We start from the raw sequence: 57,671 nt of genomic DNA on the forward strand, positions 1-57,671 counted from the left end.
GGAGCGACATATCAGGTTCGAACTGATGACCTATACCTTGGCAAGGTATCGCTCTACCAACTGAGCTAATGTCGCATTTTGGTGTTTCAACTTTCAAACTTCAACCTCTTGCAGTAATGACTCTTACTGTAAAAAGTTGAGGCCGCATTATATGTAATATTCACTACACTGCAACCCTTATTTCAAAAAAAAAGTCTGATCGGTTAAATTTTAAATACTTCGCGGCGATAAAACTGCAATTCTTCGATAGATTCTTTGATATCTTCTAAAGCTTGGTGGGTATTCTTCTTAGTCAGCCCATCCATCACTTCCGGTTTCCAGCGCTTGGTAAGCTCTTTAATCGTACTGACATCAATATTGCGATAATGGAAGAACTCTTCCAGCTCCAACATGTACTTGTTCAAAAAGCGGCGATCTTGGCCAATGGTATTGCCACACATAGGTGACGCACCTTTTGGCACATACTGCTCTAAAAAGGCAATCGTCTGTCTAATGGCATCTTCTTCAGTGTATGAACTCGCCTTTACGCGATCAATTAAACCTGATTGTCCATGGTGAGTTTGATTCCATTCATCCATACCGGCTAACACTTCATCTGATTGATGAATCGCAACCACAGGGCCTTGGGCTAATACGTTTAACTCTTGATCTGTCACAATAGTGGCAATTTCAATTACACGATCGACGCTAGGTTCTAGACCCGTCATTTCTAAATCAACCCAAATTAGATTGCTTGAGTTTACAGCCATAATATCTGCCTTATTCTGTCAAAAGCCCATAATTCAGGCTTTTTTATTAAAGAGGGTGTATCATACTGTTTTTTTAAGCGACACAAAAACACCAAATTAATGAAGATTAGCCTGTGAGTAAAAAGAAACCACTTAGCCAAGGTCAAAAGCGCAGAATGCGCGACAATCAGAGTAAGCGCCTAAAACGCAAAGACACACAAGATTCTGCTAACGAGTTACAGGATAGTCTACTAGGGCCTGAACAGCAGGGTATTGTTATTTCACGTTTCGGTCAGCATGCTGATATTGAAACCGAAGATGGCACTGTCGCCCGTTGTAATATTCGCCGTAATATCACTAGCCTTGTAACCGGTGATAAAGTGCTAGTGCGCCTTGCCAATGAAACCGATCGTGGTATTGGGGGCATTGTTGAAGCGGTTCATCCACGGATTTCGTCGCTAACTCGTCCAGATTTATATGATGGCGTAAAAATCATTGCTGCCAATATTGATCAAATTTTGATTGTATCGTCGATTTTACCCAGCTTTACCACCCAAATTATTGACCGCTACTTGGTTGCCGCTGAAGACACCGATATTCCACCAGTCATCATTCTTAATAAAATGGATTTATTAACCGATGACAATCGTGAAGAAGTCGAAGTGGCATTAGAGCGTTACCGCCAGATTGGTTACCCCGTCTATATGGTCAGTAGCCATACTGGTGAAGGTGTTGATCAAATAAAAGCCTTACTTGCTGATAAAATTAGCGTATTTGCAGGGCAATCAGGTGTAGGTAAATCATCGCTGATTAATGCACTGATGCCTGATGCAGAGCTAGCAATTGGCGATGTATCCAATAACTCAGGCCTAGGTCAGCACACTACAACGACGGCAAAGTTACTTCACTTTCAAAGTGGCGGCGACTTAATTGACTCTCCAGGTGTACGAGAGTTTGCGCTATGGCACTTACCTGCCCCGCGCGTAGGCTGGTGCTTTATTGAATTTAGAGATTACATCGGTACCTGTAAGTTTAGAGACTGCAAACATGGTGATGATCCAGGTTGCGCCTTGCAAGCGGCGCTAGCTGATGGGAAAATAACCCAAGATAGATTTAGTAATTACCAGCGCATTATTGCCAGCCTAGATGAACAGCGACATGCTCGCCACTTCCGCGCCGCTGACGAGTAACTTCGCTGACGTACAAATATTAACTGTTATATTATAACAACCTCAACAACTCAAAAGGGTATTCAATTGGACTCTGTTAAAATTGCTTTGCAATACATCTTACCTAAACACTTACTTTCACGTCTTGTGGGTAAACTTGCTGCCGCTGAAGCTGGCGCAATCACCACTGCAGGTATTCGATGGTTCATCAAGCAGTATAAAATTGATATGTCTGAAGCGGCTCAAAGTGAGCCTGAAGCCTATAAAACATTTAATGCCTTTTTTACCCGCGCATTAAAACCGGGTCTTCGCCCAATTGTTGAAGATGCGAAAACAGTCGCTCACCCTGTTGATGGCGCAGTAAGTCAATGTGGTCCAGTACAAGCTGGCAAAATTGTCCAAGCAAAAGGCCATGACTACACCACCTTAGCCCTGTTAGGCGGTCAGATTAAGGATGCTGAACGTTTTAATGATGGCGAGTTTGCAACGATTTATTTAGCACCCAAAGATTATCACCGAATTCACATGCCAATCACTGGCACCTTGTCGAAAATGACTTATATTCCTGGTGATTTGTTTTCGGTTAACCCGTTAACTGCGCAAAATGTACCAGGGCTATTTGCCCGTAACGAACGTGTTGTCGCTATTTTTGAAACTGAAGTAGGCCCACTTGCCATGGTATTAGTTGGCGCAACGATTGTGGCAAGTATTGAAACTGTTTGGGCAGGCACAGTGACCCCGCCTTGTGGCAAGCAAGTCTTCACATGGGATTACCCAACTGAAGGTCCTGAAGCACTGACGTTAGAAAAAGGCGCCGAAATGGGCCGCTTTAAGTTAGGCTCTACCGTAGTAATGTTATTTGCTCAAGACGCTATTGAAAGCTTTGCCGAAGGCGTTGAGCCAACGCAAACCACACGCATGGGTCAAGCCTTCGCTCATTTAAAGTAATCGTTATTGCCCACAACATGGTTAGTTGAACGAGTATGATGCCAACAGGCGCTTTCAAAGGATCGAATCCAAACTCAGGGTTAATTCAATTGCATATCGCAGTACTGCTATTTGGCGGTACTGCACTATTTTCTAAAATTATCCCCCTCAATGCGCTAGACATCACAGTACTGCGTTGTGTTATCGCCTTTTTTGCACTTGGCTGTATCGTCAAATTAAGCAAGAAAAAGCTACAATTACAGCAATTCAAACATTACTTAGTCGCCCTAGGCCTCGGTATTCTTGTTAGCCTGCATTGGGTGACCTATTTCGCCTCAATGCAACTGTCATCAGTTGCCATTGGCATGATTGCTTTTTTCACCTACCCCGTCATGACTGTGCTTATAGAGCCGCTAGTCAATAACACACGGCTTAAATTAGTGGATGTTATTTCAGGTTTAGTGGTATTAATCGGAGTGATGTTACTTATTCCCGAGGCCAACCTCGAAAATGATGTCACCTTAGGCATTGCTACAGGTATTTTATCTGCTGCGTTATTCACTGGCCGCAATTTGCTCCATAAACGCTACTTCAGTGGTTATAGCGGCCCTCAGGCTATGTTTTATCAAACATTCGTAGCTGTACTCGTGTTAAGCCCGTGGTTAGAAGTGGAATTAGATACTATCAAGGCTGAAATGTGGACAACAATTGTCATTTTAGGGGTATTTTTTACCGCTGCCCCCCACGCCTTATTTGCCTCAGCGCTGCGTCAATTAAGCGCTAAAACTGTCGGACTCGTCTCATGTCTGCAGCCCTTTTATGGCACGGTATTAGCCTTGCTATTGTTAAATGAGCAAGTCAATGTCACTACCACTGTGGGAGGGTTGATTATCTTAGCCACCGCAATTTTCGAAACTCAGCAAAATCATAAAAAAAATAAAGCGTAAACTCAGGTTTTTGTTACCATTGTATTAGTCCCTCTTAAGTAATCATCCAACTATGATACGTATTGCGGTTTTATTGTTCTGTATTATTTCTTTTACTGCCTCTGCAACCTCTCCGCTGCAGTTAGACAAGCGCTTGGGCTTTGCTAAAAATACCAATACAATCGCGGTTGTGGACATTCCAACTCAAATAGGCAATGTCCAGCAAAGTATCACAAGGCTGCGTAATGAAGCCCAAAGCTATGATGATCTTGAGTCGACAAGTGCTGGCACAATCAACAACATTACTGCAAAAATCAATCAGCCCGCAGCGCCAATCATCATCAATGACGATGTTGATATTAGCCAACAAGCCTCAATGGCTTACTACCATTTATCAGAGCAAAAACAATCCGAAAATGATTTAAGCTTGCAGTTAGTTGAGCTTAATAAAAGACAAACAGCCTTACCCACCTTAATACGCCAAGCCAAAGAAGCCTTAAATCAGCATAAGCGTGCCCGACAAGCGCCTTTGGATACCCCTTTAGGCAAGCTGCAAAGCTTACAAGCTGAGTTACTTGAGCAACATATCGCAACCTTATCTTCTGAGCTCTCCAGTGGTCCTAAACAAAAACAAATCGTGCAACTGCAATTACAGCTTTTGCGCTTAGAGCATGCCCAGCAAGAGCGATTAATTGAGCAGTTAAACCAAAAAAACAATCAATATCGCCAACAAAAAGCCGCCAATACCATTGCCAACAACCTGATTGATGAGCAACAACTTGCCGATGAAGCCTCGCAAGAGATAAGCGCACAAAATCAGCTGTATGCTGACGAATTAATCCGTATAAATAATGCCATTTCAGACACCATCGAGTTGCAAGAAAAAGCAGAGAAACAATACCAATCCCATGCGCTACAGCTGGCTAATGTTGAGGAGCAAATCACCTGGGTAGAAACTAACTCTGCATTTGGCGACCGTTTTTTACAGATGCTGCAGTCCTTACCTAAGCCGACAAACCAAGATAAATTACTGGCATCCGTTGCTGACTCACGCCTAAAGCGTTATCAGGCTGAGCAACAAAAAGCGTTAAATAAGCAACAATTGAGCAATCAGAAGTATCTTAATAATACCCAAGTAAAATTACTTACCTCTCAGCAAAGCCTAATCGAACAAGTAGTACAAAGCTATGATGTATACCTCAATGAGCAAGCTAAACTGCGCAATAGTTATGAGCAGCTAACACAGATTTATCTTGATCTTAAAAACACCCTCAATGAACATTTATTTTGGGTTCCCAATGCGGCGGCAATATCCGGTTTGTGGCTTATTGACTTAAAGAATGCCACCGTATGGATGATGCAAACCCAACAAGGGCAACTGCTTAAACAAGCGTGGGCAGAGCAAAATATATATTGGGCTTGGTGGGTGATCACCTTGATATTGTGCTTAATGGCCCAAGATTTATTGACGCCTAAATTTAATAGAACCATTGAACATTATGGTCAATATGTGGGTAACGTAACCCAAGATAAATTCAAATACACCGCTAAAACCTTAGCGCTAAGTTTATGTTATTCGCTAGTAAAACCATTACCGGTACTACTTGCTGGATGGATTTTATTTGCCTCAGAACTGAACTTGGTGCATGCAATTGGGGTTGGCGTGTTATCTGTGGGTGGCAGCTACTTGGTGTACCGAGTCTTTGCATTACTTGCCTGTGATAATGGCATTTTAGTCTGTCACTTTAGAAGACCTGAAGCCTTAATTAGGCGCCTCCAAGAAAAAACCCTGCGCTTTATTGTCTTAAGCTGGCCATTAATTGGCATTATCGGTTTTACTGAAGCCCTTGATAGCTCGCTTATTCGTAACAGTATTGGTCGTTTGGCATTTTTCTTATTCACCATCTCGCTATTGATGCTATATAAAGATTTATATGCCTTTATTAATGATTTTCGTGCCAACGCCAATGATGGCAAGAACATGAAATTACTCCATAAAGTCATTTGGGCATTTTTAATCACAGTGCCTTGCGCCAGCATTGTTTTCGCCCTAATAGGTTACTATTTTAGTGCCTTTCAAGTATTACTGCAGCTGCAATTAGCCTTATTGCTAGGCTTAGGCTTTTTATTGTTGTACCAACTACTAAAGCGTTGGATGCTAATCGAGCGCCGTTTAATTGCCTTTGATCGCGCTAAAACCAAACGAGCAGAAAGACTGGCGCAACGTGAGCGTGGCGAACTAAATAATACCCCCGATGTCTCTGAAAACTATGAAGAGCCCAAAGTCGACCTGGAAACTATCTCGAGTCAGTCGCTGGGGTTAGTACGTTCGCTACTGATTTTAGCCTTTTTTGCTAGTTTACTTGGGCTTATTTCTCAAACCCATACTGCACTGTTTTCTTTCCTTGATGGCATTACCTTATGGAGCACCCATTCGGTAGTTAACGGTATAGAGCAGCAAATTCCGATCACCTTAAAGTCAATTCTGTTTGCCTTTATCACCGTTGGCTTTTCCGCCATGATTGCTAAAAATCTGCCGGGTTTACTTGAGCTGACCATTTTACAACGATTAGAGCTATCGCCAGGTACAGGGTTTGCTATCACCACCGTAAGTAGTTACGTGGTGGTATTTCTTGGCATGTTAATCGGGTTTTCCACCGTCGGGGTTGAATGGTCGAAATTACAATGGCTTGTTGCAGCGCTATCGGTGGGCCTTGGTTTTGGCTTACAAGAAATTTTTGCTAACTTTATTTCTGGTTTGATTATCTTATTTGAAAAACCGATTCGAATAGGCGATACGGTGACCATTCGCGACTTAACCGGCACCGTCAGCAAAATTGAAATTCGAGCCACAACCATTGTCGATTGGGACAGAAAAGAGATTATTGTCCCCAATAAAGCCTTTATTACAGAACAACTGGTCAACTGGTCGTTATCTGATCCTATTACCCGAGTTATCGTTTATGTGTCAGTGCAGCGTGATGCAGATCCATCAAAAGTTGAAGCCTTACTCCATCAAGCAGTAAGAGAATGTGACTTATCATTGACCTTCCCTGAGCCTGAAGTCTGGTTTGCAGGTTTTGGCCAGCACACCCAAGATTATGAAGTCAGATCCTATGCTAAAGACATGAACGATCGTTGGCCCTTAAGGCATAACCTTCACAAACGTATTTGTAAAAAACTAAAAGAAAACCAAGTTGAATTGGCGTACCCACAAATGGAAATCCATATCAATAATGGTCAGAGTCGTGAATTTAATAAAATTATCAAAGGTTAAATAAATGCTGATTTTTGCTCACCGCGGTGCGAGTGGTTATGAAGTAGAAAACACCCTTGCGGCAATGGAAAAAGCACTGGCGTTAAAGGTTAGTGCCATTGAACTTGATGTTTATAATGTGGAAGGGCAACTGATTGTATTTCATGATCGCCGCCTAGAAACCAAAACCTCAGGACAAGGGTTAGTGCATCTAAGTAGCTTAGACACTATCAATAATGTGACTATCAAGCAGCATAAACTACCGACGCTATGGCAAGTCATGGGCCTGATTAAAGGTCGCTGTATTGTCAATATTGAGCTTAAAGGCTATCACACCGCCGCGCCTCTTATTGCTTGCTATAACGACATGATTGAGCAGCTTGGCTTTAGCCCAGATCAGCTACTGATCTCATCATTTAATCAGCCTTACTTACTCGAGGTTAAACAACATCTCCCCCATGCTAGAGTGGCACCCATTTTAGCGGGCGTGCCGCTAAACTATGCTGAATCAGTATCAGCCCTTGATGCCTATTCTATCCATGTTGATATACATTTTGTCACCCATAAAATGGTCAATGATGCCCATCAACGCGGCGCTAAAATTTATGTCTACACCGTCGATAATGCCGAAGACATTCAAGCTTTGAACGCCATTGGCGTAGATGGGATATTCAGTAACTATCCCGATAAAGCCGCCGAAGTAATCCAGCAATTAAATCAACAAGACACTGATCCTCAAGCAACTGACCACCATTTATACTTTGGCTAAATACCCCCTAAAGCAACAGGCAAGTGACACCGTTAAACTTGCCTGTTTCGTTGCGCCCAAGCGCCAACAGCAAAAAATGCCACCAGTAGCAGTAACAGCATCCATTGTGAAGGCATTGATTTAAGTTGCCTCGCTAACCACGGGCTAACGCTGACAATCCCTAAGCCGTAACCAAAAGCATTCACCAGTACAAATACCCAAGTTCGGACAAAAAAGCCCTGACCCGATAACGCCTTGCGTAATAGCCGATTAATATCGGTGGCAAACACCACAATACAACAGGCCACTAACGCAGTGGCAATTTCACTCATCCACGGATGAAGCATTGCGCCAAGCTGGGCAATAAATGCTATTATTTGATCCATTAACTTCCTCAATTTAATCGACTTACAGAGATTTTATGGCACACAAGTTATTATTGTTAACCCAAGATAACGACAGGTTTCGTCAATTATTAGCGGCTCACCACCTCAAGGATCTGACAATTCTAGGCGATGAGCCTAGTAGTATTACTGAGGCTGATATCTGGTTTGCAGAGCCACATCTTGCGGCGCCATTACTTAACTTAGGTCGCAACTTAACTTGGATGCAATCCACTTTTGCTGGTGTTGATCGCCTTACAGGTTCTAGACAACGACGGGATTACGTCCTAACCAATATCAAAGGGATTTTTGGCCCTTTGATGAGTGAATATTTATTTGGTTATTTACTTGCCCACCAGCGAGAGCATGCAAAATATAAACAACAGCAGCAACATAAGCAATGGATCCCTGGTAGCTACAGAACCTTACAAGGCCAAGGCTTACTGTTACTCGGTACCGGCTCGATTGCCCAGCATATTGCTAAAACGGCGAAGCATTTCGGCATGACGGTTACCGGCCTGAGTCGTAGCGGCGAGCCAAAGGCGCATTTTGACTATGTTGATACTATTGAGCACTTAGCTAACTATTTGCCTAGTGCACACACCATCGCCAGTACGCTACCTAGCACCTTAGAAACTGAGAATGTATTAAGCAAAACCATGCTGGCATTACTACCTGATGAATGTGTGCTGTTCAACCTTGGCCGCGGAAATGTGCTCGATTTAGATGCCTTAGCTGCGCAATTACTCAATAAGCCACAACAAAACGCAATCCTTGATGTCTTTAATCAAGAGCCATTGCCCGCAGACCACCCTATTTGGCATTGCCCTAATGCCATTATCACCCCCCATATTGCCGCCCCAAGCTTTCCTGAACAAGTGGTAGAAGTGTTCGTTGAAAACTTCCATTTATGGACAACACAGCAACCTTTAAAGCATCTGGTCGATTTTTTTAAGGGCTATTAATCTTTATTATTAACCGCCAGCATAATGCCTAACAATTAAGTCATACTGTAATTTAAATCTCATGGATGAGCTGATATTGAATAAAAGTAACCCCCTCTGGAGTCTATATCCTCCCGACTTGAAAACCCTAAGACCTCTTCCTTTTAATCCAATTGATAACGCCGACATTGGCATTAAACTCCCATTGCAGCTGTAATTGTGAGCAAGTTAGCAATTTTTAATAACTAATGTCCTTGGCACCAATTAAGAAATTGATAAAAAAGTTATTAGCAATGAGAACGGTTTTCATTTAGAATTGCATTACAGTCAACGAGCGATCATCTCTTAGCCTTATGAATTGTCTAAGTTAAGATATGAATCAGATTAATTGAAGAGGCTTTATGTACGTTTGTCTTTGTCACGGAATTACTGATACCCAAATTAAAGAAGCGGTAAGCAAACATGGCGATAGCTCTTTAGCTGACGTTAAAAAACGCTTAGGTGTTGCTGATCAATGTGGTAAATGTGCACGTATGGCGAGCAACATTATTCAGGCTCAAGTTGACGTAGAACCTAAATTTTACGAAGTGGCGTAAGCTGTTGCTAAAAAGCAAGGCTAACTCAAGCCTTAAGTTCATCCTCAGGTTAAAATCAAATTCTCATAAAAAATGCTGCCCATTGGCAGCATTTTTTATGTCTTTCTTTTATGGCTATTCTGCTGCGCGATTAATCGCTTGATGGCTCAATGTCAGCATCCGTTTGCGCACCGAGCTCGATATCAACACTATCGACCCGTTGTAAACCACGAGGTAGTTTCGCGCCTCTACGGCCTCTCTCACCACGATAATGCTCAAGATCAGATGGTTTTAAAGTTAGCTTACGTTTACCAGCCCACAGGGTAACTGACGCCTCTTGTGGAATAACATCAAGATGGATCAATAGCTCTTCTCTGCTCTTAGCGCGATCCGTTGGAATACCAATGATCTTGTTACCCTTACCTTTCGATAACTGCGGCAAGGCATCAACATCAAAGATAAGCATTCGGCCTTCATTGGTTATCGCCATAATTGACTGAGGCACGCCTTTTTTAACCAATTTAGGCACTAAGGACTGCGCATTCGCAGGCAGGCTTAATAATGCTTTACCAGCCTTATTACGACTCACCATATCTGCATAAGAGCCGATAAAACCGTAACCGGCATCACTGGCTAATAAATAGCATTGTGAATCAACGCCCATCAACACATGGCGCATTACCGCCCCTGGCGCTAAATTAAAGCGTGTCGTGATTGGCTCACCCTGACTTCTAGCAGAAGGTAGCGTATGTGTATCGGTTGCAAACGCCCGCCCTGTCGAGTCGATAAACACTGATGGCTGATTACTCTTACCGCTGGCACTACATAAGAAGCTATCACCGGCTTTATAATTTAACCCTTCGCCATCAATATCATGACCTTTCGCGCAGCGTACCCAACCTTTGTCAGATAACACTACGGTCACTGACTCTGCTGGGGTCAACTCTTGCTCAGTTAAGGCTTTTGATTCAATACGCTCAATGATAGGCGAGCGGCGATCATCGCCATAGGTTTCACCATCTTGTATGAGCTCTTTTTTAACTAAGGTTTTTAAGCGGCGCTCAGAACCCAAAATAAGTTGCAGCTTATCGCGCTCTGCAGCTAACTCTTCTTGCTCACCTTTAATTTTAAATTCTTCAAGCTTGGCCAAATGACGTAACTTAAGCTCTAAAATCGCTTCGGCTTGCTTATCTGATAAATCAAACCGTGACATTAACTCTTTTTTCGGCTCATCATTGAAGCGAATGATCTCGATGACTTCATCAATATTTAAGAAGGCAATCATCAAAGCATCAAGAATATGCAGCCTTGCAAGTACCTTATCAAGACGGTATTGCAAACGACGGGTCACGGTTGAGATGCGGTAACTGAGCCACTCAGTTAGCATCTCTTTCAGGCCTTTAACCCTTGGGCGACCATCAAGGCCGAGCACATTTAAGTTAACTCGAAAGCTCTTTTCTAAATCCGTAGTGGCAAACAAATGCGCCATTAACTGATCGCAATCAACACGATTTGAGCGAGGCACAATGATTAATCGTACTGGGTTTTCGTGATCAGATTCATCACGTAAATCTGCCACCATCGGCAACTTTTTAGCCTGCATTTGGTTAGCAATTTGCTCTAAAATCTTGCCGCTACCAGCTTGATGTGGCAAACAAGTAATGACAATTTCGCCGCTATCAATCTCGTAAACCGCGCGCATTTTAATCGAGCCACGACCTGTTTCATAAATCTTGGCAATGTCTTTACTTGGGGTAATAATTTCAGCTTGGGTCGGATAATCTGGCCCTGGTACCAGCTCCATTAGGCGCTCAAGTTCCGCTTTAGGATTATCCAATAACTCCACACACGCAGACACTAATTCACGCACATTGTGTGGTGGGATATCGGTTGCCATACCCACGGCAATACCGGTAATACCGTTTAATAAAATATGCGGTAAGCGTGCAGGCAATGATTTCGGCTCTTTTAAAGTTCCGTCAAAGTTAACGCCCCATTCAACCGTGCCTTGGCCTAATTCAGATAAAAGCACTTCTGAAAATTTTGATAAGGTCGCTTCGGTATAACGCATGGCTGCGAATGACTTAGGGTCGTCTGGCGCCCCCCAGTTACCTTGACCTTTGACTAAGGGGTAACGATAGGAAAATGGCTGCGCCATTAATACCATAGCTTCATAACACGCACTGTCACCATGGGGATGGTATTTACCTAATACGTCACCCACGGTTCTAGCAGACTTTTTAGGCTTAGATTGAGCTGATAATCCAAGCTCGCTCATAGCGTAAATAATACGACGTTGAACAGGCTTTAAACCATCGCCAATATGTGGCAAAGCACGATCCATGATTACGTACATTGAATAGTTTAAATAAGCCTCTTCTGTAAAACGGCGTAGGGGCATTTGCTCTACACCATCAAGGCTTAATTCAATCGCATCACTCATTAGTTAATATTCCTGTGATTATTCTGGCGCTTTATAAAACAAGCGATATACATTGCCTTTTAGGTCATCAGAGATGAACACTGCACCATCGGGTGCATTTATCAGGTCATAAGGTCTAGCAACGGGAAACTCACCGTCTAAAAAGCTGACGACTCTTTCGCGCTTGATAATTTGGTCATCTTCAAGGGCTAACATCACCACCTGATAACCAATTTTACTTGAGCGATTCCACGAGCCATTTTCAGCAACAAATAATTGATGATGGTAACGCTCAGGAAAATTATCACCTTGATAAAAAAGTAGGCTGGTTGGTTTCACATGCGCTGGTAATTCAAATTCTGGTGTTGAAACATTGAGGTTGTCTGGTTTCTTAAAAGAAGGCTCAACAACATTGGTTCCATGAATATAGGGAAAACCAAAATGGCTACCCTTTACGTCTATGCGATTTATTTCATCGGCTGGCATGGTATCACCCATCCAATTTCGGCCTTGATCAGCAAACCATAATTTAGCGCTGCTCGGCGACCAGTCAAAACCAATAACCCGCCTTAATCCTGATGCCACTTGTTCGGTGTCACCCGTCTTAATATCAATGGCTAACATGCTGCTAAATGGCGCTTCTGCTTCACACACATTACACGGAGAACCAATAGAGATATACAGTCGGCCATCGGGCCCAAACTTCATCCCACGAGCATGTTTGCGCTCAACACTTGGCAGCCCTGAGTACACCTCTTTGGGTCTACCAGGACGCCTAAGGCGGTCTTCAATATCTTGATAACGTAAAATACGGTCTTGATCAGCGACATACAAATCACCGTCATGAAACGCGATAGCTTCTGGGTACTCTAAGCCTTTACCAATTAGGTAGCGTTTGTTTACCTGACCATCGTTATCAGAGTCGACTAAAGCATAAATGGTGCCGCTCTTTTTTGAGCCGACAAACAAGGTGCCGTTAGTGCCCATTGCCATTTGTTTGGCATCACCTAAATCTGAGGCATACAGTGTCAGCCCAAATCCTTTAGTCACAGTAATCATCATGGTGTCGGCTGCAAAAGCTTTAACCACAGTCATTTGTGTTAAAGCAAGCACGGACAACGCCTTTAACGCTGTCTTCGCTTGCTTAAAGTCCATTTTAAATTTTATGTTCGACATCTTAGTAATTTTTGCCTTCATTGTTGTTATAAGCAATTGCTATCAGCAATCGTTATGGGCAATTGTTATGGGCATAAAACTGAGTAAATTACAGCTGAGCTAGATCACCTTTAGACTCTAACCAGATTTTACGATCTGGCGAGCGCTTTTTCGCAAGTAACATATCCATGAGTGCGACTGTGTCTTCATTATCATCAATGGTTAATTGCACCAAACGGCGGGTATTAGGATCCATTGTGGTTTCTCGCAGTTGCAATGGGTTCATCTCACCTAGACCTTTGAAACGAGTGACTTGCACTTTGCCTTTTTTCTTTTCTGCCACAATTCGGTCTAATATACCGTTTTTTTCATCTTCATCTAAAGCATAAAAAACTTCTTTGCCTAAATCGATACGAAACAGCGGTGGCATTGCAATATACACATGGCCTTTCTCGACCAACACACGATAATGCTTCATAAATAAAGCACATAATAGGGTCGCAATATGCAGACCGTCGGAGTCGGCATCAGCAAGAATACAAATTTTGCCGTAGCGTAACTCTGAAATATCAGCACTGTCTGGATCGCAGCCTATAGCGACTGAGATATCATGTACTTCTTGCGAGGCTAATACCTGTGACGCGTCCACTTCCCAGGTATTTAAAATCTTACCTCTAAGGGGCATAATCGCTTGAAACTCACGATCGCGCGCCTGTTTAGCACTACCACCCGCAGAGTCACCCTCCACTAGAAATAGCTCACCGCGCATTGGGTCTTGGCCACTACAATCAGTTAATTTACCCGGTAAAGCCGGCCCTGAAGTAACTTTTTTACGGGCTACTTTTTTAGCCGCTTTTAAGCGTTTTTGAGCATTGTTAATACAAAGTTCAGCTAATTGTTCAGCTTGCTCGGTATTAGAGTTAAGCCATAGCGAGAAAGCATCACGAACAATACCAGAAACAAAGGCAGAGCTTTGACGGCTTGAAAGCTTCTCTTTAGTTTGACCGGAAAATTGTGGGTCCTGCATTTTGATAGATAAAATAAATGAGGCTTTATCCCAAATATCTTCAGGTGAGAGCTTAATGCCTCGAGGCACCAGATTACGAAACTCGCAGAACTCGCGCATCGACTCCAATAAGCCTTGTCTGAAACCATTAACGTGAGTCCCGCCAAGTGGCGTAGGGATCAAGTTAACGTAACTTTCATACAAACTATCTCCACCTTCAGGTAGCCAAGTAATGGCCCACTCTGCCGCGTCCATTTTACCGGTAAAACTACCAATGAATGGCTCTTCAGGTAACAAGACCGAATCTTTTACCGCTTCTTTTAAGTAATCAGTTAAGCCACTTTCGTAAAACCACTCATGTACTTCACCGTTTTGCTTATTGCTAAACTTAATCCGTAAACCAGGGCAAAGCACAGCTTTAGCCCGCAATAAATAAAGTAGCTTAGTAAGCGAGAAGTTACCTGAGTCAAAATAACTGGCATCTGGCCAAAAATGAACTCGGGTACCGGTATTACGACGACCACAGGTGCCGGTAACACGTAAGTCTTCGACCTTGTCACCATTTTCAAATGCCATATCATACACTTGAGCATCACGACGAACGGTAATTTCAACCCGAGTCGATAAGGCATTCACCACCGAAATACCTACCCCGTGCAAACCACCAGAGAATTGGTAATTTTTATTCGAGAACTTACCACCGGCGTGCAATTTAGTGAGGATCAATTCAACCCCAGGAATACCTTCTTCAGGGTGAATATCCACAGGCATACCACGGCCATCATCAGTCACTTCCAATGAATTATCGGCGTGCAATACTACTTCAATTTTTGAGGCGTGACCGGCGAGCGCTTCATCGACACTGTTGTCGATAACTTCTTGACCTAAATGATTCGGCCTGGTGGTGTCGGTGTACATACCAGGACGGCGTTTAACAGGGTCGAGTCCATTAAGAACCTCGATAGCGTCAGAAGTATATTGATTGCTCATAGTCCACACATTTGGTCAATTATTGGCCCAATATTACAGGCCGAAAAGAATACTTGTTATTTAATTTGTAAAAAATCACATATCTTATCTAGCTGATTTTTGTAGCCAATAAAACTGTGGTCACCGTTGGCCTCTAAATGAAGCTGACAACAATGATATTTCGATAATGCTTGACGATAATCTAACACTTCATCGCCAGTTTGCAAAAAAACTAAAAATCTATCTGGGCGACGAATGACTTCAGTATTATATTCAGCAACATCAAGTTTATGTTGCGGTAATACTTGGTAATGTTCATCGGTATAGGGGTTATATTGCGGCCCTAAAAACCCATCAAACAATTCAAAGGGTTTTACTGCAGGGTTTATCAACACTGCTTTACCGCCATATTGTTCAGCTAAATAGCTAGCAAAGTACCCACCTAAAGACGATCCAATGTAGGTTAACGGTTCACCTTCGGCTTTCGCTTGTTCCACAATACCACATAACAAGGTCATCGCCGCTTTAGGTGATGAAGGAAGTTGAGGTTGGTGAAAAGGGTAATCCGGAAAACGTTGTTTTATATAGTCAGCCGTTTCCTTGGCTTTATCTGAAAGAGGTGAACTATTAAATCCATGTATATAGAGCAGCATATTTCCTCTCGCTAAGGTGATATTGAAATTCCAACAGCAGAATGAATATCAAGTTAACCAATAACGAAAAAACGTCTAATAACCGCTCGCATCATTATCTGGAGAGAAGTTTTCGCCAGGCACCCGATAAACATTAGTATGAATGCTACCATTGCTAGCTAGCTCCAGCAAACGATAGCCGGGTTGAAGTCCATCTAGGGCAAAATAAGAAGATTTTGGCTTAAATTGTATACAAGTTGACGGGGTCGCCATTAAGTGAATAGCACCATTGGCGCCTTGATATTCACTATCAATAGCTTGATGCACATGGCCCCATAGCGCGGCTTTCACTTGAGGGTATTCCCCCATGCGCTGTAAAAAGTTATCGCCATTAATCATGCAATGCTGATCAAGCCAGCTGCACTGCACTAAAATGGGATTATGGTGCATAACCAGTAACACGTGTTTCTCAGGATCAGCTTTGATAGCAGCATCAATCAATTTAAATTGATCTTCAGCCATAAAGCCACCCGGTTTACCACGCACTGTTGAGTCCAACATCAATATTTGCCAGTTACCAATGATAATGCGCTGCTGACCAAACAATTGTTTGCCCTGCATATGCAAGCTCATCAAGCGTGGGTCATCATGATTACCCGGTAAATAATGACAAGGCATATCGAGTTTTGTAACTGCATTTGAAAAATGCTGGTATGACTGAGGAGAGTAGTCTTGGCTGATATCGCCAGAGGCCAACATGATGTCAGCTTGCTGATCTGATGCTAAAAAAGTGTCTAGTACCGCCTGAAAACTGGCAGCCGTATTCACCCCTAAAAGCTGCGCTTCTGGATCGGCAAATAGATGAGGATCAGTGACTTGAATCAGCCTGACGACATCCGTTTCAGCGATGGGGTAACTCACTGGCTCTTTTAGCACTAATTAATCCTAGACATAAATTAATTCAATGTAGCAGAACTATGTCGAACATAGATGCTGGGGACGGCATCCAATCTTAAGTAGCTCTTCCAAAAATGCATTAACTTGATATTTCTCATCCGTTTGATGCATATGTACATTTGGATAATCATACACTGCTTTTAATCGATAAATCTGTTGACTAGTTAACACTTCTGCTAATTGAGCATCATGATAGACTCGCACACATGCTTTAGGTGTGGTAAGGAAGTTATCTGTGGGTAAATGCCGCTTTATTTCAATTAGTTGTGTATATTTAGTATTTTCAATAATCGTGATATCTAATAGCCCAAATTGGCCTTTAACAGTCCAAGGCTCATTAATTTCACCATCTTCAGGTAACCATTTCAAAATCAGCGCATAATTACGGCCGCACAATGCTAAAAAAGCACTCACGTTTGGCTGGTACTTATTTTTGGTTACTTGCTGACTCAATTCAAACCTCTTTAATTAGCTTTACATTACGCTTAAATATTGATGATAAGCCGCTTAGCCAGTGTGCTGATTGAACGGCTATGAGGTCACTTTATCTAAGTTTAATGCCAACCATTGTAGACCAATCACGGTAGAGGCATTATCAATACGGCCATTGTTGACCATATCCATGGCGACATCAAAATCGACCACATGCACTTTTATATCTTCATGCTCATATTCAAGGCCGTGTATGCCTTGGGCTTTACTGGCATCAACTTTAGCCCAGTAAAAATAAAATCGTTCAGATGAACCACCTGGTGTCGCCAGAAAGCTATTAACGAAATGCATTTCAGTGGCACTAAGCCCTGTCTCTTCCATTAACTCTCGATGGGCAACCTCTTCGGCCACCTCGTCAGCGGCGATCATACCTGCAACCAATTCAAGTAGCCAAACAGAATTGGTGGTCCCTATTGCAGGTAAGCGTATTTGCTCGATAAGGACGACTTGATGAGTGACTGGATCATAGGGCAGTACCACAACCGCATTACCCCTTTCAAATACTTCACGAGAGACAACCTCACTCCAACCACCGTCAAAAAGTTTATGCTTAAATTGATATTCATCCACTTGAAAAAAGCCTTTAAAAACGGTTTTAGTATCAATGATTTCAACATCTGTTTCAGCGTTAAACTGTGCAAGTATTTCATTATTTTTCATATTTTTTTCTTACAATTTGTAAGCCCTTTAAAATATTTCATACACTATTATACGGTGGTTATATTTAAGCAGGGGATTTTAATAAAGTCTGTTACAACTTGAAAGTTGATATTTGCCTTAGAAATGATAACCTTTTTCACGATATACAGCAGAGTCTGTTGATCTTTCATGGTTATTTTTGCAACAACAGCTAAAATCTATCTAGGTAATTGAGCAATAAATGTAACATTGGCATTTTTCATACCAATTAATGCATTATCCGTAGCAATAAATGTTACTGAAACACTGTAAAATTTAAGCTAGAAAGATGAACAGATCCTCGCTGCATAGCGACAACTCAGGATTTTAAGCAAGTGCGATAGTACTAAATGATGCTTACTTAATAATGAGTACCGTAAACACCAAAATTATTTTTCCTCCATTGATGGAGATATTGTCTAAAAGGGCAGCAAATGAAATTTAAAATTAGTTCAATATACGCAGCGCTAACATTAGCAGTTGCTGCACCTGCGGCAAATGCTGACGATTTACTGCAAATTTATCAACAAGCACTTACCAGTGACACCGTAGTACTGCAAGCACAAGCTCAGCGCGATGCATTATACGAAAGCATTGAAGAAAACCGTGCGCCTTTACTGCCGACTATTAGTGCCAACGTGGGTTACTCAAAGGCATGGAATAAAGAAGATGGTCAGGACACCAACAAGCCAGATGGCTTTACTGGTGGTATCAGCTTAAACCAAGTTATTTATGATCACAGCGCTTGGGTCGGTTTAGATTTAGCTGAAATGGCAGCATCACAAGCTGACTCAGCTTATGCATCAACGTTACAATCATTAATTATCCGTGTAACTGATGCATACTTTGCTGTATTAACCGCAAAAGATAACTTTGAGTTCCAAGGTGCTGAAAAACGTGCGATTGAGCGTCAATTGGAGCAAACTAAGCAACGTTTTGCAGTAGGTCTTACCGCGATTACCGACGTTCATGAAGCTCAAGCGCAATATGATTTAGCCTCAGCCACTGAGATTTTGGCCGAAAATACCTTAGCAAACAGTTACGAAGCATTACGTGAAATCACAGGTATAGATCACAAGTCAATTAACATTCTAGATACGACCCGCTTTTCTGCTGGCGCAACCTCGCCAACAACCTCAGCTGAATGGTTAAAAATTGCAGAAACCAACAGTATTGATTTAATGACCCAACGTATTGGCCGTGATATTGCCAGTGAAACCATTAGCCTTTTTAAAGCTGGCCATATGCCATCATTAAACTTGGGCGCTGGTTACACTAAAGGCTTTGATCAAAACCCAGGTCTTGATTACGACAATGCCAACATTGGCATTACCTTAAGCGTACCGATTTTTGAAGGCTTTAAAGTTTCGTCACAAGTAAAGCAAGCTCAATATCAATATGTTGAAGCCAGTGAACTGCTTGAGCAAACTCACCGTAGTGTGGTTAAAAATGTACGCAATAACTTTAACAATGTCGGAGCGTCAATCAGCTCTATCCGCGCTTACGAGCAATCTGTTATATCTTCTGAAAGTGCTTTAAAAGCCACTCAAGCAGGTTTTGAAGTGGGCACGCGTACCATTGTTGATGTATTAAACCGTACTCGTGATTTATACGATTCAAAGCGTCAACTGTCTGATGCTCGTTACGGCTATATCACTTCAATCCTTGCTCTTAAACAAGCAGCCGGTACTTTAAACGAAGACGATATCATCTCAATTAACAATGGCCTTATTTCAGAATAACCTTTGTTACTGAGTAAGCCCTATTGCTGATGCCTTATTCAGGCAACAAAAAAACCGCCAAATGGCGGTTTTTTATTGGGCATTTATAACGCTTATTCAGTCTTTAGAATGTCAGTTCAACACCGGCAAAGGCACCTTTAAACGACATATTCTGAGTTGTGCGAGAAAAATCATCAACATCAAATTTGAACTCGCGGTAACCCACTCGGATTGCCGTGTCTAAAGCAACACCATCAAATTTCCAACCTAAACCAGCGTTGTAGTCATAAACATTTGACTCATCAATGCCTAGCATGACATCAGCAAATGCATATAAACCCAGCCCTGGCACGCCCACTTCAGCACTACCGTAAAGCATAACAATACCGCTATCCACATCGACTTCTGAAGAAATTGCAGAACCAGCATCGGTAGTGCCATTAATTCTTATTGAACCATGCATTTGCTTGTAGGCAGCACCTAAATCTAAAGCTACTAAATCATTGTCTAGAATTTCGTAATAAAATACGAAATCCGTATTACTTAGATCATTATAAGCAGTAGAAGCGCCATCGATAGAAATATCGTTAAAGAAAAAGTTTGAATCAGTTTGCTTGCCTTTACCTTCTAAACGGTTTTCACGAATTTTAACGTTAGGCACTAACGGAATTGGGTGCTCAAAAGCAATCCATACACTGCCCTGTGCATCAGAGTCATAGTTATAAGTTTGCCCTACACCATCGTCACTATTGAATGAGCCGCTGGTGTCAGCTTGCCAATAATCACCACCGACTTTAAAACCAAGCACAGTTGCAGCTTGCGCTGAAGAGATGCTTAATAAACCCAATAAACTGGTGGCAAGAAGTGTCTTTTTCATCATTATCCCTGAGAGAGTAAGTTAGTTAAATCGATTACCGCAGCATTCGCGCGGGAAATATAGTTAGCCATGACTAATGAATGGTTGGCGACTAAACCAAAACCATCTCCGTTCAGCACCATTGGGCTCCAAACAGTTTGCTGAGTGGCTTCAAGTTCACGAATAATTTGTCGTAAACTCACCTCAGCATTTTTCTTTTCCAGTACATCTGCAAAATCAACTTCAATTGCCTTCATGAAATTAAGCAAAGCCCAAGCACTGCCTCGGCTTTCATAAAGCACATCATCAATTTTCCACCAGCTGGTTTTAATTTCTGAACTGGCGAGCGATGGCGTTGATTGCCTTGCAGTAGAATCACCGGCTAAATCAGTATTTAAACGCTCTTGACCAACACTGGCAGACAGCCGTTGTGAGATACTGCCTAAACGTTTTTGCACTTCTTTAAGCCATTCATTGAGGTTGTCTGCGCGAGCGTAAAACTGGGCATTACTGTTTTCGGTATCACTGATTTTAGCGCGGTAAAGTTTCAGTAATTTTATCGCTTCACGGTACTCGCCTTCAGCGCTAGGCACCAACCAACTGGTATGCTCAATATTAAGTTTTGAATGCGCAGCCAGTAAATCGCTATCTGCTGTCGATTGAGATTGTGAGCGACTAAACTCTTTACGCATAATCAGCGCTAAATCGCGAGACTGCTCTAATGCACCAAACTCAAATGCTGGCATATTATCCATCATCACTGATGGCGGCATAATATCGTTGGAAAGCCAGCCACCTGGTTTGTCCAATAAGCTTTCGAGAGTGTCTATCAGTGAAGAAGTTGTCGCGTAGCCAATAACGTGCTCGCCACGTTCATTTTGTAGCGTTTCGGGCTCTAGGATGTCTGGCTCAATGCTCCACCAAACCGCAATGACATAGCCGATTAATAGAATAATCCCTATGACACTAAAAATTTTTTTCCTTGTGATTTGCATCAATACAACTCCTTAATGATGATGGTGATGATGGCTTTCTTGCTGATCAGTACTCGCCTTTTTATCAACCATTAATTCAATATTTAACTGCTGACCATCAGCAAAAGTTAATGTTAATGGTACTTTATCACCGACGGTTAACGGCTTAACCAGTGACAACAGCATGATGTGATCACCCGATGGTTGCAATGTTAAGCTGCCATGTGATTCTATATCAAACCCTTCAACTTGGCGCATTTTCACAATGCCATTTTCTTCAATTAGGGTATGTAATTGGGCTTCTTTTGCCACTGGTGTAGTCACAGAGACTAATGTAGCAGTGTTATCTGAATGGTTCATTAAAGTAAGATAAGCTGCGGTGTTGGGCACACTGGCAGGCATGGCTCTAACATGGCCTTCTGAAAGCATAATGCCCGCAGTGGCCGAAATAGAAAATGTGGTTAAAACTAAAAAACTAAACAGCTGTTTGAATATCGCTTTCAATGTCTTAAACTCCATGTACACCCTAGTCGCTTCCCGAAGGAAAACAGCCTATGAGTCAGATTCAGATAAAGGATGATCAAGGCGTACGTATTATCAGTTTCAATCGTCCTGAAAAACGAAATGCCTTTAATCTTAAAATGTACCAACAGCTTACAGAATACCTGATCCAAGGTGAGCACGACAATGCAATTCGCGCCTTTATGTTACGAGGCGAAGGCAATTGTTTCACATCGGGTAATGATATTAGCGATTTCCTCAACAGCGGCGAGTTAAATGAAACCCATCCCACAGTGCAATTTTTGCATTGTATCCTTGAGATAAAAAAGCCATTGATAGCCGCAGTATCTGGCGCAGCTGTGGGCATTGGTACCACTTTATTACTGCATTGCGATTTGGTTTATGCCGATAACAGCGCTACATTTCAGCTACCTTTTGTCAATCTCGCCTTGGTACCAGAAGCAGCATCAAGCTTGTTACTTCCGCTCATTGTCGGGCAGCAAAAAGCGGCTGAACTTATCTTATTAGGTGAAAGCTTTACTGCCAGCACCGCAAAAGAATTAAATATTATCAACCAAGTGGTTGAGCAATCACAATTAGATGATTTTGTATTATCACAAGCAAAGAAATTAGCAGCTCAGCCACCGTTGGCGCTGCAGGCATCTAAACAGTTATTAAGGCATAACCAAGCTGAAGTGAAACAACAAATGCTTAAAGAGTTAGTGTTGTTTAGTGAAAGACTAAAAAGTGATGAGGCCAAAGCTCGGTTCCAAGCTTTTTTAACGAAGTAGTCTCTGGTTTAAGCATTGATATCATTTACGCTGGGATAAACCAGTAAAATAGTCATTTAACACTGAAGTATGAATGATAATGCTGAACTAATCTTGAACGACAGCAGCGTTCATACTTCAGTTTAATATCTGGATTTTTTCTGGGTCATGATAATGGCAGTCACAAAGTAACCAATGAGTCCGATGCTAGGGCTCATTAAAATTGCCACTAGGGTTAACACTCGGGTCCACAATACTGACCAGCCAAATTGTTTTGCTAATCCGTGTGATGCGCCACATATCAAACTGTCATCGGTTGTTAACCATTTTTCTAAGTCTGTTAAGTTCATTTTTGTTCTCCTGCGATCTCCATTGAAGCCAGTTCAGCAGACATTGCCTTGACGCTATTAAATTGGTACCACTGCAACCCACATATCATTATCGAGCATGCGATAAAGCTAAAAACAGGAAGCAGTAGTAAAGAAGTTAATGGATCAGCTAAATGAAATATCATCATTAAATCCATAAATCAGTCCTCATTGCTTGCTAAAGCAGTGTCTGATTGTGTTGCTATTACATCGTCAGTCATTTCAAGCGAGCTGTTTAACTCAAAAACTTGTTCAGCAATTTGGCTATGTAAGCTCAAGCTAATTTCTTGTCTCGCAGTTTGTAGCATTTCAGTGGTTGCATCAGTCAAACGAGCTTCTAATACCTCTACCATGTCAGCACTATTAAGTTCATTTGCTTGAGCACCAATACTTGCGGTGGCGATAACAGCAATTAATGCCAGTTTCTTAAACATGCGATTGCTTGTTGTAGATGATGAACTAACCAGTGAATTTTCATTTGATATTGAGTTAAACATGATGTTTTCCTTTCCTAATGTTGGGTACACCATGGTTATTACAAGCTACGTGCCAAGTTTTAAAAAACAATATAAACGACTGATTAGTAGTAGTTATATTAACTTTAGACAAAAACAGGCTCACAACAGCCACTGAACAATAATCAAACAATTAGTCATTTTCACCATCCTGATAGTGAATTTAGCTAATACTTAATTAGCTAAGCTACAGGCATAAAAAAAGCGCCTCAATGAGACGCTATTTTTAACGAATAAAGACTTAATCATTACTCATGTTATTAGGGTAGAAAGTCACATCAGCAGGCGGCCTACTTTGATGCATTTTCTCAACCGCATCCCAAATAACCTCAACACCCGCACCCGGCTTATGAGCGTTTTCACTAAGATATCTACGCCAGCCCCTTGAGCCAGGTAGGCCTTGAAATAAGCCAATCATGTGACGAGTGATGTGGTTTAAACGCCCGCCTGACTGTATATGCTGCTCAATGTAGGGCACCATTTGTTCAATCACTTGCTCACGAGTTAACACAGCTTTGTCGTCACCGTAAATACGTTGATCCACTTCAGCTAATATATAAGGGTTTTGGTACGCTTCACGGCCGATCATCACCCCATCTAATTGCTGTAAATGCACCAATGAATCTTCAATGGTTTTAACGCCGCCATTAATACTGATATTTAAATCAGCATAATCCCGCTTTAATTGATACACCCGCTCATAGTTAAGCTCTGGAATTTCACGATTTTCTTTTGGGCTTAACCCTTGTAACCACGCTTTTCTGGCATGGACAATAAAAGTATCGCAACCAATAGCTTTAACCGTATCAACAAATTCGGTGAGAAATTCATAACTGTCTTGCTCATCGATACCAATACGGGTTTTAACCGTCACAGGGATATCAGCAACTTGCTTCATGGCATCAACACATTCTGCAACTAACTTAGGCTCAGCCATCAAACAAGCGCCAAACCGTCCGCTTTGGACTCTATCTGATGGACAACCCACATTTAAATTGATTTCATCATAACCGCGCTCAAAAGCCAGTTTGGCACAGGTGGCTAAATCTTTAGGGTTAGACCCACCAAGCTGCAAAGCAAGCGGATGCTCTTCTTGGTTATAAGCTAAGTAATCAGCCTGACCATGAATGATCGCCCCTGTCGTCACCATTTCGGTATAAAGCACAGTATGTGCAGACATCAGGCGCGCAAAGTAACGGTAATGCCTATCGGTCCAATCGAGCATGGGAGCGATAGAAAGCGAGCGGTTGAGTGTTGTTAGAGCCAAAATGGTACCTTATCGAAGAAAATCAACGATTAATAAAATATGATGCTTACTAAAAAACGAACTAGTGATTATATCATTAACAAACGGCTAATTAATATCAGCAGCCACTAATTTCATCACCAAGAAACTAAAATGCTTGATTAACCATAACCCAAAACTGACTTTCATCACCGCCAGTAACAAAGTCGGTTCTTATCACTATACCTTCAACTTCAAAACGTATGCCTGCGCCGTAGTTAGTTTTCATATCATCATGCAGTTCAGTTAAAGTAAATTCATCAGCCACATTGCCAGCTTCGGCAAATAATACCCACTGCCACCAAGGAATGTTATATAGATTAAACACCGGCAGTGATTGTAGTGGCTGCCATTGAGGTGTGACTCGATACTCTAGGGCATAATTGACTGCGCTGCGGCCAGTAAACTGCTTTGAAGAGTAACCGCGCAAACGATCAAAGCCACCTAATGACACCCCAGCAAAACTAGGAGGCTGCTGAAATTGCTGTTGTTTATAATCTTGCTCCCAACTTGGGGTATCCGCTAAGTAGAAATTAATCCCGAGCACTTGTTGCTCAAACCAACTGTTACTCCCAAAAGACATAAATGCGCTTTGTTCAAATTCCCACATCAACCAGCTTGGATCATCATCGACACTAAAGCCTTTGGTGATGGTTAGATTTGTTTGACCACCCTCGGTGCTATTTAGTTTGGCATCGCGGTTATCCCAATTAAAAGCAAGCTCAACACCACGGGCTTCGTCGGCTAAATAGGCTAATGCTTCAAGCTCTCGATACTTGCTAAACGGGGTTAAGCTGATAGAGCTAACACCTGACTCTAATGGGTTCCAGCTAATTGGTGTGGTGTTTTTCCCAAGCGCGTTTGCAGCGCCATGCTTACCTCTGGCGATGGGTAATACATATTCCATGGTCAGTTTGTTAAAGCCTTCATCCCCGACACTAATGACTCGACTGATGTCATTGGCTTTTGGCTCGTATAGGTCACTATTGGGCAAGTAATATATCCCTTGCTCGTAATGACCACGAAACAATTCGGCACTAAATAACCATTGATCAAGCTCTGGCAATTGATAATGATAAAAACCTGCATAACTTAGCCAACTGTCATTGGCAGAGTATAAGCCAATGCCTAATGCTACGGCTTGCGGTTGACCGGCATGCTTTAGGACACCTGCTGCGCCGAATGTGGTGCTCAAGGTCTCAGTTGAAAAGACAATTGGCACAGCGACAAATTCTGGAGACAGTGCTTTTTCAGAGGGCGTTACCGCAGACGGCTTTTCAGCAGTATTTTGTTGCTGTGACTGTGGGTTTATCTCAGAAATAAGCTCAGTCTCTACAACCACTTCCGTATCAGGGCGATGACTCGTTGTGGTTTTACTGGCAGTCACATACTCTGGATCATTTGAAATTACGGAGTGAATAGCTTCAGACTGGGCGACACTGTCGATACTAAAAAACACGCAATAAATCATAACGACTGATTTATACAACTGCACTTAACACTTCCTATCTATGACTAATTTAAGATTCAAGCTCTAGGCTATAAACCATTAATTAAATTGAGATTAATCTTGTAAATCAACCACGACTCTTGGGGTGAGTTTAGTTACTAACTCATAAGCAATGGTGCCAATGTGCTCTGCCACTTCTTCTACAGCGAGCCCTTTACCCCACAGCTGCACTGAATCCCCGACCTTATCAGTTGCATCAAGCCCCAAATCAACGGTCAGCATGTCCATAGAGACTCGACCAACAATGGGCACTCTGCGGCCATTAAGCAACACGGGGGTACCTTCAGGGGCATTGCGCGGATAACCATCGCCATAACCTATGGCAACCACGCCTAGACGAGTATCTTGTTTTGCAGTCCAATAAGCGCCATAGCCAACACTTTGTCCGGCTTTATGCTCACGTACCGCAATAAGGTTTGACACTAACTCCATTGCGGGAACTAGCCCATGATGAACACCTTTATCACCCAGTACAGGCGATACCCCATAGAGTGCGATACCTGGTCTTATCCAGTCACACTGGCTTTGAGGCCAAAATAACGTAGCGGCAGAATTAGCTAACGTTCGATCGCCAGGTAAATCGTTAATCAACTGCTGAAAAGCATCAATTTGCACTTGGGTTAAGGGGTTATCAGGCTCATCGGCACAAGCAAAATGGGTCATTAAATGAATAGGTTTGGCAACTTGTGGGCAAGCCATTAAGCGTTGATAAACAGCCTTGAATTGTTCAATACCAAAGCCTAAACGATGCATGCCTGTATCAATTTTAAGCCAGACGGTAATGGGCGCAGTAAGTGTCGATTGCTCTAACATCACCAATTGCGACTCATGATGCACCACGGTATCAATTTTATGCTCAACTAATGTGGGTAAGTCAGATTGACGAAAACAACCTTCAAGCAACAGTAGCTTAGCGTTAACACCGCCTTGGCGTAATTCAAGCGCTTCTTCAAGTCGCGCCAGTCCAAATCCATCGGCGCAGTCAATACAGTCAGCGACAGACTCGGCCACGTTGAGCAAGCCATGCCCATAACCATTGGCTTTAACCACAGCCATGACTTTACTGTTGGGCGCAATTTCACGCAGCCTTGCAAGGTTAGCTTGCAAAGCTTTACGACTAATTTCAGCACGGGGAAATGGTTTCAAATAACTAACCTTACAGATTGCTTCATTCAAATAATTGGGCAACACAAGACTAAAAAATGAGCCTCTGCGTTAAAACAGAGGCTTTCGGTACGACTAACGCAAAGACTAAATACCTATCTGATGAGATTAATCTTCATCAAAGACTTGTGCGCCAGAATAATTATCAAAACGCGAGAACTGGCCTTGGAACGCCAGCGGCACGCGGCCAATCGGGCCGTTACGTTGTTTACCAATAATGATTTCAGCGACACCTTTTTGTTCTGAATCATCGTTATACACTTCATCACGATAAATAAACATGATCAAATCCGCATCTTGCTCAATTGAACCTGATTCACGTAAGTCAGAGTTAACTGGGCGCTTATCAGCACGTTGCTCCAACGAGCGGTTAAGCTGTGATAACGCAATGACCGGGATCTCTAGTTCTTTGGCTAAGGATTTAAGTGAGCGCGAGATTTCTGCAATTTCTAAGGTACGGTTATCTTTTAATGAAGGCACCTGCATTAACTGCAAGTAATCAATCATGATCATTGATAAACCGCCATACTCACGCGCAATACGACGGGCACGACTTCGCACTTCTGTCGGCGTTAAGCCTGAACCGTCATCGATATACATTTTGCCTTGCTCAAGCATAATCCCCATGGTTGAAGAAACACGCGCCCAATCTTCATCATCTAACTGACCGGTACGAATTTTAGTTTGATCAACCCGGCCAAGTGATGCCAGCATACGCATCATAATTTGTTCTGATGGCATCTCTAAACTGAAAATAAGCACAGGTTTATCTTCATTCATGGCTGCTTGTTCACACAAGTTCATCGCAAAGGTGGTTTTACCCATTGAAGGACGTGCCGCCACAATAACAAGGTCACCCGATTGGAAGCCGGCGGTCATTTTATCAAGATCGGTAAAACCACTTGATACACCGGTCACACCGTTATGGGGGTTATTGTATAACTGCTCAATTTTGTCGACGGTTTTTTCAAGGATCGATTTAATCCCTTCAGGGCCTTCGTTGGCATTAGCACGCGACTCAGCAATTTTAAAAACTTTAGTTTCCGCTAAATCCAGTAAATCACTGGAGTTACGACCCTCAGGGTTATAGCCTGCATCAGCAATTTCATGGGCAACACCAATCATGTCACGTACAACAGCTCGTTCACGTACAATATCGGCATAAGATAAAATATTACCCGCACTCGGGGTGTTTTTGGCAATTTCACCTAAGTAAGCAAAGCCGCCAGCGTCTTCAAGTTGATCTTCAACTTCCAGGCGCTCTGATACGGTGATCAAATCAATCGGGTGACTGCTTTCAACCAAACGGCTCATCGCAGCGTAAATCATCCGATGGGAGCGAGAATAAAAATCTTCGGGCACAAGCGCTTCAGCCACTCTATCCCAGGCCTCAGCATCAAGCATCAACCCACCAAGAACCGATTGCTCAGCTTCAATTGAATGCGGCGGTAATTTCAGCGCATCAACTTGAGCATCTTTGAACCTTTCTCTGGCTTTAAAAGGACCTTTCTGTGACATTAAAACTCCCAATTCCCAACCTGTTTGTAAATATGGTATAACACCGAGGTCATGCAAACATGTAGTACAATGATATCGCGTAACATTTATCCCAACACGGATAAACAATCAGAATAAATAACAACAATAAATAATAAAAAATAAGGAAAGAACATGCGTTATGCACTCGTTGCAGCCCTTGTGCTGTCTTCTGGATTTGCCTATGCCGATGAAGGTCAGTGGCAACCCTATCAAATGCCTTCTATTGCAGATAAATTAGCACAACGCGGCATCGATATTCCTGCTAAACAGCTTGCAGATTTAACCCAGTATCCAATGAATGCGGTTGTGGGTCTGGGCTATTGTACCGCCAGTTTTGTCTCTCCCCAAGGCTTAGTTGTGACCAATCACCATTGTGCCTATCGAGCCATCCAATATAACAGCAAAACTGAACATAATTACTTAGCAGACGGCTTTCTAGCTAATACTAAAAAAGAGGAGCCATCAGCAGGCCCTAATGAGCGATTATACATCACTGAGAAGGTAACGGATGTCACTTCTCAAGTGAATGCGAATTTAAGTCGCGATCCTCTTAGCCGTTATGAAGATATCCAATCAAACCGTAAAGCATTAATCAAAGACTGCGAAACCGACGAAAACTACCGTTGTTCAGTCAGCAGCTTTCATAATGGACTTGAGTATTACTTAATTAAACAACTCATTATTCGTGATGTCAGACTAGTATACGCACCACCTGAAAGCGTAGGGGCTTTTGGCGGCGATATTGATAACTATGAATACCCACGCCACTCGGGCGATTTTACCTTCTTACGTGCCTATGTGGGCAAAGACGGTCAGCCGGCAAGTTATGCCGAAGACAATGTGCCTTATCAGCCAAAAAGTTATCTTAAAATAAATGCTGATGGCGTTAAAGCCGGAGATGGCGTGTTTGCCGCAGGCTATCCGGGAGCGACCAGTCGTTACCGCCTAACCAGCGAGTTAGAGTTTGCCAGTGATTGGATGTATCCAACCTACGCTAAGCGCTATCAACTGCAAATCGACACCATTAATCAAATGGCTGCCGACAATAACGCCATTGCGATTAAATACGCCGGTAACCTTGCCTCCATGGCAAACAGAATGAAAAAACTGAACGGGTTACTCGATGGTTTTAAAGCCACAGATATTGTCGGTATCAAACAATCACGTGAAGATAACTTCTTAGCTTGGCTTAAAAAAGACGCCAATGCTAACCATCAATTGATTGGTGAATTAGAAGCATTACTGGCTGAGCAAAATAACCTCATTCAAACTGACTATTATTTTAATAATGCCCAATCAAGTGCAATACTTGCCGCAGCTAAAAAGCTCTATCGTTTAGCCAAAGAAAAACAACTGCCCGATGCAGAGCGTGAGCAAGGGTTTCAGCAGCGTGATATGAAAATGTTTGCCGCTAACTTAAAACGCCTTGATAGAAGTTTTGATGCCAGTGTCGATAAAACCTTGTGGCTACAAGACTTGAACGCTTACATGGGGCAAAATCAGCGCGTTGAAATTCTTGATAACGCACTGAATAAGATCTCTGATGCTGAGGCATTATCAGCAAAATTAGATGCCTATTACGCCTTAACCACTTTAATGGATAAAGAGCAGCGTTTAGCTTGGATGGACAAAGACGCCCAAGCCTTTGAAACCAGCTCAGATCCGTTTATTCGCTTAGCGGTAGCGCTGCACGACACCAACATGGCACAGGAAAAAGCCGAAAACACTTTAAAAGGTAAGTTATCAACCGCTCGCCCTGAATACATGAAAGCCATCATCAGCTATTACAAAGCCAATGACTGGCCTGTGTATCCAGATGCCAATCGCACCTTACGGATCACCTACGGCATGGTCGATGGTTATCAGTCTGCAGATGCACTCTATAAGCAGCCTTTTACCCGTCTCGAAGGCATAGTGGCTAAACATACTGGCGAAGATCCATATAACGCGCCACAAAAGCTATTAACGGCAATTAAAGCCAATGATAACGGTGAGCACTCTGTCGCATCGGTTTATCAAGATCCACGCTCATGGATTTGTCGTTTATTCTCTTGTTTAGATACGCCAGAAGAATTTAACTCAGTGCCGGTTAACTTCTTATCCAGTGTTGACACTACAGGTGGTAACTCAGGTTCACCGGTATTTAACGGTAAAGGTGAGTTAGTAGGTTTGAACTTTGATTCAACTTACGAGGCGATTACTAAAGATTGGTTCTTTAACCCAACGATAACCCGTGCAGTACACGTAGACTTTCGTTACATCCTATGGATGATGGATAAAGTTGATCACGCCCAAAACTTGATTGATGAGTTAGAGCTAGTAAGAAATTAGAGTATCACGCCCCAACTTGTGCAAACGAGCTTGGGGTGACCCTGACCACTCTCATTACAGGTAAAGCTGAAGCCTTAAAAGCCTAAAATTAAGACATAAAAAAACACCGCCAATTGGCGGTGTTTTTATTTAAATCAATGAGCTATTAATCTTCTGCAACAACAGAGATTTTAACTACTGATTTAACTTCAGTGTGAAGTTGAACTTCAACTTCAAAGTCACCTAGGTTGCGTAAAGCACCTAAAGGTAGACGTACTTCAGCTTTAGCTAGCTCAACGCCTGCTGCAGTAACTGCATCAGCGATGTCGCGGTTGCCCACTGAACCGAATAATTTACCTTCGTCACCAGCTTTAGAAGCGATAACAACTGACTCTAATGCAGCAAGCTTTTCAGCGCGAGCAGTACAAACACTTAATTCAGCAGCTAATTTAGCTTCTAATTCAGCGCGACGTGCTTCGAAAACTTTAACGTTTTCGTCATTAGCGATAACAGCTTTGCCTTGTGGCAAAAGGAAGTTACGAGCATAACCAGCTTTAACAGCAACTTGGTCACCTAAGTTGCCTAGGTTAGCGATTTTATCAAGCAGAATAACGTTCATTATCTAATTCCTCTGATTTAAATACTGCGATTACTGATGTAAATCAGTGTAAGGCAGTAGAGAAAGATAACGAGCACGCTTAATCGCGCGAGCTAGTTGGCGTTGATATTTAGCACTAGTACCAGTAATACGGCTAGGAACAATCTTACCGCTTTCAGTTACGTAGTTTTTTAAAGTAACGATATCTTTGTAATCAATTTCTGCAACACCTTCAGAGGTGAAACGACAGAACTTGCGACGACGGAAATAACGTGCCATGTTGACAGTCTCCTAAGTTTTCAATTCGACATTTTCGGCATGCAAAACCAATTTATTTTGGCCATTTCGCCCTTGTTGTAAAGAGATAAACCCTTCAACTTGGACCTGCACACCTGCTTTTAATTCTTCTGTTACGCTGTTAAAGCGCTTACCACTTAATATGACTTGGATCAGACAATAAACATTTCTCAACATTTGATCGTCATACCGCTGTGTTTTGTGTTCTAGCGTAATCACCTTATGGGGAATGCCGCTGGGACTATCAAAACGCTTTGAACGAGTTATCGTTCCGGTCAACACTAAGTGATTAATCACAGACTAATTATTCAGCAGTTTCTTCAGCGCTTGCTTCAACTTCTTTTTCAGCAGCAGGTGCAGCAGTAGGAGCACGACGTGAATCACGCTCATCTTTTGCTTTAGCCATTGGAGAAGCTTCAGTAACAGCAGTTTTAGTGCGCATTACCATGTTACGCAGAACAGCGTCATTGAAACGGAAAGCTGTTTCTAACTCTTCGATAGACTCTGCAGTTGCTTCTACGTTCATAAGAACATAGTGAGCTTTATGTAGGTCTTGAATTGGGTAAGCCAATTGACGACGACCCCAATCTTCTAAACGGCTGATAGTACCGTTAGCATCAGTGATTAAACTGCTGTAACGCTCGATCATACCTGGGACTTGTTCACTTTGATCTGGGTGAACCATAAATACGATTTCATAATGACGCATTTATTGCTCCTTACGGTTAATTAGCCTCACGTGTGGCTCAGTCAGACCAAGTTGGAGGCAAGGAACGGAATTAAATGACTGATTTAAGCGCGGGATGATACATAAAGCCCGCACAAAACTCAAGCAATACTTGTGTGGTGCATGCTTTATTACCTTTAACTGATTAACTCACTCAAGCAGGCGTTGACAGCAATGACGGTAAATAATGAAAATACCCAGCAAAAAACAATAACCAGCGTGAAATTTAATTTGATATTGAATACACAGATGAAGCCATTGAGCGCTTTGCAGCCACTGCGAATACAGGTATTATGGCGCTTCATCCGTATTTCAGGCGTTCCTAATAACTATATAGAAACAACGTAATGAAAAAAGTCTGTATCTTTATGTCTTCTCTTCTCACAACGTCTTCAGCGTGGGCACTTGTTCCCCCAGACTATAAAGAGCCTCCCAGTGACTTTAAGGCTGAAATTGAAGCCGGTATGCAACTCAATACTGGTAATAACCAATCGCAAAACTTCAACGGCCGCACCTACTTAAATTACGATACTGAAAAAGCCCGTCAGGAATTTACCTTTAAGGTGTATTACGCCGCAGATAAAGACTCTACCACGGCTGAAAAGTATGATGTATTTGCCCAGTCGAGTTATAAGCTAGAAAGCGGCTATATTTTTGGCCGCGGTGAATTTACCTGGGATGATTTTGGTAGTTATACCAAACTGTCGACGGTTTCTACCGGTTATGGTTTTGATTTACTCTCAAACTATACCCAGAGCCTGAGCATAGAAGTCGGCCCCGGTTACCGTTATGACTTACCCAAAGCAACAGATACAGACTTAAACCCTGCAGCCAACCAAGACATCATTTTGCGTACCGCCGCCAAGTACAATGTGAAACTGCAAGAATATACCAGCCTCAATGCCGATTTGACCTCTGAAGTGGGTGAAGATAACAATACCTTGACCTTAGACGTCAGTTACAGAAATACCTTTTTACAGGACTGGGCCTTTAAACTCGGGGTGAACGTGAGATACACAGCGGTAGTTCCTGAAGACAGTGTAAAAACCGATACCATCACCACATTTAACTTGCTATATACTTTCCAATAAATTGCAACGCCGTTACAGCGGCCTGTAATGAGCCTTTTCAACATTCCAGATACAAAAAACGGGCCTTAAGGCCCGTTCCACTATCTGCTGATCAGCTCAGTAAATTACTTCACTAAACGTTGACGCACAGCTTCAAACAAACAAATACCGGTTGCCACTGATACATTCAAGCTTGAGACACTTCCCGCCATCGGGATTGACACTATTGAATCACAGCTTTCACGGGTTAAACGGCGTAAACCTTTATCTTCTGCGCCCATCGCAATGGCTAAAGGCCCTTTTAAGTCTGCTTGGTATAACTCACAATCCGCTTCACCGGCGGCACCAATAATCCACACCCCTTTTTGCTGAATATGACGCATAGTACGGGCAAGGTTGGTAACTTGGAATAATGGAATCGTTTCAGCCGCGCCGCAAGCAACCTTGCTCACGATTGACGTCAGTCCCACCGAGTTATCTTTTGGTACGATAATCCCTTGTACACCGGCAGCATCGGCATTACGTAAACAAGCACCTAGATTATGTGGGTCAGTGACACCATCAAGAATTAACAAAAATGGTAGGTCTGTCTTTTCTAATAAAGCATCTAAGTCCGCTTCAGCCAAGATTTTAGCAGCTTTAACTCGTGCAACAATACCCTGATGCTGAGTGCTCGATGCTTTGTCATCTAGTACTTTACGACCTGAACTTTGTACAGACACACCAAACTCTGTCGCTTTTTTGATTAATGGTAATAAACGCTCGTCATCACGACCTTGTAATACCCAAACTTCAATGACGCGTTCAGGTGAGTTGCTTAGCAAAGCTTCTACTGCGTGAATGCCAAAAATGATATCTTGTTTTTTCATTTACTTATTTTCTCTTGCGCTTTGCTTTAGTCGATGGTTTTTTAGCAGCCGGTGATGTTACACCAGCCGCTGAACTATTTGCAGCTTTAGCTGCAGGCTTGCGCTTTTTTCCGCCTTTAGTGGCAGATTTTTTCGCTTTGCCCGCTGTGCTTTTACCCGCTTTGCCAGAACGCCCCTTTGCTGGCGACTCTGCAGCTGGCTCACCTTTTGCTGATGCGCCCATTTTAGCGCCTTCAAGATTGGCTCTTTCTCTGGCTGTTAATGGCTTCTTATTGGCTTTCTTACGGCTCTTACCGTGATCACCAATCATGATCAGATCGATTTGACGATCATCTAAGTTAACCGCGGCAACTTTGACATTGACCTCGTCACCCACTTGATAAACCTTGCGGGTGTTTTCGCCAATCAAACGCTGACGCATTGGGTCAAACTGATAATAATCGCTGACTAAGCTTGAGATATGCACTAATCCATCGATATACAAATCCTTTAAACGTACAAACAAACCAAAATTGGTCACTGAAGCAATGACAGCTTCAAATTCATCACCAACATGATCTTGCATGTATTCACATTTGAGCCAGTCGCTGACATCACGTGTGGCTTCATCTGCACGGCGCTCAGTAGTTGAACACTCTTCGCCCAGTTTATCTAGCTCTTCAAGTAGATAATGGTAGCCACCTTCTGGGGTCCACTTCTGCTTCATCTCACCTTGCTCTGCCGCTAACAAATAACGGATAACGCGATGTAAGACTAAGTCAGGGTAACGACGAATAGGCGAGGTAAAGTGTGAATACTCTTCTAATGCCAAGCCAAAGTGACCGTCATTATCAGGGGTGTATATCGCTTGTCTCATTGAGCGCAGTAACATTACCTGGATCAATTCAGCATCCGGTCTATCTGCAATTTTCAGCATTAAGTCCTGATAATCTGACGGCGTAGGTTCAGTGCCGCCATTCATTGATAAACCGCGTTCTGCCAGAAACTCTTTGAAGTTTGCCAACTTGGTTTCTGAAGGTGACTCATGCACACGGTATAACACTTCACCTTTATGCTTTTTGACGAACTTAGCTGAAGCGACGTTGGCTAAAATCATACATTCTTCAATGATTTTATGTGCCTGATTACGGCTACGGGGCACAATTGCTTCAATTTTACGTTGCTCGTTAAACACAAACTGGGTTTCAACGGTTTCAAACGCAATCGCCCCACGTTCTGCGCGGCGCTCATTTAAGGTTAAATATAACGACTGTAAACACTGAAGATGCGGGAACAAAGCTTCATGCTCAGGGGCAATCTTGCCACCTTCTAGCATGGCTGCCACTTGCGTGTAAGTAAAACGCGCATGTGAGTGCATCACTGCCGGATAAAACTTATAACCCGATAGTTTACCCGCAGCTGAAATGGTCATCTCAGCCACCATACAAAGGCGATCAACATGGGGATTTAGTGAACACAAACCATTAGAGATTTTCTCTGGTAGCATCGGGATAACTTGCGATGGAAAATACACTGAGTTACCACGGGATCTCGCTTCATCATCTAATGCCGAGTCTGTACGCACATAGTGACTTACATCAGCAATAGCGACCCATAAACGCCAGCCACCGCTAGGTTTAGTTTCGGCATAAACAGCATCGTCAAAATCGCGGGCATCTTCGCCATCAATGGTCACTAAGGGTAAATGTCTTAAATCGACGCGACCTTGTTTATCTGACTCTGGGACTTCATCCGGAATGCGCTTAAGTTTTTTCTCAATAACAGCTGACCATTTGTGAGGCAAATCGTAATTGCGCAGAGCAATTTCAATTTCCATACCTGGCGCCATTGTTTTACCGAGCACTTCGGTCACTTTGGCTGCCGCTTTAACAAATCGTCCAGGACGACGGGTTAATTCAAGCACAACAACGTCGCCAGCTCTGGCGCCATTAGCGTCTTCTTTGGCAATCAAGATTTCTTGGGTAATGCGTCTGTCATCGGCAATCACAAATGCCATGCCAGCATCAACATGATAACGGCCGACTAATGGCGCGCTGCGCTGCTGCACTAAACGAACGATACGCGCTTCACGTCGTCCACGGCGATCGGAACCTGCTTTTTGCGCCAACACTTTATCACCGTGAAAATACATCTGCATATCACGATTATTAATAAAGAGATCGTCACCGCCTTCATCAGATTTAAAAAATCCGAAACCATCACGATGGCCGATAATCGTACCGGTAAGCAGATCCATTTTTTCAGGAAGACCATAACTATGGCCACGGGTATAAACCAGTTGCCCATCACGCTCCATGGCGCGCAGTCGTCTTCTTAACGCTTCTAAGTGGTCTTCATCAACCATTTTTAGCGCGGCGGCGATATGTTCTCTGGTGACAGGTGACTTTTGCTCACGCAAATACTCTAGTATGTATTCACGGCTTGGGATTGGGTTTTCGTACTTGTCTTGCTCTCTCTCAAAATGAGGATCGATGATCATTCAATTTCCAAATAATTTACTCCCTCGTGGGAGTCTTAGCGGTTGTGCAGCTGTGGCTGCTGTGCTCGCTCTATTATACTGGCGGGCATTTTAGCGGCTAACATCTGCAATAATGATGTGGCTTTTTTCTGTGTCGCGGCATCATTAAATACGCTGTTATATAACCAATGGTAACCTAATTGATAATCAACAGGGCTACCATAACCTTCGCCGTATAGGCGAACTAACATCAATCTTGCAGGCAGATCGCCATTGGCTGCTGCCGGCATCACATATTGCACTGCTCGATTTTTGTCTTGCACTACCATTTCACCGTGATAGTAATATTCGGCCAGTTTCAGCATCGCCTCAGCGCTACCTTGCTCTGCAGCAGTTTGTAATAACGCCATGCCACGGGAAGCGTGTTTATCTACACACACACCATGGTTGAGCATTTCGGCCCATAAAAACTGATACATGGGCTGCTGGAGTACTTCTGCTCTAGCTTCAATATCTTGCACTAGTTGGCAGTCATCGCGTTTAACTTGCTTTAAATAAACATCATTGCGGATCAATTTAATTAATTGCTCATCACCATAGATATCCACCGCGGTTAATTCAGCAACAGCTAAATTCGGCAGTAAGCACAACACCAACAAACATAAACGCAGCATAACGATTCTCAATGACACTTTAGTTACTCTATGCATCGGCATTATAGCCTATATCTTGAGTATTAACTGCACAAACAACAATATTTAGTGGTTATTTGAATTGCCAAAATGATTTTAAAAAAGCAGTAAAAAGAAGAGAAATTGCGCGGAGTTACAGTTTCAATTTTATCGTCTAAGGTTTGTTAATTCTGCATATTAAAAAGGCCGCTAAATAGCGGCCTTTTTATGTGTTAGTTAAATGGATTAACTAATACGATTGTCTCGTTTCTGTCAGGACCGGTTGATACGATATCAACAGGCGCTTCAAGTAACTCTTCGATACGAGCAATATAATTAAGCGCTGCTTGTGGCAGTTGCTCAATTGAAGTCGCACCAAAGGTAGACTCACTCCAGCCAGGCATAGATTCGAATACTGGCGTAACCAGATCGTATCCTTCAGCTGCAAGTGGTGTGACAGTTTCTACAGTTCCATCAGGATACTGGTAACCAACACAAATCTTAACTTCTTCAAGACCGTCAAGAACGTCAAGTTTAGTTAGGCAGAAGCCGCTAACACTGTTGATTTGAACTGCACGGCGCATTGCCACAGCATCTAACCAACCTGGACGACGTTTACGACCAGTAGTTGCACCAAACTCTTGGCCTTTATGACCTAAGTAATCACCGATCTCATTCTCAAGCTCTGTTGGGAAAGGACCTGCACCTACACGTGTAGTGTAAGCTTTCATGATACCTAGAACATAATCTAAGTGACGAGGACCAAAACCAGAACCAGTAGCGACGCCACCTGCTGTAGTGTTTGATGAAGTCACATATGGGTATGTACCATGGTCGATATCAAGTAATGTACCTTGTGCACCTTCAAACAAGATAGGCTCACCCGCTTTACGGGCTGTATCAAGTAATTCAGTAACATCAGTACACATACTCTTAAGATAATCAGCAATTGCTAATGCATCATCAAGGGTAGTTTGATAATCAACTGCGTCACAGTCATAGTATTCAGTCAGCATAAAGTTGTGATATTTCATCACTTCTTTTAATTTAACTGCGAATAACTCTGCATTGAATAAATCACCAACGCGTAGACCACGACGAGAAATTTTATCTTCATAAGCTGGACCAATACCACGACCCGTTGTACCGATAGCTTGATTGCCGCGCGCTTTTTCGCGAGCTACATCAAGAGCACAATGGAAAGGTAGGATCAGTGGACATGCTTCTGAAATAAGAAGACGCTCTTCGACAGGAACTCCACGCTCTTTAAGCATGTTGATCTCTTTCATCAAAGCATCAGGAGCCAATACCACACCATTACCGATAATGCATTTCACATTATCACGTAAAATCCCTGACGGAATTAAGTGAAGTACGGTTTTATCGCCGTCAATTACCAGAGTATGACCAGCATTGTGGCCGCCTTGGTAACGAACTACATATTTTGCCTGTTCTGTTAGAAGGTCGACAATCTTACCTTTTCCTTCGTCACCCCATTGAGTGCCGAGTACTACTACGTTTTTGCCCATCGTCTGCTGCAAGGTTGCGGTATAAAGGCGAATTTTAACAGATTTTAGGGGGTAATATGCAAGTATTTTATGCGAAAATTATTAATAGTACTATGCCGGCAGAGACTAGGCAGCCACCTAACCTCCTGAGAGTATTCTTATTTTGCATCGAAAATTCGGCTAAATATTTTTTCCATTGCAGCGGAAATAATAAGGGTCCGATACCTTCAAGTACCAAAACAAGCCCCATGGCAAACATTAACATTTGAAAATTCATGGTCTAGTTCCACTATTTGGTTTACACATTAGCAAAAAACATCGACTACACCATAACGCTTCTAAGCGGTCATCGCATTACATCGAATGACTAATTGGCGTTTTCACCTAAAAAAAGCCAATAAAAAACCCAGCATATAGCTGGGTTTTTTGAATTCTGAAAACGTATTAACGTTTTGAGAATTGTGGCTTACGACGTGCTTTACGTAGACCAACTTTCTTACGCTCAACTTTACGAGCATCACGGGTAACGAAACCAGCAGAACGTAAAGAAGGACGTAGAGCTTCGTCTAACTGAAGCAATGCACGAGTAATACCGTGACGAATTGCACCTGCTTGGCCAGTGGTTCCACCGCCCTTAACAGTTACATAGATGTCAAGTTTGTCAGTCATTTCAACTAGCTCTAGAGGCTGACGAACAACCATGCGAGCAGTTTCACGACCAAAATATACATCTAGTGGACGTTGGTTAACAACGATTTGACCACTACCTGCTTTAGCGAATACGCGAGCAGTTGATGTTTTACGACGGCCAGTGCCGTAGTACTGAGTTGCAGACATTAGCTTACTCCCGTATTAGATATCAAGAACTTGAGGTTGTTGTGCAGCATGGTTATGTTCAGTGCCAGCGTAAACTTTAAGCTTACGGAACATAGCACGGCCCAAAGGACCTTTTGGTAACATACCCTTAACTGCTTTCTCGATAATCATTTCAGGCTTATGATCTTGCAGCTTTTCAAAAGAAATCTGCTTAATACCACCGATGAAACCTGTATGTGAGTAGTAAATTTTGCCTTTAGCTTTGTTACCAGTCACAGTAACTTTCTCAGCGTTAATAACGATGATGTAGTCACCAGTGTCAACATGAGGAGTATACTCTGGCTTGTGCTTACCACGTAAACGAGTAGCAATTTCAGTAGCGATACGACCTAAAGTTTTACCTTCGGCATCAACGACGAACCAGTCACGTGTGACTGTTTCTGGTGTAGCAGTAAATGTAGTCTTCATTTTTACAAAAACCCAATGTTTAAAATTCTGTCTCAATGCTGAATGCGGAATGCAAACAACACAATGACCATTTCAAAGCCCCTTCGAGCTGAAATTGGTTTAAATCGTCCACCCAAATTCGGTGGAGTAACGAGGGCAGGTGGCGGATTATAGACAAAGCTGAGTTAAAAATCACCTAATTTCTGATAGTTTTCTAAAAAACTTCTCTGGTGCTTTAGCTGATTTCATCCCTCAATAACTATTTATGGTAAATGCTCCAACATTAAATAGTCATGTGATTGCATTTCAATCAATCTTGAGCGGCAGCGTCTAAACTCAAAACTGAGTAAACCATCTGTGTAAATATCTTCTAATGAAACTTCAGCAGAAATAATTAACTTCACATTACGCTCATAAAATTCATCTACCATCGCGAGAAATCGCCGAGCAATATCATCACCGGTTGTGGCTGAGCCCATTTGTTCAAGCCCACTTAATAGAACGGTATGGTACAAACGAGCCACTTCCATATAGTCGCGCTGGGATCGAGGGCCGTCACATAAGTCTCTAAAGTTGGCCAATAGCACCCCTTGGGATTGCTGGCGAATATTCACCTCACGGCCTTCAATTTCAATGGCGTCAGTGAATACTTCTGATTCTGGAGCAAGCTGGGCAAAATAGCTTAACAAGTTGGTGTCAGCCTGCTCATCCAGTGGGTAGTGGTAAATCTCAGCTTGCTCAAGGGTTCGTAAGCGATAATCAATACCCGAATCCACATTAAGGATTTCGCAGTTTTGGTTTATTAAGGCGATTGCGGGTAAAAATCTTGCGCGCTGTAAGCCATTTTTATAGAGGTCATCGGGAATGATGTTTGAGGTGGCCACTAACGCGACCCCTTCTTTAAATAAGTGTTGGAACAAGGTGCCCAATAACATGGCATCGGTAATGTCAGAAACAAAAAATTCATCGAAACATATGATGTTATATTGCTGCGCCATTTTGTTAGCAATAGTAATTAATGGGTCCTGAACACCGTCAAGTTCGCCTAAGTCATGGTGTAGCTGGTGCATAAAGCGATGAAAGTGGGCCCGCAGTTTTTTCTCTGTTGGCAGCGCATCAAAAAAAGTATCCATCAAGTAAGTTTTACCACGACCTACTCCGCCCCATAAATATAAACCTTTGACGCTAGGGGCTGATTTTTTAAGGCCGATTGAACCTAAAAGCCGACTCAATGAGGACTGCTGAACATCGGCTGCGATAAGTTCTTCATAAACACGTTGCAATGACTTTACCGCTTGCTCTTGGGCTAAATCATGGGAGAAACCTTCACGGGTTAAATCTTGCTGGTAATGCTGCCAAGGGCTTAACTGCGACACGGGGACTACTCTCTATATACTGCTGAAAATTCCACACAACCATAACATATCACCCTTAGCCGGCGTAACGGTAAACCACATAAAAATTAACCTTTGTTAATGATGGCTGAACTTATTGAAACTTAGAACACTCCGAGGTTATATAGTCAATACAGCTAAACTGAAGTTGTATTTACGCCAGTCACCCATAATATGTGTATAAGCAAAGATTAATTTTCAAGGAGCAAGAAACAATGAAACCCAAATTAACCTTAGTTTCAGCAGCGATATTATCCGCCTCTTTATCGTTAATGCCGGCGTTGTCCCAAGCTGCAATTCCACAAACTGTTAATGGTCAAGCGCTACCTAGCCTCGCTCCCATGCTAGAAAAAACAACTCCCGCTGTCGTCTCTGTTGCAGTCAGCGGCACCCAAACCTCTAAACAACAAATTCCCGATGTGTTTCGATATTTCTTTGGCCCTAACGCCCCCCAAGAACAAGTGCGTGAACGCCCTTTTAGAGGCTTAGGATCAGGGGTCATCATTAACGCCAAAGAGGGTTACATCGTCACGAATAACCACGTTATTAATGGTGCTGATGAAATTAAAATTGGTCTGCATGATGGCCGTGAGATTGACGCAAAACTCATTGGCTCAGATCCTGAATCTGATATTGCGCTATTACAAATAGAAGCGAAAAACCTTACCCAAGTGAAACAAACCAACTCTGATGATATCCGTGTCGGCGATTTTGCTATCGCCATTGGTAACCCATTTGGTTTAGGGCAAACCGTGACTTCAGGTATTGTTAGCGCCTTGGGCCGTAGCGGTTTAGGGATTGAAATGCTGGAGAACTTTATCCAAACTGACGCCGCGATTAATAGTGGTAACTCAGGCGGCGCCTTGGTTAATCTTAACGGTGAGTTAATCGGTATTAATACCGCCATTGTGGCCCCCGGTGGTGGCAACGTCGGTATTGGCTTTGCTATTCCGGCTAATATGGTTAACAACCTAATTAATCAAATTATTGAGCATGGTGAAGTTAAACGTGGCGTGCTTGGCGTTATGGGCCGAGACTTAGATAACGAATTGGCCAAAGCATTTGGTCTAGAAACTCAGCATGGCGGTTTTATTAGTGAAGTCATGCCTGATAGCGCCGCAGACAAAGCAGGTATAGAAGCGGGTGACATCATTGTCAGTGTCAATGGTAAGCAGATTAAAAACTTCCAAGCCTTGCGAGCAAAGGTCGCCACTATGGGCGCTGGTGCTAAAGTTAAAATTGGCATCATTCGCGATGGTGATAATGAAACCATTAATGTCACCCTTGGTGAGTCAAATAGCAGTTCAGGCACCAGTGCTGATGCATTACACCCAATGCTTGAAGGGGCTGAGTTAAGTAATAGCCGTAAAGGTATTGAAATTGCTGAAGTGGCTCAAGGATCGCCAGCCGCCAGAAATGGACTCGAGAAAGGCGATTTAATTGTCGGGCTAAATCGCAGTAAAGTAAAAAGCCTTAAAGACTTAAAAGAGCAGCTAAAGACTCAGCAAGGCGCGGTCGCATTGAAAATATTGCGTGACAATAAGCTGCTTTACTTGGTACTGCGTTAAAGCAGCACCGAATAAACCCTGTTGTTTTACCCAATAAGCATCGTAGCCCTGTTACGATGCTTAATTTTTTTAATCATGATAATATCTTGGGTACTTTTTCATAATTTAGTCAGCCAATGAATTTCAAAGACACAATTTTATATTTGACCAAAGCTGTGGCATTTGGATTAGTCATGGCGGCCGCTTTCATATTTGTTACTTCGATAACCAACAACAGTAATTTCAATAATGGCTTAACCACTACCCAGCACCACAATGACTTATCCTTTGCTAAAGCCGTTCGTCGAGCAGCCCCTGCTGTGGTCAATATTTATAGCCTTAGTTTAGATCAAAATAGCCCATTAAATTCAAGCTCGCTTCAAGGCTTGGGTTCTGGGGTTATCATGAGTAAAGAAGGCTATATTTTAACCAATTACCATGTAATTAAAAAAGCCGATGAAATTGTTATCGCGCTACAAGATGGCCGAAAATTTACCTCAGAAGTTGTCGGTTCAGATCCAGTCACCGATTTAGCGGTCCTTAAAATTGAAGGCGATAATCTACCTATCGTGCCGATCAATTTATCCAAACCTGCACAAGTGGGCGATGTGGTACTTGCCATTGGTAACCCTTACAACTTAGGCCAAACCATTACCCAAGGTATTATCAGTGCAACCGGCCGAAACGGCTTAAGTTCAGGCTATCTTGATTTCTTACAAACCGATGCAGCCATTAATGCCGGTAACTCTGGCGGTGCACTTATCGACACCACTGGCGAACTAATTGGTATTAATACTGCGGCATTTCAAATCGGTGATGAAGGTGGCGGGCACGGTATTAACTTTGCCATCCCAATTAAACTGGCTCACAGCATTATGGGAAAGTTGATTAAAAATGGCCGCGTTATTCGTGGCGCGTTAGGGATTTCAGGCGAGCCGTTAAGCCCTGTTATGGCGCAAATCCTCAACTTACCGGATTTAAAAGGCGTATTGGTCACCGCTGTTGATCCCAAAGGGCCTGCGGCAGATGCGAAACTGCGTCCAAGAGATGTGATTATCGCTTATGCAGAAGAGAGTGTTCCTGGGGTTGAAATGCTGATGGATAGAATTGCTGAAACAGCGCCCGGAGATAGCATCACAATGACCATCATCCGCGAAGGTAAGTCTTATGATGTGCCAGTGATTATTGGTGAGAAGGCTGTCGAACCTTAAGCACAAATTACAACTTAACCATTTAATCATAAAAAAGTCAGCTACCTTAGGTAACTGACTTTTTATTCTTTACTATAAAGCTTTGGCAAACAACTTAAGCAATCTACAGCTTATGCAATACGAACCACTTCACCGCCGATGGCTTTAAACTTCTCTTCGATATGCTCATAACCACGATCTAAGTGATATATACGATCAACGGTTGTCGTACCGTCAGCCATAAGGCCTGCAATCACTAAACTCGCTGAAGCGCGTAAATCTGTCGCCATCACTTGCGCACCGTTCATGCGCTCAATACCATTAATGATGCAGGTGTTACCCTCTAGCTCCATTTCAGCGCCCATACGGCTTAACTCAGGTACATGCATAAAACGATTTTCAAAAATCGTTTCAGTCACATGACTGGTGCCTTCAGCTAATGCGTTTAACACACAAAATTGCGCTTGCATGTCCGTCGGAAAAGCAGGATATGGCGCAGTTTTAATATTAACCGCTTTAGGGCGCTTGCCTTGCATATCAAGTTCAATCCAATCGTCGCCAGTATTAATCACCGCGCCAGCATCTTCAAGTTTTGCCAGAACTGCTTCTAGGCTTGAAGGATCAGCGCTTAGACAGCGAATTTTTCCGCGCGTCACGGCTGCAGCCACTAAAAATGAGCCGGTTTCGATGCGATCAGGCATCACTCTGTGGTTACAACCAGAGAGTTTCTCAACCCCTTGAATACGCAAGGTTGCGCTGCCAACACCGGTAATTTTTGCGCCCATTGCAATTAAGCAATGTGCTAAATCATTAATTTCAGGTTCGCGAGCGGCATTTTCAATAATGGTTTCACCATCAGCTAAGGTCGCAGCCATCAATAGGTTTTCAGTGGCACCAACGCTGACCATATCCATAAAGATATGCGCGCCTTTTAAGCGGCCATCAACTCTGGCTTTAATATAACCTTCTTTTACCTCAATAGTAGCGCCCATTTGCTCTAGCCCTTGCAAATGCAAGTTCACAGGTCTTGCGCCAATCGCGCAGCCACCAGGCAATGAAACATCAGCGGTACCAAATCGAGCCAGTAACGGCCCTAAAATCAAAATAGAGGCGCGCATGGTTCTAACCAAATCGTATGGCGCACAAAACTCTTTGAGATTAGTGGTTGAGATCCGATATTGGCTATTGCCTAACTCAGTGACATCAGCACCAAGGCAGCGAAGTAATTCACAGGTTGTTTTTACATCGCGAAGGTTAGGTACATTCGAAATATTAAAGTCAGTTTCAGCTAAAACACCAGCAAACAGGATCGGCAAAGCCGCATTCTTGGCGCCAGAGATGGTCACATCTCCGGCAAGGGGCTTGCTGGCTTGTATTGTTAATTTATCCACACTAATTCTCTACACTCAGTATTACGCTTACATATTAAATAATTTTTCACGCTTCCACTGAGTCGGCGTAAAAGTCTTGATAGTAAGCGCATGTAACTCACCACTGGCAATATGCTCATTCAGTGGTGCATAAATGGTCTGCTGCTGCTTCACTTTACTCATAGCGTCGAACATTTCGCCAACTGCAACCACTTTGTAGTGGCTACCATCTGAAGTCACATGTACTTCATCTAGGGTTAACGCCTCTGATAAAATCTGCTCAATTACTTTGCAATCCATGAAATGTGCTACCTTAAATTCAATGCTATTGTTCTATGAAAAAGGACTCTAAATCATACAACTCGATAAGTTTTTTTAGATGCTTACTCGGATTAGCCAAGCTCCTTGGCTGAGTGTTGTCCCCATGACAATGACCTAAACATATTAGTTCAAGCAATAAGGCCACGCCTGCACTGTCAACATACTCTAAAGCAGACAAGTCTAACACTTGAGTCGTATCAGTAAACAATTGTTGTTGATTTGGCCACAATTCTCTGACCTCAACCTGAGTTAATTGCCCTTTTAGGCGACAAATATCACCTTGCTGTGAAAATTCAATCACGCAGCATTGCCCTCGTCCTGATCTAAGCGAATATCTTGGTTGGTGCGCTCATAAAGCATGTCGATGACCTTATCGACGCCTTTTTGGCGAATTAAATTGGAAATTTCTGATTGCTTTGACGCCAGTAAACTCACGCCTTCCGCCACCAAATCAAACGCTTTCCAGCTGTCATCTTTTAGACGTCTGGCTTTAAACACCACTTTAATGGGCGGGCGACCATCTTCAATAATTTCGACGCGGACATCGATCATTTTCTCGTTACTAAAATCAGCAGCCGGGAAAAACTGTACTTGCTGACCAGTGTACTCTGTAAAGGCTTGGGCATAGGTAGCCACTAAATAACCTTCAAAAGCATCCACAAACCGCTGACGTTGTTCAGGAGTCGTGTCACGCAGGTATTGCCCCATCACTTTATACGCGGCGTATTTATAATCAACATAGGGCATAAGCTCTTCGCGAACGATAACTTTTAAATAGCTTAAATCATTGTCAATGAGGGCTTTGTCTTTATCAAAACGCGCAAAGGTTTTCTCTGATACTTGCTGCACTAGCTTGAACGGATCACGGGTATCTATGTCATCAGTCGTCAGCTCTGCAGCACCAAGCGGGCTGATGCTTAACCATAAAAAGACACTTAACATAACGCGAATAAACTGCTTCATATACCGCTCCTACTTATCATCCGATGACATGCTATAGATTAACTGACCGATTAAGTCTTCCAGTACTAATGCTGAGCGCGTGTCATAAATTTTATCGCCATCAGCGAGCATCTCAATATCATCATCCATAAAGCCTGGGGTTAACCCCAAAAACTGCTCACCCAATAAACCTGCAGTTAAAATCGATAAGCTGCTGGTCTCTGGAAATTGATCATATTGCTTATCCATAGTGATGCTCACTATCGGTACAAGCTTTTTGGGGTCGAGCTGAATATCAGTTACCCTTCCGACAACCACCCCGCCCACTTTCACTGGCGAGCGTACTTTTAAGCCACCGATATTGCTAAATTCAGCGTGTAAACTGTAAGTTGCCTGATTAGGCTTAAGCTCAACATTGGCCACATTAAATACCAGCACACAAAATGCCACTAAGCCTGACAATAAGAACAATCCAACCAATAACTCTATTTTCCGTGTCAACATACGACTAAACCACTTTAATTAATGAATGCAAAATTTACCCAACTTACCTCCCGCTAACACTCAGCAGTTAACATCAATTGCCGAACATAATCGCTGTCAGTAAAAAATCGAGCGCTAACACTGCTAAACTCGCCTGAACCACAGTGGATGTGGTCGCTCGGCTAATGCCTTCGGGGTTGGGAATGACTTCATAACCACGATATAAAGATATCCAGGTTACCACTACGCCAAAAAGCACACTTTTGATTAAACAATTTACAATATCTTGGCGCCACTCAACCGATGCTTGCAGAATTGACCAAAAAGAGCCGCTATCAATGCCTTTCCATTCAACTCCCACTAAATGACCGCCGATAATGCCAACAAGACAAAACATCATCACTAATAATGGCAGGGTGATAACCCCCGCCCAAAAACGTGGCGCTATGATTTGGTGTAAAGGGTCAACCGCCATCATCTCTAAGCTTGATAACTGCTCGGTTGACTTCATTAAGCCAATTTCAGCGGTTAATGCCGAGCCTGCGCGCCCTGCAAAAAGTAATGCCGCAACCACAGGACCAAGCTCTCTTAATAAGCTCAATGCCACCATGGGCCCTAGGCTTTCGACCGTGCCAAAATCAGCCAGTACCGTATAAGCTTGTAATGCCAGCACCATACCGATGAACAGGCCAGAGACTATGATGATCACCATGGAGCGAACACCCAACACATAAACTTGCTTGGTGATTAAGCCAATATCTTTTTTAACATTCGGCCAACGGGCAATAGCGCCCCATAACATCAGCCCTGCTCGGCCTAGACCTGAAATAAAATCCAAAGCAAAGCGGCCAATATTACTGATAAAGTTAATCACGTCCACTTAACATCTCCTGTTGATAGTCTTCAGCTGGATAATGAAAAGCCACCGGCCCATCGGGTGCTCCATGAATAAATTGCTCAATTTGTGGATTGGTTGAAGCCCGTAATTCAGCAGGCGTGCCTGAAGCGATTACTTTTTTCTCGGCGATAACATAAACATAGTCGGCAATACTCAATACTGCATCCACATCGTGGGACACGACCACCGAAGTCAGCCTCAATGTTTCAGATAATTCGCCAATCAATTTCACCAGCACCGCCATCGAAATAGGATCTTGACCGGCGAAAGGCTCGTCATACAAAATCATTTCAGGCTCAAGTGCTATCGCCCGCGCCAATGCAACTCGGCGCTGCATGCCGCCGGATAACTCATTGGGCATCATCAGAGCGGCGCCCCGCAGCCCCACGGCTTGCAGCTTCATCAACACAATCTTACGAATAATAGTTTCAGCTAACCCTGAGTGCTCACGCAGCGCAAACGCCACATTATCAAACACATTCATATCGGTAAAAAGCGCCCCACTTTGAAACAACATACTCATGCGCTTTCGCTGCTCAAATAATTGTTGCCGCTTCAGTTGGTGAATGTTTTGCCCAGCAAAAAGCACCTCACCACTATCAGGGGTTAATTGACCGCCGATAAGTTTAAGTAAGGTGGTTTTACCTATGCCACTTGGCCCCATAATGGCGGTCACTTTGCCAGTTGGAATGCTGAGACTGATATCATCAAAGATAACCTTAGTCCCTCGGCTAAAGCCCATGTTCTTAACTTCTACAAGGGCTGACCTAGTGGGCTCTAAACTTGGAGTAGACATGTCTATAGAGGAAATAATAGCCTTCCTAGAGAACGAGATGTAGAGCTGAAGTGTACGAAATTGTGTAAGAACCTACAACAAATCAATCACCATGCGTTACAATCCCTAACAATTTTCGCAATAGCGACGATTTTTGTTAATATCTGACAAAAATATCGCCATAACTCAAATAATTGGAACAAGATGCTTTTTAATATCATGATGCTCATCGTCGGATTGGGCGCATTAGTTTGGAGCGCAGATCGCTTTGTTTACGGAGCTGCCGCCTTTGCTAGAAACTTAGGCCTGCCACCAATGTTAATCGGTTTAACCATTGTGGCCATGGGCAGCTCAGCGCCAGAAATGCTGGTTGCTGCCACCGCATCAATGGAAGGCATGAGCGATACTGCAATTGGTAACGTGCTCGGCTCAAACGTGGCTAACATCACCTTGATATTAGGGGTTACCGCATTGTTTGGGGCTATTTCAGTTCGCTCAGAAACCTTAAAGCGTGAAATTCCAATCATGATTGCGGCAACCGTATTAGCTGGCTACCTTATTCACGACGGCATGCTCACCCGTGTTGAAGGTGGGGTATTATTAATCGCATTTTTCGCCTTGATGGGCTATTTCATTTGGAGCGCGATGCGAAATAAGAAAAAAGATGTCCTAGCTGATGAGTCTGACGCAGAGATCCCTAAAAATGTACCCACATTACATGCTATTATCTGGATCATTGTTGGTATGGTGTTATTGCCACTCTCGGCAGACTGGATGGTGACAGGCGCGGTAGGCATTGCCAAGACATTTGGCTTGTCAGATCTGGTCATCGGCCTGACCATTATTGCCATTGGCACCAGTTTACCGGAACTAGCAGCATGCATCGCTGGCGTCCTAAAAAAAGAAGACGACCTCGCGATTGGTAATATTGTTGGCTCAAACATTTTTAATATTTTAGCAGTGCTGGCCATTCCAGGGCTGATTGCCCCAGGTGAAATCGACATAAATGCAAGCGGTCGAGATTTTTACATGGTACTAGCAACCAGCACCGCATTAGCAGTACTGGTATTATCGAGTGGCGCTAAAAAGCAGCTTACTCGCTGGCATGGAGCCCTTTTATTAATCGTCTTTATTGCGTACCAAGTTGTCTTATTTCAGTCACAATAATGGGGCATAAAGATGTGTGACTCACCAAAGCGTAACCCGAAATCGCTTTGGACAATAGAGAGATACATATGACAGAACAAACACAATTGCGCCAATGGGGTCGTCAAGTCATTGATATTGAAAAGGCAGCATTAGATAACCTTTATCAATATGTAGACTCAGACGAGTTTGGCCAAGCCTGTGAACTCATTTTAGAATGTAAAGGCAAAGTCATTGTCATGGGCATGGGCAAATCTGGCCACATTGGCAATAAGATTTCTGCCACACTCGCCAGCACAGGCACGCCTGCATTTTTTGTTCACCCTGGCGAAGCAAGCCATGGCGACTTAGGCGCTCTGGCAAAAAATGATATTATTTTAGCCATATCAAATTCTGGTGAAGCCAGTGAAATTCTCACCTTAATGCCCGTTATACAGCGCATGGGGGTCCCGGTAATCGCGATTACGGGTAAACCAGAATCCAATATGGCCAAGCTATCTAAACTGCATTTATGTATTGAAGTGCCTGAAGAGGCCTGCCCATTAGGGCTAGCACCAACATCAAGCACTACCGCAACCTTGGTGATGGGTGACGCCTTGGCCGTAGCATTATTGCAAGCGAAAGGCTTTACCCGTGATGATTTCGCCCTATCCCACCCTGGTGGATCTTTAGGTCGTAAACTATTACTTAAAGTCAGCGATGTAATGCACAAAGGCGCTGATATTCCACAGGTGAAAAGTGAGCTCTGCATTACTGAAACCCTATATGAGATCTCAAATAAAGGTTTAGGTATGACTGCAGTGATCGATAATGCAGACAAGCTAGTCGGGATCTTTACTGACGGTGATTTACGCCGCGTCATCGATGCTGAAGTGAACCTTCGTACTACCGCTATTGCCGATGTAATGACAACCAACTGCATTACCATCAGCCCAGGTATTTTAGCCGCGCAAGCATTACAGATTATGGAAGAAAAAAGTATTAACGGTTTAATTGTCGTAGACGAGAACCAACGCCCAGTCGGCGCACTTAACATGCTCGATATGGTTAAAGCTGGAGTCATTTAACATGTCATTACACGAAACACTGCACCAAGGTTTTTACGGCCCAATCTCTGATGATGTTTGGCAAAAAGCCAAAAAAATTAAGCTGCTTATTTGCGATGTCGATGGGGTATTTTCCGATGGCCGTATTTATTTAAGTAATGCAGGGGAAGAGTTAAAAGCATTTCATACCCGTGATGGTTATGGCATTCGCTCTATTTTAACCAGTAATATTCATGTTGCTGTGATAACCGGGCGTAAATCTGCCATTGTGGAAAATAGAATGACCGCTTTAGGTGTCACTCATATTTATCAAGGTGTTGATGATAAACTAGTCCCTTACCAAAGCCTGTTAGATACCTATGGCGTTAGCCCAGATGAAGTCGCCTATATTGGTGATGACATGGTTGACTTACCTGTGATGAAACAGGTTGGCCTTGCAGTTTGTGTGGCTGATGGCCATCCTTATGTTAAACAACATTGCCATATGACCACCACCATTAACGGCGGAAATGGCGCATTACGTGAACTCACCGATTTGCTATTACTTAGCCAAGATAAGTTTGAAAATGCCCACGGAATGAGTATATGAGCCGAGTGACCTTCGCTATTATCGGATTTTTTGGCGCAGCCTTAGTCCTTTATTGGCAAGTACAAATTAAACGTAGTCAGATGGAGGCAAGTAAATTGCCTGCCCCTGCTCGCCCTGATTTTATCGCCAATGACTTACGCACCACTGAATTTAATGAGCAAGGTTTAGTGCAAAGCCGAGTCTCAGCGAAATACATGGAGCACTTTCAGCAAAGTAATGAAACCATGTTTACTGAGCCTGTCTACCTTATTTATCCTGAAAATGGTGAAGCCGAATGGCAATTAAGCGCAGATTTAGGCAAGCTGAATAATGAAACAGGCAAAGTAGTTTTAGAAAATAATGTTATTATTGATGCAATAAACATCGACGAGCCATTACAATCTTTGACAACCACCATGTTGGCACTCGATATGAACACCATGATTTTGACCTCAGATAGACAAATTTTTGTTACTGGGTCAGATTTTAATATACAAGGTTTAGGCCTGTATGCTGATTTAAATGCTCAAGAACTTGAACTTTTAAGTCAAGTAGAAGGAACGTATGAAGCAAAGTAAACTTTTGATTGCCTCACTACTCAGTGTAGTCAGTATTGCCAGCGCCTATGCAAAAGAAGGCGATTTACAGCAAGAGCTTAAAGTCGCAGCTGTGAGCCAAAAAGCTGACATAAAAAACAATCAGGTCATCTTCTATGGCCCAGTTAATGTGACTCAAGGGTCGATTAACATTAATGCCGACGAATTACGCGCATTTGGCACCGAAAGCGGCACCCAAAAAACCATGGTTGCCACAGGTAACCCTGCGACATTTTCCCAAGAGTTAGATGATGGCCGTATTGGTACTGCCAGTGCCGATGAAATTAAATATGAGCTTGCCACTAGCATTTTAACCTTAACGGGTAATGCTAAATTGGACCAAGCTGGCAGCCAGGTTACTGGTAACCTAATTAGCTACAACATTGAAAAGCAGCAGTTAATTGCTGAAAGCACCGGTACTGGTGAAGATCGGGTTATCACTATTTTTCAACCAGAAAGTCACCCAGACTTGATTGATTCTGAAAAGAAAAAAGATGAGCAACCACATTTACCAGACAGCGCTAAACCCGGTGATGACACGCCACCAGCTATAATTGAAAACAACAATTTATCTGCTGTAGAGGCTGTGAACTCAACTGAAACACCCGAAGTAACTGAATCACTTAACGCTGAGGCGCAGGCGACATTGTCAGCCCCAGCAGCTGAGCAAAATGACTAATGACCCAAATTACGTTAACCGCTGAAAATCTCGCTAAGAGTTATAAAAGTCGCCAGGTAGTAAAAGATGTCAGCCTGACGGTAAAAACCGGCCAAATTGTTGGCTTACTTGGCCCTAATGGTGCGGGTAAAACCACCACCTTTTATATGGTCGTAGGCCTAGTCAAAAGTGATAAGGGCCGCATTCTGATCGATGAAGATGATTTAACCGCAGATCCAATGCATTTGCGCGCCCGAAAAGGCATTGGCTACTTACCTCAAGAAGCCAGTATTTTTCGTAAGCTCACAGTACACGATAATATAATGGCAGTGCTTCAAACTCGCAAAAGCTTATCAAATGAGCAGCGCATTGAAGAACTGGAACATTTATTAGAAGAATTTAACATAACTCATATCCGTGATAGCCAAGGTATGGCGTTATCGGGAGGCGAGCGTCGCCGAGTTGAAATTGCACGCGCATTAGCGGCAAATCCTAAGTTTATTTTATTAGATGAACCTTTTGCAGGGGTAGATCCTATCTCAGTAATCGACATCAAGAAAATTATTCAACAACTTAAAAGCCGTGGTTTAGGGGTGCTAATTACCGACCATAATGTCCGTGAAACACTTGATGTGTGTGAGCGAGCATATATTGTGAGTCACGGAAACTTGATTGCTGAAGGAACACCTGCTGAGATCTTAGTCAATCAGCAAGTTAGGTCGGTATACTTAGGTGAACAATTCAAGCTATAGTTAGCACTATTCAGTTTTTAGTATGGCATTCGCGGCCAACAACAAACCTTAATCTAGTCTATTTTTCTAGGATCATAAACTAGCGCCCACACTGTTCGTCGCGATGATGTAATTCAATTAGGGACAAGCGGTACATGAAAGCCTCACTCCAACTCAAAATGGGTCAACACTTAACCATGACCCCACAGTTGCAACAAGCGATTCGCTTATTGCAACTTTCCTCATTGGAGCTACAGCAAGAAATTCAACAAGCACTTGATTCAAACCCGCTATTAGAGCTTGAAGACGAATTCACTAAAGCCAAAGAGCCCGTAAAAGAAAACGCCCTGCAAACTGACACCGATTTTAGTGATAATAGCCAAGTCACCATAGAAAAAGACACCTCAACGGTTGATACCACTGAATCGCTCACTAAAGATTCTATGCCTGAAGAACTCCCTATGGATACCACATGGGATGAGGTGTATACCGCCTCGCCGACTTCTGGCTCTGGCGCAGTATCGAGCGGTAATGATATGCCGTTTCAAGGCGAAACCAGTGAAGGCTTGTATGAGCATCTTGAATGGCAAAAAAACCTCACTCCCTTTTCTGAAAATGACTTAGTGATTGCAACCGCCATTATTGATGCCATTGATGAGCGCGGTTACCTCACCCAGAGCGTTGAAGACATTTTGCAATCCTTAGGCACTGACGATATCGAACTCGATGAAGTTGAAGCTGTACTTAAACGGGTACAACACTTCGATCCCGTCGGCATTGCAGCGCGAGATTTAAGTGAGTGTCTATTAATTCAATTAGGCCAATACCCTAATGAAATTCCTTGCATAGATAATGTTAAGTTACTGATTAAAGATCATCTTGATTTAATCGCCGGTCGTGACTTTAGGTTACTGATGCGTAAAACCAAGCTTAAAGAAGATGATTTACGTGAAGCCATTGAATTTATTCAAACGCTCAATCCACGTCCAGGCTTGCAAATTACCCCCATTAAAGATGAGTACGTCATTCCTGATGTTACTGTACTTAAAAAGAATGGTCGCTGGGTGGTCGAGCTAAATCCCGATAACATGCCTAAAATTGGCGTTAATCAGCAATATGCAGCTATGGCCAAAGGCGGTTCAAGCCAAGCTGACAGCCAATTTATTCGTGGTCATTTACAAGAAGCTAAATGGTTTATCAAAAGCATCGATAGCCGTAATGAAACCTTACTAAAAGTGGCTAACTGTATCGTACAATTTCAGCAAGGTTTCTTTGAGTTCGGTGAAGAAGCCATGAAGCCGATGGTGCTCAATGATATTGCTGAAGCGGTTGAAATGCACGAGTCGACCATTTCACGGGTCACGACCCAAAAATACATGCATACCCCCCGTGGACTTTTTGAACTAAAATATTTTTTCTCAAGCCATGTAAGTACCGATGATGGTGGAGAATGCTCTTCTACAGCAATTCGCGCATTTATTAAAAAGCTCGTAGCTGCAGAAAACCCGAAAAAGCCTCTTAGTGATAGTAAAATGGCGACACTATTGGCTGAACAAGGGATTAACGTTGCTCGACGTACGATAGCCAAATATCGAGAGGCAATGCTCATCCCTCCCTCAAACCAACGCAAAAGCTTATAACTTTTGTTATTGGAGGATGACCTATGCAAATTAACCTGACTGGAAACCATATTGAAATAACTCAATCTTTACGGGAATACGTGCAAACAAAATTTTCAAAGCTTGAACGACACTTCGAACAGATCAATAATGTTCACGTTGTGCTCGATGTTCAAAAGCTACAACAGATTGCCGAAGCCAAACTGCACCTAAAAGGCGGTGAAGTGTTTGCTGTATCGCGTAACGCTGATATGTATGTGGCAATAGACGCCCTGATAGATAAGCTAGACCGTCAGGTAATTAAACATAAAGAGAAACTCACTAAGCATTAACGATGGAACTTCGTACCATCCTGCAGCCGGCGTGCACTACCTGTGCCACTCCGGGCAGTAAGAAAAAGGTACTGGAATTAATCAGCAATTTAATGGCTGCCCAGTACCCAACCCTTTCTTCACAGGCTATTTTTGAAAGTCTAATAGCGCGTGAAAAAATGGGCAGTACAGGTATAGGAAATGGCATAGCAATTCCACATGGGCGCTTAGATAATATCGAAGAACCCATTGCTATTTTAATCAAATGCGAAGAGCCAATCGCCTTTGATGCCATAGACAAGCAACCTGTAGATATTTTATTTGCGCTTCTTGTACCTGCAGATCAGTGCCAGCAACACCTAAGCACATTATCTAGCATGGCAGAGAAACTCAGTGATAAATTGATACTTAAACGACTTCGAAAGAGTCATGACGCTACAGAACTTTATCAGGTTATTACTGCATGAAACTTGTCATCGTATCGGGACGTTCAGGTTCAGGAAAATCAGTCGCACTGAGAGTGCTTGAAGATTTAGGTTATTACTGTGTTGATAACCTGCCACTGCCACTGATTGGCAGCCTGCTTGAACAGCTTAAAGATAGTAACGAGCTTGTCGCCATTAGCGTCGATGTGCGTAATATCGAAGAGCAAGGCAAAGTACTCAAAGAGCAAATTGCTTTACTGTCTGACGATACCAGCATTACCAGTTTCTTTTTAAACGCCAACGATAAAGTGTTACTGAAGCGTTTTAGTGAGACCCGCCGATTACACCCACTGTCTAAGAATCAAATTTCGTTACAAGAAGCCATTAAGCTTGAGGGGCGGTTACTCGAACCCATAGCCAAAATGGTTGATCACTATATCGACACCTCGCAAACTAATATCTACGAATTGAGCGATCATGTTCGGCAAATCTTGCTAGGCAGTGTTGATAAAGAATTAGTGGTACATTTTGAGTCATTTGGCTTTAAGCATGGCATGCCGGCTGAAGCAGACTTTATGTTTGATGTGCGCTTTTTACCGAATCCGCACTGGGAGCTTGAGTTAAGGCCCTACACAGGCCTAGATGCGCCCGTGCAAGAGTTCTTAGAGCGACAGCCTTTGGTGAATAAGTTTATCTGGCAAATTGAAAAC

60 protein-coding genes and 1 tRNA gene (1 of these 61 running past the window's edge) are annotated in these 57,671 nt (G+C 42.9%); 23 read left to right on the forward strand and 38 right to left on the reverse strand.

The features are described 5' to 3' along the window. Nucleotides 1-2 precede the first annotated feature (2 nt). Nucleotides 3-75, reverse strand: a tRNA-Gly gene (locus Q4533_RS09805). A gap of 128 nt (nucleotides 76-203) precedes the next feature. After that, nucleotides 204-749 (reverse strand): oligoribonuclease, encoded by a 546-nt coding sequence (gene orn / locus Q4533_RS09810; protein ID WP_102439938.1) that lies wholly within the window; start codon nucleotides 747-749, stop codon nucleotides 204-206. Between the two features lie 113 nt (nucleotides 750-862). Here orn and rsgA point away from each other — a divergent pair, with 113 nt between their 5' ends. From rsgA to Q4533_RS09835, 5 genes are all read left to right on the forward strand, one after another. After that, nucleotides 863-1,918, forward strand: coding sequence for a small ribosomal subunit biogenesis GTPase RsgA (rsgA, locus tag Q4533_RS09815; RefSeq protein WP_102439939.1), 1,056 nt, complete (start codon nucleotides 863-865; stop codon nucleotides 1,916-1,918). A gap of 66 nt (nucleotides 1,919-1,984) precedes the next feature. Further along, nucleotides 1,985-2,845, forward strand: a complete 861-nt coding sequence (asd, locus tag Q4533_RS09820) for an archaetidylserine decarboxylase (RefSeq protein WP_102439940.1) — start codon at nucleotides 1,985-1,987, stop codon at nucleotides 2,843-2,845. A 35-nt stretch (nucleotides 2,846-2,880) separates the two neighbouring features. Continuing rightward, a complete protein-coding gene (locus Q4533_RS09825) occupies nucleotides 2,881-3,771 on the forward strand; it encodes a DMT family transporter (protein WP_303502675.1) in 891 nt (296 codons plus the stop codon). A 52-nt stretch (nucleotides 3,772-3,823) separates the two neighbouring features. Next, the gene (locus tag Q4533_RS09830) at nucleotides 3,824-7,027 is read left to right on the forward strand and encodes a mechanosensitive ion channel domain-containing protein (protein ID WP_303502676.1); all 3,204 of its coding nucleotides are present in this window, start codon (nucleotides 3,824-3,826) and stop codon (nucleotides 7,025-7,027) included. A gap of 4 nt (nucleotides 7,028-7,031) precedes the next feature. Next, on the forward strand, nucleotides 7,032-7,775 hold the full coding sequence (locus Q4533_RS09835; protein WP_303502677.1) for a glycerophosphodiester phosphodiesterase: 744 nt from the start codon (nucleotides 7,032-7,034) through the stop codon (nucleotides 7,773-7,775). A 32-nt stretch (nucleotides 7,776-7,807) separates the two neighbouring features. Here Q4533_RS09835 and Q4533_RS09840 read toward each other — a convergent pair whose 3' ends face one another. Further along, nucleotides 7,808-8,140 carry a DUF3392 domain-containing protein gene (locus Q4533_RS09840; protein WP_102439943.1) on the reverse strand — a complete coding sequence of 111 codons (333 nt, stop codon included), beginning with the start codon at nucleotides 8,138-8,140 and terminating at the stop codon, nucleotides 7,808-7,810. A 35-nt stretch (nucleotides 8,141-8,175) separates the two neighbouring features. Here Q4533_RS09840 and Q4533_RS09845 point away from each other — a divergent pair, with 35 nt between their 5' ends. Next, complete coding sequence (locus tag Q4533_RS09845) at nucleotides 8,176-9,102, forward strand: D-2-hydroxyacid dehydrogenase (RefSeq protein ID WP_303502678.1); 927 nt, start codon at nucleotides 8,176-8,178, stop codon at nucleotides 9,100-9,102. A 380-nt stretch (nucleotides 9,103-9,482) separates the two neighbouring features. Further along, nucleotides 9,483-9,677, forward strand: a complete 195-nt coding sequence (locus Q4533_RS09850; protein ID WP_076539068.1) for a bacterioferritin-associated ferredoxin — start codon at nucleotides 9,483-9,485, stop codon at nucleotides 9,675-9,677. Nucleotides 9,678-9,807: 130 nt separating this feature from the next. Here the strand turns inward: Q4533_RS09850 and parC are convergent, their stop codons facing one another. From parC to nudF, 7 genes are all read right to left on the reverse strand, one after another. After that, a complete protein-coding gene (gene parC, locus Q4533_RS09855; RefSeq protein WP_102439945.1) occupies nucleotides 9,808-12,099 on the reverse strand; it encodes a DNA topoisomerase IV subunit A in 2,292 nt (763 codons plus the stop codon). A gap of 18 nt (nucleotides 12,100-12,117) precedes the next feature. Continuing rightward, nucleotides 12,118-13,173, reverse strand: coding sequence for a sorbosone dehydrogenase family protein (locus Q4533_RS09860; protein WP_241901088.1), 1,056 nt, complete (start codon nucleotides 13,171-13,173; stop codon nucleotides 12,118-12,120). A gap of 169 nt (nucleotides 13,174-13,342) precedes the next feature. Next, nucleotides 13,343-15,229 (reverse strand): DNA topoisomerase IV subunit B, encoded by a 1,887-nt coding sequence (gene parE / locus Q4533_RS09865; protein WP_102439947.1) that lies wholly within the window; start codon nucleotides 15,227-15,229, stop codon nucleotides 13,343-13,345. A gap of 56 nt (nucleotides 15,230-15,285) precedes the next feature. After that, nucleotides 15,286-15,861 (reverse strand): YqiA/YcfP family alpha/beta fold hydrolase, encoded by a 576-nt coding sequence (locus tag Q4533_RS09870; RefSeq protein WP_102439948.1) that lies wholly within the window; start codon nucleotides 15,859-15,861, stop codon nucleotides 15,286-15,288. Between the two features lie 75 nt (nucleotides 15,862-15,936). Next, nucleotides 15,937-16,776 carry a 3',5'-cyclic-AMP phosphodiesterase gene (cpdA, locus tag Q4533_RS09875; protein WP_076539079.1) on the reverse strand — a complete coding sequence of 280 codons (840 nt, stop codon included), beginning with the start codon at nucleotides 16,774-16,776 and terminating at the stop codon, nucleotides 15,937-15,939. A gap of 39 nt (nucleotides 16,777-16,815) precedes the next feature. Then, the gene (locus tag Q4533_RS09880; RefSeq protein WP_303502679.1) at nucleotides 16,816-17,250 is read right to left on the reverse strand and encodes a DUF1249 domain-containing protein; all 435 of its coding nucleotides are present in this window, start codon (nucleotides 17,248-17,250) and stop codon (nucleotides 16,816-16,818) included. 78 nt (nucleotides 17,251-17,328) lie between these two features. Further along, nucleotides 17,329-17,949 (reverse strand): ADP-ribose diphosphatase, encoded by a 621-nt coding sequence (gene nudF, locus Q4533_RS09885; RefSeq protein WP_102475901.1) that lies wholly within the window; start codon nucleotides 17,947-17,949, stop codon nucleotides 17,329-17,331. A gap of 452 nt (nucleotides 17,950-18,401) precedes the next feature. On the opposite strand from nudF, the gene tolC reads away from it, so the two are divergent. Continuing rightward, a complete protein-coding gene (gene tolC / locus Q4533_RS09890) occupies nucleotides 18,402-19,709 on the forward strand; it encodes an outer membrane channel protein TolC (protein ID WP_102439952.1) in 1,308 nt (435 codons plus the stop codon). A 103-nt stretch (nucleotides 19,710-19,812) separates the two neighbouring features. On the opposite strand, the gene Q4533_RS09895 is transcribed toward tolC, so the two are convergent. The 3 genes from Q4533_RS09895 to Q4533_RS09905 are packed head-to-tail and all read right to left on the reverse strand — an operon-like array spanning nucleotide 19,813 to nucleotide 22,037. Next, nucleotides 19,813-20,565, reverse strand: coding sequence for a TIGR04219 family outer membrane beta-barrel protein (locus Q4533_RS09895; protein WP_303502680.1), 753 nt, complete (start codon nucleotides 20,563-20,565; stop codon nucleotides 19,813-19,815). Nucleotides 20,566-20,567: 2 nt separating this feature from the next. Then, on the reverse strand, nucleotides 20,568-21,539 hold the full coding sequence (locus Q4533_RS09900; RefSeq protein WP_102439954.1) for a DUF2333 family protein: 972 nt from the start codon (nucleotides 21,537-21,539) through the stop codon (nucleotides 20,568-20,570). Nucleotides 21,540-21,551: 12 nt separating this feature from the next. Beyond that, nucleotides 21,552-22,037 carry a copper chaperone PCu(A)C gene (locus Q4533_RS09905; RefSeq protein WP_102439955.1) on the reverse strand — a complete coding sequence of 162 codons (486 nt, stop codon included), beginning with the start codon at nucleotides 22,035-22,037 and terminating at the stop codon, nucleotides 21,552-21,554. 35 nt (nucleotides 22,038-22,072) lie between these two features. Here Q4533_RS09905 and Q4533_RS09910 point away from each other — a divergent pair, with 35 nt between their 5' ends. Further along, nucleotides 22,073-22,810, forward strand: a complete 738-nt coding sequence (locus Q4533_RS09910; RefSeq protein ID WP_102439956.1) for an enoyl-CoA hydratase — start codon at nucleotides 22,073-22,075, stop codon at nucleotides 22,808-22,810. Between the two features lie 122 nt (nucleotides 22,811-22,932). Here Q4533_RS09910 and Q4533_RS09915 read toward each other — a convergent pair whose 3' ends face one another. From Q4533_RS09915 to dnaB, 6 genes are all read right to left on the reverse strand, one after another. Further along, nucleotides 22,933-23,139: a PspC domain-containing protein gene (locus Q4533_RS09915; RefSeq protein WP_102439957.1), complete on the reverse strand. Its 207-nt coding sequence runs from the start codon at nucleotides 23,137-23,139 to the stop codon at nucleotides 22,933-22,935. 179 nt (nucleotides 23,140-23,318) lie between these two features. Further along, on the reverse strand, nucleotides 23,319-23,654 hold the full coding sequence (locus tag Q4533_RS09920) for a hypothetical protein (RefSeq protein WP_303502681.1): 336 nt from the start codon (nucleotides 23,652-23,654) through the stop codon (nucleotides 23,319-23,321). A 259-nt stretch (nucleotides 23,655-23,913) separates the two neighbouring features. After that, entirely contained in the window at nucleotides 23,914-24,939 is a 1,026-nt protein-coding gene (gene dusA / locus Q4533_RS09925; protein WP_102520509.1) for a tRNA dihydrouridine(20/20a) synthase DusA, read from the reverse strand. A gap of 127 nt (nucleotides 24,940-25,066) precedes the next feature. Continuing rightward, nucleotides 25,067-26,452 carry a hypothetical protein gene (locus Q4533_RS09930; protein ID WP_102475898.1) on the reverse strand — a complete coding sequence of 462 codons (1,386 nt, stop codon included), beginning with the start codon at nucleotides 26,450-26,452 and terminating at the stop codon, nucleotides 25,067-25,069. Between the two features lie 69 nt (nucleotides 26,453-26,521). Next, entirely contained in the window at nucleotides 26,522-27,613 is a 1,092-nt protein-coding gene (gene alr / locus Q4533_RS09935; protein ID WP_102440117.1) for an alanine racemase, read from the reverse strand. A 126-nt stretch (nucleotides 27,614-27,739) separates the two neighbouring features. After that, nucleotides 27,740-29,149 (reverse strand): replicative DNA helicase, encoded by a 1,410-nt coding sequence (dnaB, locus tag Q4533_RS09940; protein ID WP_076539121.1) that lies wholly within the window; start codon nucleotides 29,147-29,149, stop codon nucleotides 27,740-27,742. Between the two features lie 153 nt (nucleotides 29,150-29,302). Between dnaB and Q4533_RS09945 the strand changes: the two genes are divergently transcribed. Further along, a complete protein-coding gene (locus Q4533_RS09945; protein WP_102440116.1) occupies nucleotides 29,303-31,501 on the forward strand; it encodes a S46 family peptidase in 2,199 nt (732 codons plus the stop codon). Nucleotides 31,502-31,646: 145 nt separating this feature from the next. Here Q4533_RS09945 and rplI read toward each other — a convergent pair whose 3' ends face one another. Genes rplI through rpsF form a run of 4 tightly spaced genes read right to left on the reverse strand, consistent with a single transcriptional unit; the run spans nucleotide 31,647 to nucleotide 33,084 of the window. Then, the gene (gene rplI, locus Q4533_RS09950) at nucleotides 31,647-32,099 is read right to left on the reverse strand and encodes a 50S ribosomal protein L9 (RefSeq protein ID WP_076539126.1); all 453 of its coding nucleotides are present in this window, start codon (nucleotides 32,097-32,099) and stop codon (nucleotides 31,647-31,649) included. 30 nt (nucleotides 32,100-32,129) lie between these two features. Beyond that, nucleotides 32,130-32,357: a 30S ribosomal protein S18 gene (gene rpsR / locus Q4533_RS09955; RefSeq protein ID WP_055023454.1), complete on the reverse strand. Its 228-nt coding sequence runs from the start codon at nucleotides 32,355-32,357 to the stop codon at nucleotides 32,130-32,132. 12 nt (nucleotides 32,358-32,369) lie between these two features. After that, entirely contained in the window at nucleotides 32,370-32,672 is a 303-nt protein-coding gene (priB, locus tag Q4533_RS09960) for a primosomal replication protein N (RefSeq protein ID WP_076539129.1), read from the reverse strand. 7 nt (nucleotides 32,673-32,679) lie between these two features. Continuing rightward, nucleotides 32,680-33,084: a 30S ribosomal protein S6 gene (rpsF, locus tag Q4533_RS09965; RefSeq protein ID WP_102440115.1), complete on the reverse strand. Its 405-nt coding sequence runs from the start codon at nucleotides 33,082-33,084 to the stop codon at nucleotides 32,680-32,682. A 365-nt stretch (nucleotides 33,085-33,449) separates the two neighbouring features. Here rpsF and Q4533_RS09970 point away from each other — a divergent pair, with 365 nt between their 5' ends. After that, nucleotides 33,450-34,193, forward strand: a complete 744-nt coding sequence (locus tag Q4533_RS09970; protein WP_198590856.1) for a YdiY family protein — start codon at nucleotides 33,450-33,452, stop codon at nucleotides 34,191-34,193. Nucleotides 34,194-34,297: 104 nt separating this feature from the next. Here the strand turns inward: Q4533_RS09970 and rlmB are convergent, their stop codons facing one another. From rlmB to zapE, 8 genes are all read right to left on the reverse strand, one after another. Then, entirely contained in the window at nucleotides 34,298-35,041 is a 744-nt protein-coding gene (gene rlmB, locus Q4533_RS09975; RefSeq protein ID WP_102440114.1) for a 23S rRNA (guanosine(2251)-2'-O)-methyltransferase RlmB, read from the reverse strand. Nucleotides 35,042-35,045: 4 nt separating this feature from the next. After that, nucleotides 35,046-37,520, reverse strand: coding sequence for a ribonuclease R (rnr, locus tag Q4533_RS09980; protein ID WP_102475896.1), 2,475 nt, complete (start codon nucleotides 37,518-37,520; stop codon nucleotides 35,046-35,048). A gap of 35 nt (nucleotides 37,521-37,555) precedes the next feature. Next, on the reverse strand, nucleotides 37,556-38,209 hold the full coding sequence (locus tag Q4533_RS09985; RefSeq protein ID WP_102440124.1) for a tetratricopeptide repeat protein: 654 nt from the start codon (nucleotides 38,207-38,209) through the stop codon (nucleotides 37,556-37,558). A gap of 194 nt (nucleotides 38,210-38,403) precedes the next feature. Then, entirely contained in the window at nucleotides 38,404-39,699 is a 1,296-nt protein-coding gene (locus Q4533_RS09990) for an adenylosuccinate synthase (protein ID WP_303502682.1), read from the reverse strand. Nucleotides 39,700-39,766: 67 nt separating this feature from the next. After that, nucleotides 39,767-39,955: a DUF2065 family protein gene (locus Q4533_RS09995; protein ID WP_303502683.1), complete on the reverse strand. Its 189-nt coding sequence runs from the start codon at nucleotides 39,953-39,955 to the stop codon at nucleotides 39,767-39,769. Nucleotides 39,956-40,122: 167 nt separating this feature from the next. Next, the gene (rpsI, locus tag Q4533_RS10000; RefSeq protein WP_076539149.1) at nucleotides 40,123-40,515 is read right to left on the reverse strand and encodes a 30S ribosomal protein S9; all 393 of its coding nucleotides are present in this window, start codon (nucleotides 40,513-40,515) and stop codon (nucleotides 40,123-40,125) included. Between the two features lie 15 nt (nucleotides 40,516-40,530). Next, a complete protein-coding gene (gene rplM / locus Q4533_RS10005; RefSeq protein ID WP_076539151.1) occupies nucleotides 40,531-40,962 on the reverse strand; it encodes a 50S ribosomal protein L13 in 432 nt (143 codons plus the stop codon). A gap of 242 nt (nucleotides 40,963-41,204) precedes the next feature. Next, nucleotides 41,205-42,317: a cell division protein ZapE gene (gene zapE, locus Q4533_RS10010; RefSeq protein ID WP_102440111.1), complete on the reverse strand. Its 1,113-nt coding sequence runs from the start codon at nucleotides 42,315-42,317 to the stop codon at nucleotides 41,205-41,207. A 233-nt stretch (nucleotides 42,318-42,550) separates the two neighbouring features. Between zapE and Q4533_RS10015 the strand changes: the two genes are divergently transcribed. After that, nucleotides 42,551-43,903, forward strand: coding sequence for a DegQ family serine endoprotease (locus Q4533_RS10015; protein WP_102440110.1), 1,353 nt, complete (start codon nucleotides 42,551-42,553; stop codon nucleotides 43,901-43,903). Between the two features lie 116 nt (nucleotides 43,904-44,019). Further along, nucleotides 44,020-45,093, forward strand: a complete 1,074-nt coding sequence (degS, locus tag Q4533_RS10020) for an outer membrane-stress sensor serine endopeptidase DegS (RefSeq protein ID WP_102440109.1) — start codon at nucleotides 44,020-44,022, stop codon at nucleotides 45,091-45,093. Between the two features lie 110 nt (nucleotides 45,094-45,203). Here the strand turns inward: degS and murA are convergent, their stop codons facing one another. The 7 genes from murA to Q4533_RS10055 all read right to left on the reverse strand — a co-directional run bounded on the left by murA (nucleotide 45,204) and on the right by Q4533_RS10055 (nucleotide 49,882). After that, entirely contained in the window at nucleotides 45,204-46,463 is a 1,260-nt protein-coding gene (gene murA, locus Q4533_RS10025; RefSeq protein WP_102440108.1) for a UDP-N-acetylglucosamine 1-carboxyvinyltransferase, read from the reverse strand. A 27-nt stretch (nucleotides 46,464-46,490) separates the two neighbouring features. Beyond that, nucleotides 46,491-46,742, reverse strand: coding sequence for a BolA family protein (locus Q4533_RS10030; RefSeq protein WP_076539160.1), 252 nt, complete (start codon nucleotides 46,740-46,742; stop codon nucleotides 46,491-46,493). 25 nt (nucleotides 46,743-46,767) lie between these two features. After that, nucleotides 46,768-47,064, reverse strand: coding sequence for a lipid asymmetry maintenance protein MlaB (locus Q4533_RS10035; RefSeq protein ID WP_303502684.1), 297 nt, complete (start codon nucleotides 47,062-47,064; stop codon nucleotides 46,768-46,770). After that, nucleotides 47,061-47,705: a phospholipid-binding protein MlaC gene (locus Q4533_RS10040; protein ID WP_241903578.1), complete on the reverse strand. Its 645-nt coding sequence runs from the start codon at nucleotides 47,703-47,705 to the stop codon at nucleotides 47,061-47,063. Before Q4533_RS10040 ends, Q4533_RS10035 begins: the two co-directional genes overlap by 4 nt. A gap of 30 nt (nucleotides 47,706-47,735) precedes the next feature. Continuing rightward, nucleotides 47,736-48,209 (reverse strand): outer membrane lipid asymmetry maintenance protein MlaD, encoded by a 474-nt coding sequence (gene mlaD / locus Q4533_RS10045; protein ID WP_102440106.1) that lies wholly within the window; start codon nucleotides 48,207-48,209, stop codon nucleotides 47,736-47,738. Between the two features lie 73 nt (nucleotides 48,210-48,282). Further along, nucleotides 48,283-49,068, reverse strand: coding sequence for a lipid asymmetry maintenance ABC transporter permease subunit MlaE (gene mlaE / locus Q4533_RS10050; RefSeq protein ID WP_102440105.1), 786 nt, complete (start codon nucleotides 49,066-49,068; stop codon nucleotides 48,283-48,285). After that, complete coding sequence (locus tag Q4533_RS10055; RefSeq protein ID WP_102440104.1) at nucleotides 49,055-49,882, reverse strand: ATP-binding cassette domain-containing protein; 828 nt, start codon at nucleotides 49,880-49,882, stop codon at nucleotides 49,055-49,057. The genes mlaE and Q4533_RS10055 overlap by 14 nt, the downstream gene beginning before the upstream one ends. 183 nt (nucleotides 49,883-50,065) lie before the next feature. On the opposite strand from Q4533_RS10055, the gene Q4533_RS10060 reads away from it, so the two are divergent. From Q4533_RS10060 to rapZ, 10 genes are all read left to right on the forward strand, one after another. Beyond that, a complete protein-coding gene (locus Q4533_RS10060) occupies nucleotides 50,066-51,028 on the forward strand; it encodes a calcium/sodium antiporter (RefSeq protein ID WP_102440103.1) in 963 nt (320 codons plus the stop codon). Nucleotides 51,029-51,096: 68 nt separating this feature from the next. Next, nucleotides 51,097-52,074: a KpsF/GutQ family sugar-phosphate isomerase gene (locus Q4533_RS10065; RefSeq protein ID WP_076539174.1), complete on the forward strand. Its 978-nt coding sequence runs from the start codon at nucleotides 51,097-51,099 to the stop codon at nucleotides 52,072-52,074. Between the two features lies 1 nt (nucleotide 52,075). Beyond that, nucleotides 52,076-52,642 carry a 3-deoxy-manno-octulosonate-8-phosphatase KdsC gene (kdsC, locus tag Q4533_RS10070; protein WP_076539176.1) on the forward strand — a complete coding sequence of 189 codons (567 nt, stop codon included), beginning with the start codon at nucleotides 52,076-52,078 and terminating at the stop codon, nucleotides 52,640-52,642. Continuing rightward, nucleotides 52,639-53,199 carry an LPS export ABC transporter periplasmic protein LptC gene (gene lptC / locus Q4533_RS10075; protein ID WP_102440101.1) on the forward strand — a complete coding sequence of 187 codons (561 nt, stop codon included), beginning with the start codon at nucleotides 52,639-52,641 and terminating at the stop codon, nucleotides 53,197-53,199. Before kdsC ends, lptC begins: the two co-directional genes overlap by 4 nt. After that, a complete protein-coding gene (lptA, locus tag Q4533_RS10080; protein WP_102440100.1) occupies nucleotides 53,186-53,896 on the forward strand; it encodes a lipopolysaccharide transport periplasmic protein LptA in 711 nt (236 codons plus the stop codon). Before lptC ends, lptA begins: the two co-directional genes overlap by 14 nt. Then, a complete protein-coding gene (lptB, locus tag Q4533_RS10085; RefSeq protein WP_076539182.1) occupies nucleotides 53,896-54,627 on the forward strand; it encodes an LPS export ABC transporter ATP-binding protein in 732 nt (243 codons plus the stop codon). The genes lptA and lptB overlap by 1 nt, the downstream gene beginning before the upstream one ends. A gap of 134 nt (nucleotides 54,628-54,761) precedes the next feature. Next, nucleotides 54,762-56,246 (forward strand): RNA polymerase factor sigma-54, encoded by a 1,485-nt coding sequence (locus tag Q4533_RS10090; protein WP_102440099.1) that lies wholly within the window; start codon nucleotides 54,762-54,764, stop codon nucleotides 56,244-56,246. 23 nt (nucleotides 56,247-56,269) lie between these two features. After that, nucleotides 56,270-56,557 (forward strand): ribosome hibernation promoting factor, encoded by a 288-nt coding sequence (gene hpf, locus Q4533_RS10095; protein ID WP_076539186.1) that lies wholly within the window; start codon nucleotides 56,270-56,272, stop codon nucleotides 56,555-56,557. Nucleotides 56,558-56,559: 2 nt separating this feature from the next. Continuing rightward, nucleotides 56,560-57,003, forward strand: a complete 444-nt coding sequence (gene ptsN, locus Q4533_RS10100) for a PTS IIA-like nitrogen regulatory protein PtsN (RefSeq protein WP_102440098.1) — start codon at nucleotides 56,560-56,562, stop codon at nucleotides 57,001-57,003. Beyond that, nucleotides 57,000-57,671: the 5' portion of an RNase adapter RapZ gene (rapZ, locus tag Q4533_RS10105; RefSeq protein WP_102475893.1), read on the forward strand. 177 nt of this gene lie beyond the right edge of the window; 672 of the gene's 849 nt are visible here — the first part of the coding sequence; it begins with the start codon at nucleotides 57,000-57,002; its stop codon lies off the right edge, out of view. Before ptsN ends, rapZ begins: the two co-directional genes overlap by 4 nt.

Origin of the sequence: Shewanella sp. 6_MG-2023, from assembly GCF_030547195.1 — a bacterium.
GTDB lineage: Bacteria > Pseudomonadota > Gammaproteobacteria > Enterobacterales > Shewanellaceae > Shewanella.

What these genes read in the sequence shown, in the direction of transcription:
- orn (WP_102439938.1), bottom strand. Translation starts at nt 749, where the DNA reads ATGGCTGTAAACTCAAGCAATCTAATTTGGGTTGATTTAGAAATGACG.
- Q4533_RS09825 (WP_303502675.1), top strand. Translation starts at nt 2,881, where the DNA reads ATGATGCCAACAGGCGCTTTCAAAGGATCGAATCCAAACTCAGGGTTA.
- Q4533_RS09830 (WP_303502676.1), top strand. Translation starts at nt 3,824, where the DNA reads ATGATACGTATTGCGGTTTTATTGTTCTGTATTATTTCTTTTACTGCC.
- Q4533_RS09835 (WP_303502677.1), top strand. Translation starts at nt 7,032, where the DNA reads ATGCTGATTTTTGCTCACCGCGGTGCGAGTGGTTATGAAGTAGAAAAC.
- Q4533_RS09840 (WP_102439943.1), bottom strand. Translation starts at nt 8,140, where the DNA reads ATGGATCAAATAATAGCATTTATTGCCCAGCTTGGCGCAATGCTTCAT.
- Q4533_RS09845 (WP_303502678.1), top strand. Translation starts at nt 8,176, where the DNA reads ATGGCACACAAGTTATTATTGTTAACCCAAGATAACGACAGGTTTCGT.
- Q4533_RS09850 (WP_076539068.1), top strand. Translation starts at nt 9,483, where the DNA reads ATGTACGTTTGTCTTTGTCACGGAATTACTGATACCCAAATTAAAGAA.
- parC (WP_102439945.1), bottom strand. Translation starts at nt 12,099, where the DNA reads ATGAGTGATGCGATTGAATTAAGCCTTGATGGTGTAGAGCAAATGCCC.
- Q4533_RS09860 (WP_241901088.1), bottom strand. Translation starts at nt 13,173, where the DNA reads ATGACTGTGGTTAAAGCTTTTGCAGCCGACACCATGATGATTACTGTG.
- parE (WP_102439947.1), bottom strand. Translation starts at nt 15,229, where the DNA reads ATGAGCAATCAATATACTTCTGACGCTATCGAGGTTCTTAATGGACTC.
- Q4533_RS09870 (WP_102439948.1), bottom strand. Translation starts at nt 15,861, where the DNA reads ATGCTGCTCTATATACATGGATTTAATAGTTCACCTCTTTCAGATAAA.
- nudF (WP_102475901.1), bottom strand. Translation starts at nt 17,949, where the DNA reads ATGAAAAATAATGAAATACTTGCACAGTTTAACGCTGAAACAGATGTT.
- tolC (WP_102439952.1), top strand. Translation starts at nt 18,402, where the DNA reads ATGAAATTTAAAATTAGTTCAATATACGCAGCGCTAACATTAGCAGTT.
- Q4533_RS09895 (WP_303502680.1), bottom strand. Translation starts at nt 20,565, where the DNA reads ATGAAAAAGACACTTCTTGCCACCAGTTTATTGGGTTTATTAAGCATC.
- Q4533_RS09900 (WP_102439954.1), bottom strand. Translation starts at nt 21,539, where the DNA reads ATGCAAATCACAAGGAAAAAAATTTTTAGTGTCATAGGGATTATTCTA.
- Q4533_RS09905 (WP_102439955.1), bottom strand. Translation starts at nt 22,037, where the DNA reads ATGGAGTTTAAGACATTGAAAGCGATATTCAAACAGCTGTTTAGTTTT.
- Q4533_RS09910 (WP_102439956.1), top strand. Translation starts at nt 22,073, where the DNA reads ATGAGTCAGATTCAGATAAAGGATGATCAAGGCGTACGTATTATCAGT.
- Q4533_RS09915 (WP_102439957.1), bottom strand. Translation starts at nt 23,139, where the DNA reads ATGAACTTAACAGACTTAGAAAAATGGTTAACAACCGATGACAGTTTG.
- Q4533_RS09920 (WP_303502681.1), bottom strand. Translation starts at nt 23,654, where the DNA reads ATGTTTAACTCAATATCAAATGAAAATTCACTGGTTAGTTCATCATCT.
- dnaB (WP_076539121.1), bottom strand. Translation starts at nt 29,149, where the DNA reads ATGTCACAGAAAGGTCCTTTTAAAGCCAGAGAAAGGTTCAAAGATGCT.
- Q4533_RS09945 (WP_102440116.1), top strand. Translation starts at nt 29,303, where the DNA reads ATGCGTTATGCACTCGTTGCAGCCCTTGTGCTGTCTTCTGGATTTGCC.
- rplI (WP_076539126.1), bottom strand. Translation starts at nt 32,099, where the DNA reads ATGAACGTTATTCTGCTTGATAAAATCGCTAACCTAGGCAACTTAGGT.
- rpsR (WP_055023454.1), bottom strand. Translation starts at nt 32,357, where the DNA reads ATGGCACGTTATTTCCGTCGTCGCAAGTTCTGTCGTTTCACCTCTGAA.
- rpsF (WP_102440115.1), bottom strand. Translation starts at nt 33,084, where the DNA reads ATGCGTCATTATGAAATCGTATTTATGGTTCACCCAGATCAAAGTGAA.
- Q4533_RS09970 (WP_198590856.1), top strand. Translation starts at nt 33,450, where the DNA reads ATGAAAAAAGTCTGTATCTTTATGTCTTCTCTTCTCACAACGTCTTCA.
- rlmB (WP_102440114.1), bottom strand. Translation starts at nt 35,041, where the DNA reads ATGAAAAAACAAGATATCATTTTTGGCATTCACGCAGTAGAAGCTTTG.
- rnr (WP_102475896.1), bottom strand. Translation starts at nt 37,520, where the DNA reads ATGATCATCGATCCTCATTTTGAGAGAGAGCAAGACAAGTACGAAAAC.
- Q4533_RS09985 (WP_102440124.1), bottom strand. Translation starts at nt 38,209, where the DNA reads ATGCATAGAGTAACTAAAGTGTCATTGAGAATCGTTATGCTGCGTTTA.
- Q4533_RS09990 (WP_303502682.1), bottom strand. Translation starts at nt 39,699, where the DNA reads ATGGGCAAAAACGTAGTAGTACTCGGCACTCAATGGGGTGACGAAGGA.
- Q4533_RS09995 (WP_303502683.1), bottom strand. Translation starts at nt 39,955, where the DNA reads ATGAATTTTCAAATGTTAATGTTTGCCATGGGGCTTGTTTTGGTACTT.
- rpsI (WP_076539149.1), bottom strand. Translation starts at nt 40,515, where the DNA reads ATGTCTGCAACTCAGTACTACGGCACTGGCCGTCGTAAAACATCAACT.
- rplM (WP_076539151.1), bottom strand. Translation starts at nt 40,962, where the DNA reads ATGAAGACTACATTTACTGCTACACCAGAAACAGTCACACGTGACTGG.
- Q4533_RS10015 (WP_102440110.1), top strand. Translation starts at nt 42,551, where the DNA reads ATGAAACCCAAATTAACCTTAGTTTCAGCAGCGATATTATCCGCCTCT.
- degS (WP_102440109.1), top strand. Translation starts at nt 44,020, where the DNA reads ATGAATTTCAAAGACACAATTTTATATTTGACCAAAGCTGTGGCATTT.
- Q4533_RS10030 (WP_076539160.1), bottom strand. Translation starts at nt 46,742, where the DNA reads ATGGATTGCAAAGTAATTGAGCAGATTTTATCAGAGGCGTTAACCCTA.
- Q4533_RS10040 (WP_241903578.1), bottom strand. Translation starts at nt 47,705, where the DNA reads ATGTTAAGTGTCTTTTTATGGTTAAGCATCAGCCCGCTTGGTGCTGCA.
- mlaD (WP_102440106.1), bottom strand. Translation starts at nt 48,209, where the DNA reads ATGTTGACACGGAAAATAGAGTTATTGGTTGGATTGTTCTTATTGTCA.
- Q4533_RS10055 (WP_102440104.1), bottom strand. Translation starts at nt 49,882, where the DNA reads ATGTCTACTCCAAGTTTAGAGCCCACTAGGTCAGCCCTTGTAGAAGTT.
- Q4533_RS10060 (WP_102440103.1), top strand. Translation starts at nt 50,066, where the DNA reads ATGCTTTTTAATATCATGATGCTCATCGTCGGATTGGGCGCATTAGTT.
- Q4533_RS10065 (WP_076539174.1), top strand. Translation starts at nt 51,097, where the DNA reads ATGACAGAACAAACACAATTGCGCCAATGGGGTCGTCAAGTCATTGAT.
- kdsC (WP_076539176.1), top strand. Translation starts at nt 52,076, where the DNA reads ATGTCATTACACGAAACACTGCACCAAGGTTTTTACGGCCCAATCTCT.
- lptC (WP_102440101.1), top strand. Translation starts at nt 52,639, where the DNA reads ATGAGCCGAGTGACCTTCGCTATTATCGGATTTTTTGGCGCAGCCTTA.
- lptA (WP_102440100.1), top strand. Translation starts at nt 53,186, where the DNA reads ATGAAGCAAAGTAAACTTTTGATTGCCTCACTACTCAGTGTAGTCAGT.
- lptB (WP_076539182.1), top strand. Translation starts at nt 53,896, where the DNA reads ATGACCCAAATTACGTTAACCGCTGAAAATCTCGCTAAGAGTTATAAA.
- Q4533_RS10090 (WP_102440099.1), top strand. Translation starts at nt 54,762, where the DNA reads ATGAAAGCCTCACTCCAACTCAAAATGGGTCAACACTTAACCATGACC.
- hpf (WP_076539186.1), top strand. Translation starts at nt 56,270, where the DNA reads ATGCAAATTAACCTGACTGGAAACCATATTGAAATAACTCAATCTTTA.
- ptsN (WP_102440098.1), top strand. Translation starts at nt 56,560, where the DNA reads ATGGAACTTCGTACCATCCTGCAGCCGGCGTGCACTACCTGTGCCACT.